This is a genomic window from Streptomyces sp. NPDC088812 (assembly GCF_044750285.1).
In the GTDB taxonomy this organism is placed as follows: domain Bacteria; phylum Actinomycetota; class Actinomycetes; order Streptomycetales; family Streptomycetaceae; genus Streptomyces.
The window spans coordinates 240,344-296,213 of the sequence record NZ_JBIVJP010000002.1 but is presented as its reverse complement, the minus strand read 5'-3'; the positions used below and the strand labels follow the sequence as shown (position 1 = coordinate 296,213).

Annotated in this window: 53 protein-coding genes, 1 tRNA gene and 2 pseudogenes (2 of these 56 cut by a window edge); 23 read left to right on the top strand and 33 right to left on the bottom strand. The window is 72.4% G+C overall.

Features of this window, described 5'->3' with window-relative positions; genetic code table 11:
* The 5 genes from ACIP67_RS05105 to ACIP67_RS05085 form a co-directional block, all read left to right on the top strand.
* A protein-coding gene (locus ACIP67_RS05105; RefSeq protein WP_401687541.1) for a DUF5063 domain-containing protein crosses the window boundary here: on the top strand, positions 1 to 463 show its 3' portion. 197 nt of this gene lie to the left of the window's left edge; 463 of the gene's 660 nt are visible here — the last part of the coding sequence; its start codon lies beyond the left edge, outside the window; it ends in the stop codon at positions 461 to 463.
* 270 nt (positions 464 to 733) lie between these two features.
* Positions 734 to 2,011, top strand: a complete 1,278-nt coding sequence (locus ACIP67_RS05100) for an aspartate kinase (RefSeq protein WP_389519326.1) — start codon at positions 734 to 736, stop codon at positions 2,009 to 2,011.
* Positions 2,011 to 3,078, top strand: coding sequence for an aspartate-semialdehyde dehydrogenase (locus ACIP67_RS05095; protein ID WP_401687538.1), 1,068 nt, complete (start codon positions 2,011 to 2,013; stop codon positions 3,076 to 3,078). Before ACIP67_RS05100 ends, ACIP67_RS05095 begins: the two co-directional genes overlap by 1 nt.
* 445 nt (positions 3,079 to 3,523) lie before the next feature.
* Positions 3,524 to 4,210, top strand: a complete 687-nt coding sequence (locus ACIP67_RS05090; protein ID WP_389519329.1) for a SigE family RNA polymerase sigma factor — start codon at positions 3,524 to 3,526, stop codon at positions 4,208 to 4,210.
* A gap of 122 nt (positions 4,211 to 4,332) precedes the next feature.
* Positions 4,333 to 5,394, top strand: coding sequence for a hypothetical protein (locus ACIP67_RS05085; protein ID WP_401687534.1), 1,062 nt, complete (start codon positions 4,333 to 4,335; stop codon positions 5,392 to 5,394).
* Here the strand turns inward: ACIP67_RS05085 and ACIP67_RS05080 are convergent.
* A complete protein-coding gene (locus ACIP67_RS05080) occupies positions 5,364 to 6,266 on the bottom strand; it encodes an SURF1 family protein (protein WP_401687531.1) in 903 nt (300 codons plus the stop codon). The genes ACIP67_RS05085 and ACIP67_RS05080 overlap by 31 nt on opposite strands.
* Positions 6,267 to 6,389: 123 nt before the next feature.
* Here ACIP67_RS05080 and ACIP67_RS05075 point away from each other — a divergent pair, with 123 nt between their 5' ends.
* Entirely contained in the window at positions 6,390 to 8,207 is a 1,818-nt protein-coding gene (locus ACIP67_RS05075) for a prolyl oligopeptidase family serine peptidase (RefSeq protein ID WP_401687529.1), read from the top strand.
* A gap of 42 nt (positions 8,208 to 8,249) precedes the next feature.
* Here the strand turns inward: ACIP67_RS05075 and ACIP67_RS05070 are convergent, their stop codons facing one another.
* Positions 8,250 to 10,169 carry an NAD-binding protein gene (locus tag ACIP67_RS05070; protein WP_401687526.1) on the bottom strand — a complete coding sequence of 640 codons (1,920 nt, stop codon included), beginning with the start codon at positions 10,167 to 10,169 and terminating at the stop codon, positions 8,250 to 8,252.
* 572 nt (positions 10,170 to 10,741) lie between these two features.
* On the opposite strand from ACIP67_RS05070, the gene ACIP67_RS05065 reads away from it, so the two are divergent.
* Together ACIP67_RS05065 and ACIP67_RS05060 are read left to right on the top strand one after the other, a co-directional pair.
* Positions 10,742 to 11,683, top strand: coding sequence for a permease (locus ACIP67_RS05065; RefSeq protein WP_401688112.1), 942 nt, complete (start codon positions 10,742 to 10,744; stop codon positions 11,681 to 11,683).
* Positions 11,680 to 12,411 (top strand): TIGR03943 family putative permease subunit, encoded by a 732-nt coding sequence (locus ACIP67_RS05060; protein ID WP_401687523.1) that lies wholly within the window; start codon positions 11,680 to 11,682, stop codon positions 12,409 to 12,411. Before ACIP67_RS05065 ends, ACIP67_RS05060 begins: the two co-directional genes overlap by 4 nt.
* A gap of 21 nt (positions 12,412 to 12,432) precedes the next feature.
* On the opposite strand, the gene ACIP67_RS05055 is transcribed toward ACIP67_RS05060, so the two are convergent.
* On the bottom strand, positions 12,433 to 12,729 hold the full coding sequence (locus ACIP67_RS05055) for a zinc-ribbon domain-containing protein (RefSeq protein WP_401687520.1): 297 nt from the start codon (positions 12,727 to 12,729) through the stop codon (positions 12,433 to 12,435).
* Between the two features lie 276 nt (positions 12,730 to 13,005).
* Between ACIP67_RS05055 and ACIP67_RS05050 the strand changes: the two genes are divergently transcribed.
* Positions 13,006 to 14,547, top strand: a complete 1,542-nt coding sequence (locus ACIP67_RS05050) for an FAD-binding protein (RefSeq protein ID WP_401687517.1) — start codon at positions 13,006 to 13,008, stop codon at positions 14,545 to 14,547.
* A 31-nt stretch (positions 14,548 to 14,578) separates the two neighbouring features.
* Here the strand turns inward: ACIP67_RS05050 and ACIP67_RS05045 are convergent, their stop codons facing one another.
* The 8 genes and pseudogenes from ACIP67_RS05045 to ACIP67_RS05010 all read right to left on the bottom strand — a co-directional run.
* On the bottom strand, positions 14,579 to 14,965 hold the full coding sequence (locus ACIP67_RS05045) for a toxin-antitoxin system, toxin component, PIN family protein (RefSeq protein ID WP_401687514.1): 387 nt from the start codon (positions 14,963 to 14,965) through the stop codon (positions 14,579 to 14,581).
* Complete coding sequence (locus tag ACIP67_RS05040) at positions 14,955 to 15,611, bottom strand: DUF433 domain-containing protein (RefSeq protein ID WP_401687511.1); 657 nt, start codon at positions 15,609 to 15,611, stop codon at positions 14,955 to 14,957. Before ACIP67_RS05040 ends, ACIP67_RS05045 begins: the two co-directional genes overlap by 11 nt.
* Positions 15,612 to 15,696: 85 nt before the next feature.
* On the bottom strand, positions 15,697 to 16,578 hold the full coding sequence (locus tag ACIP67_RS05035) for a hypothetical protein (RefSeq protein WP_401687508.1): 882 nt from the start codon (positions 16,576 to 16,578) through the stop codon (positions 15,697 to 15,699).
* A gap of 272 nt (positions 16,579 to 16,850) precedes the next feature.
* Entirely contained in the window at positions 16,851 to 17,069 is a 219-nt protein-coding gene (locus ACIP67_RS05030; protein ID WP_401687505.1) for a DUF397 domain-containing protein, read from the bottom strand.
* Between the two features lie 45 nt (positions 17,070 to 17,114).
* Positions 17,115 to 17,333 (bottom strand): DUF397 domain-containing protein, encoded by a 219-nt coding sequence (locus ACIP67_RS05025; protein ID WP_401687502.1) that lies wholly within the window; start codon positions 17,331 to 17,333, stop codon positions 17,115 to 17,117.
* 45 nt (positions 17,334 to 17,378) lie between these two features.
* Positions 17,379 to 17,588: a DUF397 domain-containing protein gene (locus tag ACIP67_RS05020; RefSeq protein WP_401687499.1), complete on the bottom strand. Its 210-nt coding sequence runs from the start codon at positions 17,586 to 17,588 to the stop codon at positions 17,379 to 17,381.
* Between the two features lie 91 nt (positions 17,589 to 17,679).
* Positions 17,680 to 18,090: pseudogene (locus ACIP67_RS05015) on the bottom strand (DUF5753 domain-containing protein); the annotation flags it as partial.
* A gap of 157 nt (positions 18,091 to 18,247) precedes the next feature.
* Positions 18,248 to 18,385 (bottom strand): annotated as a pseudogene (locus ACIP67_RS05010) (helix-turn-helix transcriptional regulator); the annotation flags it as partial.
* A gap of 178 nt (positions 18,386 to 18,563) precedes the next feature.
* Here ACIP67_RS05010 and ACIP67_RS05005 point away from each other — a divergent pair.
* Entirely contained in the window at positions 18,564 to 19,037 is a 474-nt protein-coding gene (locus tag ACIP67_RS05005; RefSeq protein ID WP_401688109.1) for an ATP-binding protein, read from the top strand.
* A gap of 4 nt (positions 19,038 to 19,041) precedes the next feature.
* Here ACIP67_RS05005 and helR read toward each other — a convergent pair whose 3' ends face one another.
* The 8 genes from helR to ACIP67_RS04965 form a co-directional block, all read right to left on the bottom strand.
* Positions 19,042 to 21,225, bottom strand: coding sequence for an RNA polymerase recycling motor ATPase HelR (gene helR / locus ACIP67_RS05000; protein ID WP_401687496.1), 2,184 nt, complete (start codon positions 21,223 to 21,225; stop codon positions 19,042 to 19,044).
* Positions 21,226 to 21,535: 310 nt separating this feature from the next.
* Positions 21,536 to 23,017 carry a hypothetical protein gene (locus ACIP67_RS04995; RefSeq protein ID WP_401687493.1) on the bottom strand — a complete coding sequence of 494 codons (1,482 nt, stop codon included), beginning with the start codon at positions 23,015 to 23,017 and terminating at the stop codon, positions 21,536 to 21,538.
* Positions 23,014 to 24,078, bottom strand: coding sequence for an SIS domain-containing protein (locus ACIP67_RS04990; protein ID WP_401687490.1), 1,065 nt, complete (start codon positions 24,076 to 24,078; stop codon positions 23,014 to 23,016). Before ACIP67_RS04990 ends, ACIP67_RS04995 begins: the two co-directional genes overlap by 4 nt.
* Entirely contained in the window at positions 24,075 to 24,650 is a 576-nt protein-coding gene (locus ACIP67_RS04985; RefSeq protein WP_401687487.1) for a GNAT family N-acetyltransferase, read from the bottom strand. Before ACIP67_RS04985 ends, ACIP67_RS04990 begins: the two co-directional genes overlap by 4 nt.
* The gene (locus ACIP67_RS04980; RefSeq protein WP_401687484.1) at positions 24,647 to 25,615 is read right to left on the bottom strand and encodes an O-methyltransferase; all 969 of its coding nucleotides are present in this window, start codon (positions 25,613 to 25,615) and stop codon (positions 24,647 to 24,649) included. The genes ACIP67_RS04985 and ACIP67_RS04980 overlap by 4 nt, the downstream gene beginning before the upstream one ends.
* A 136-nt stretch (positions 25,616 to 25,751) precedes the next feature.
* Positions 25,752 to 26,849 (bottom strand): GNAT family N-acetyltransferase, encoded by a 1,098-nt coding sequence (locus ACIP67_RS04975; protein WP_401687481.1) that lies wholly within the window; start codon positions 26,847 to 26,849, stop codon positions 25,752 to 25,754.
* Entirely contained in the window at positions 26,846 to 28,381 is a 1,536-nt protein-coding gene (locus tag ACIP67_RS04970; protein WP_401687478.1) for an MFS transporter, read from the bottom strand. Before ACIP67_RS04970 ends, ACIP67_RS04975 begins: the two co-directional genes overlap by 4 nt.
* Positions 28,378 to 29,517 carry a GNAT family N-acetyltransferase gene (locus ACIP67_RS04965; protein ID WP_401687476.1) on the bottom strand — a complete coding sequence of 380 codons (1,140 nt, stop codon included), beginning with the start codon at positions 29,515 to 29,517 and terminating at the stop codon, positions 28,378 to 28,380. The genes ACIP67_RS04970 and ACIP67_RS04965 overlap by 4 nt, the downstream gene beginning before the upstream one ends.
* A 252-nt stretch (positions 29,518 to 29,769) precedes the next feature.
* On the opposite strand from ACIP67_RS04965, the gene ACIP67_RS04960 reads away from it, so the two are divergent.
* A complete protein-coding gene (locus ACIP67_RS04960; protein ID WP_401687473.1) occupies positions 29,770 to 30,252 on the top strand; it encodes a gamma-glutamylcyclotransferase family protein in 483 nt (160 codons plus the stop codon).
* On the opposite strand, the gene ACIP67_RS04955 is transcribed toward ACIP67_RS04960, so the two are convergent.
* A complete protein-coding gene (locus ACIP67_RS04955; RefSeq protein WP_401687470.1) occupies positions 30,135 to 31,340 on the bottom strand; it encodes an ATP-grasp domain-containing protein in 1,206 nt (401 codons plus the stop codon). The two genes, ACIP67_RS04960 and ACIP67_RS04955, sit on opposite strands and share 118 nt — an antisense overlap.
* A 102-nt stretch (positions 31,341 to 31,442) precedes the next feature.
* Between ACIP67_RS04955 and ACIP67_RS04950 the strand changes: the two genes are divergently transcribed.
* A complete protein-coding gene (locus ACIP67_RS04950) occupies positions 31,443 to 31,754 on the top strand; it encodes a hypothetical protein (RefSeq protein WP_401687467.1) in 312 nt (103 codons plus the stop codon).
* On the opposite strand, the gene ACIP67_RS04945 is transcribed toward ACIP67_RS04950, so the two are convergent.
* The gene (locus ACIP67_RS04945) at positions 31,739 to 32,806 is read right to left on the bottom strand and encodes a diiron oxygenase (RefSeq protein ID WP_401687464.1); all 1,068 of its coding nucleotides are present in this window, start codon (positions 32,804 to 32,806) and stop codon (positions 31,739 to 31,741) included. The genes ACIP67_RS04950 and ACIP67_RS04945 overlap by 16 nt on opposite strands.
* 490 nt (positions 32,807 to 33,296) lie before the next feature.
* Here ACIP67_RS04945 and ACIP67_RS04940 point away from each other — a divergent pair, with 490 nt between their 5' ends.
* A complete protein-coding gene (locus ACIP67_RS04940; protein WP_401687461.1) occupies positions 33,297 to 34,970 on the top strand; it encodes a DUF885 domain-containing protein in 1,674 nt (557 codons plus the stop codon).
* Between the two features lie 92 nt (positions 34,971 to 35,062).
* Here ACIP67_RS04940 and ACIP67_RS04935 read toward each other — a convergent pair whose 3' ends face one another.
* Complete coding sequence (locus ACIP67_RS04935) at positions 35,063 to 35,461, bottom strand: MerR family transcriptional regulator (RefSeq protein WP_401687458.1); 399 nt, start codon at positions 35,459 to 35,461, stop codon at positions 35,063 to 35,065.
* Between the two features lie 88 nt (positions 35,462 to 35,549).
* Between ACIP67_RS04935 and ACIP67_RS04930 the strand changes: the two genes are divergently transcribed.
* Entirely contained in the window at positions 35,550 to 36,245 is a 696-nt protein-coding gene (locus tag ACIP67_RS04930) for an SDR family NAD(P)-dependent oxidoreductase (protein ID WP_401687455.1), read from the top strand.
* Between the two features lie 8 nt (positions 36,246 to 36,253).
* Here ACIP67_RS04930 and ACIP67_RS04925 read toward each other — a convergent pair whose 3' ends face one another.
* From ACIP67_RS04925 to ACIP67_RS04910, 4 genes are all read right to left on the bottom strand, one after another.
* Positions 36,254 to 37,147 (bottom strand): phosphorothioated DNA-binding restriction endonuclease, encoded by an 894-nt coding sequence (locus ACIP67_RS04925; RefSeq protein ID WP_401687452.1) that lies wholly within the window; start codon positions 37,145 to 37,147, stop codon positions 36,254 to 36,256.
* 211 nt (positions 37,148 to 37,358) lie between these two features.
* Positions 37,359 to 37,432, bottom strand: a tRNA-Pro gene (locus tag ACIP67_RS04920).
* A 51-nt stretch (positions 37,433 to 37,483) separates the two neighbouring features.
* A complete protein-coding gene (locus ACIP67_RS04915; RefSeq protein WP_401687449.1) occupies positions 37,484 to 38,269 on the bottom strand; it encodes a Pr6Pr family membrane protein in 786 nt (261 codons plus the stop codon).
* A gap of 270 nt (positions 38,270 to 38,539) precedes the next feature.
* Positions 38,540 to 39,466: a metallophosphoesterase gene (locus ACIP67_RS04910; protein WP_401687446.1), complete on the bottom strand. Its 927-nt coding sequence runs from the start codon at positions 39,464 to 39,466 to the stop codon at positions 38,540 to 38,542.
* Between the two features lie 75 nt (positions 39,467 to 39,541).
* Here ACIP67_RS04910 and ACIP67_RS04905 point away from each other — a divergent pair, with 75 nt between their 5' ends.
* Complete coding sequence (locus ACIP67_RS04905; RefSeq protein WP_401687443.1) at positions 39,542 to 40,006, top strand: GatB/YqeY domain-containing protein; 465 nt, start codon at positions 39,542 to 39,544, stop codon at positions 40,004 to 40,006.
* Positions 40,007 to 40,170: 164 nt separating this feature from the next.
* On the opposite strand, the gene ACIP67_RS04900 is transcribed toward ACIP67_RS04905, so the two are convergent.
* The gene (locus ACIP67_RS04900) at positions 40,171 to 42,456 is read right to left on the bottom strand and encodes a transglycosylase domain-containing protein (protein ID WP_401687440.1); all 2,286 of its coding nucleotides are present in this window, start codon (positions 42,454 to 42,456) and stop codon (positions 40,171 to 40,173) included.
* Between the two features lie 411 nt (positions 42,457 to 42,867).
* Here ACIP67_RS04900 and wblA point away from each other — a divergent pair, with 411 nt between their 5' ends.
* On the top strand, positions 42,868 to 43,206 hold the full coding sequence (wblA, locus tag ACIP67_RS04895) for a transcriptional regulator WblA (RefSeq protein ID WP_190046553.1): 339 nt from the start codon (positions 42,868 to 42,870) through the stop codon (positions 43,204 to 43,206).
* Between the two features lie 162 nt (positions 43,207 to 43,368).
* Here wblA and ACIP67_RS04890 read toward each other — a convergent pair whose 3' ends face one another.
* Both ACIP67_RS04890 and ACIP67_RS04885 read right to left on the bottom strand, forming a co-directional pair.
* Positions 43,369 to 44,814 carry an ArsA-related P-loop ATPase gene (locus tag ACIP67_RS04890; protein WP_401687437.1) on the bottom strand — a complete coding sequence of 482 codons (1,446 nt, stop codon included), beginning with the start codon at positions 44,812 to 44,814 and terminating at the stop codon, positions 43,369 to 43,371.
* Positions 44,811 to 45,788: an ArsA family ATPase gene (locus tag ACIP67_RS04885; protein ID WP_401687434.1), complete on the bottom strand. Its 978-nt coding sequence runs from the start codon at positions 45,786 to 45,788 to the stop codon at positions 44,811 to 44,813. The genes ACIP67_RS04890 and ACIP67_RS04885 overlap by 4 nt, the downstream gene beginning before the upstream one ends.
* Before the next feature lie 139 nt (positions 45,789 to 45,927).
* Here ACIP67_RS04885 and ACIP67_RS04880 point away from each other — a divergent pair, with 139 nt between their 5' ends.
* The 4 genes from ACIP67_RS04880 (at position 45,928) to ACIP67_RS04865 (ending at position 48,616) form a co-directional block, all read left to right on the top strand.
* Positions 45,928 to 46,086, top strand: a complete 159-nt coding sequence (locus ACIP67_RS04880) for a DUF4177 domain-containing protein (RefSeq protein ID WP_003967454.1) — start codon at positions 45,928 to 45,930, stop codon at positions 46,084 to 46,086.
* Positions 46,083 to 46,544 carry a RidA family protein gene (locus ACIP67_RS04875; protein WP_389525119.1) on the top strand — a complete coding sequence of 154 codons (462 nt, stop codon included), beginning with the start codon at positions 46,083 to 46,085 and terminating at the stop codon, positions 46,542 to 46,544. Before ACIP67_RS04880 ends, ACIP67_RS04875 begins: the two co-directional genes overlap by 4 nt.
* Positions 46,545 to 46,919: 375 nt before the next feature.
* Positions 46,920 to 47,789, top strand: a complete 870-nt coding sequence (locus ACIP67_RS04870; RefSeq protein WP_401687431.1) for an NUDIX hydrolase — start codon at positions 46,920 to 46,922, stop codon at positions 47,787 to 47,789.
* Positions 47,786 to 48,616: an MBL fold metallo-hydrolase gene (locus tag ACIP67_RS04865; protein ID WP_401687428.1), complete on the top strand. Its 831-nt coding sequence runs from the start codon at positions 47,786 to 47,788 to the stop codon at positions 48,614 to 48,616. The genes ACIP67_RS04870 and ACIP67_RS04865 overlap by 4 nt, the downstream gene beginning before the upstream one ends.
* A gap of 158 nt (positions 48,617 to 48,774) precedes the next feature.
* Here ACIP67_RS04865 and ACIP67_RS04860 read toward each other — a convergent pair whose 3' ends face one another.
* Positions 48,775 to 49,449 carry a Crp/Fnr family transcriptional regulator gene (locus ACIP67_RS04860; protein WP_133928442.1) on the bottom strand — a complete coding sequence of 225 codons (675 nt, stop codon included), beginning with the start codon at positions 49,447 to 49,449 and terminating at the stop codon, positions 48,775 to 48,777.
* Positions 49,450 to 49,700: 251 nt separating this feature from the next.
* Here ACIP67_RS04860 and nth point away from each other — a divergent pair, with 251 nt between their 5' ends.
* The 3 genes from nth (at position 49,701) to ACIP67_RS04845 (ending at position 52,887) form a co-directional block, all read left to right on the top strand.
* The gene (gene nth, locus ACIP67_RS04855; RefSeq protein ID WP_401687424.1) at positions 49,701 to 50,690 is read left to right on the top strand and encodes an endonuclease III; all 990 of its coding nucleotides are present in this window, start codon (positions 49,701 to 49,703) and stop codon (positions 50,688 to 50,690) included.
* A 288-nt stretch (positions 50,691 to 50,978) separates the two neighbouring features.
* Positions 50,979 to 51,674 carry an NUDIX hydrolase gene (locus tag ACIP67_RS04850; protein WP_401687421.1) on the top strand — a complete coding sequence of 232 codons (696 nt, stop codon included), beginning with the start codon at positions 50,979 to 50,981 and terminating at the stop codon, positions 51,672 to 51,674.
* Between the two features lie 13 nt (positions 51,675 to 51,687).
* Entirely contained in the window at positions 51,688 to 52,887 is a 1,200-nt protein-coding gene (locus ACIP67_RS04845) for a MarP family serine protease (RefSeq protein WP_401687418.1), read from the top strand.
* A 645-nt stretch (positions 52,888 to 53,532) separates the two neighbouring features.
* Here the strand turns inward: ACIP67_RS04845 and ACIP67_RS04840 are convergent.
* The 3 genes from ACIP67_RS04840 to nhaA form a co-directional block, all read right to left on the bottom strand.
* A complete protein-coding gene (locus tag ACIP67_RS04840; RefSeq protein ID WP_401687415.1) occupies positions 53,533 to 54,498 on the bottom strand; it encodes an alpha/beta fold hydrolase in 966 nt (321 codons plus the stop codon).
* Positions 54,495 to 54,983, bottom strand: a complete 489-nt coding sequence (locus ACIP67_RS04835; protein ID WP_401687412.1) for a phage holin family protein — start codon at positions 54,981 to 54,983, stop codon at positions 54,495 to 54,497. Before ACIP67_RS04835 ends, ACIP67_RS04840 begins: the two co-directional genes overlap by 4 nt.
* A gap of 81 nt (positions 54,984 to 55,064) precedes the next feature.
* Positions 55,065 to 55,870: the 3' portion of a Na+/H+ antiporter NhaA gene (gene nhaA / locus ACIP67_RS04830; RefSeq protein ID WP_401687409.1), read on the bottom strand. The gene runs 667 nt beyond the window's last position; the window shows 806 of its 1,473 coding nt (coding positions 668-1,473); its start codon lies beyond the right edge, outside the window — the gene reads right to left on this strand; the stop codon is at positions 55,065 to 55,067.

Genomic DNA, 55,870 nt, shown 5'->3' with positions numbered 1-55,870 from the left:
CATCGTCCCCGACGAGCGCTACGAGCCCGACACGGGCCCCGACGCGGACGTCGACGAACTCCGGGAGAACCTGGCCCGCCTCCTGGACCCGGTCGACGTGTACTCGGAGGTCTTCGACCCCTACGAGCCCCGCAAGGCGCCCGTGCCGGCCCGGGTCTCCGACGACCTCACCGACGTCATCACCGACCTCCGCCACGGCATGGCCCACTACCGTGCCGGCCGCACCACGGAGGCCCTGTGGTGGTGGCAGTTCTCGTACTTCTCCAACTGGGGCTCGACGGCCTCGGCGACCCTGCGCGCCCTGCACTCGGTGCTGGCCCACATCCGCCTCGACCAGCCACTGGAGGAGCTGGACGGCCTGGACACCGACCAGGGCGTGGGCGACGACACCCTGGAGTTCGAGGCCGGGAGGGTCATGGCGGAGGAGATCGGCGGACATCCGGGTCTGCGCCCCGCCACCTGACCGGTCCGCGCCCCGCCACCTGACCGGTCCGCGCCCCGCCGTGTGACCGTCGGCGAGGAGTGCGGGCGTCGCGCATCAGTTCGGTGGAAGTGGGCAGGGAACGTCCTGGACGGGCGGCCGGACCCGTCCCCGGCACCTCTCGCCGTGCGGCCTGGACGTGGTCTCACGATGCGATACCCCGGGGGCGGACGACGGACGCTCGTTACACTGAGCCGACCCGCAGTACAAGGGCGTATGTGCGGAAAGAGACAAACTGAGCGAGGAGCGCACGTGGGCCTTGTCGTGCAGAAGTACGGAGGCTCCTCCGTAGCCGATGCCGAGGGCATCAAGCGCGTCGCCAAGCGGATCGTGGAAGCCAAGAAGAACGGCCACCAGGTGGTCGCCGTGGTTTCCGCGATGGGCGACACGACGGACGAGCTGATCGATCTCGCCGAGCAGGTTTCCCCGATCCCTGCCGGGCGCGAGCTCGACATGCTGCTGACCGCCGGAGAGCGGATCTCCATGGCCCTGCTGGCCATGGCGATCAAAAACCTGGGCCACCAGGCCCAGAGCTTCACCGGCAGCCAGGCAGGTGTCATCACCGACTCGGTCCACAACAAAGCCCGGATCATCGACGTGACGCCGGGCCGGATCCGTGACTCGCTGGACGAGGGCAACATCGCCATCGTCGCCGGGTTCCAGGGCGTCAGCCAGGACACCAAGGACATCACCACGCTGGGCCGCGGCGGCTCCGACACCACCGCCGTCGCGCTCGCGGCCGCGCTCGACGCCGAGGTGTGCGAGATCTACACCGACGTCGACGGCGTGTTCACCGCCGACCCGCGCGTGGTGAAGAAGGCCCGGAAGATCGACTGGATCTCGTTCGAGGACATGCTCGAACTGGCTGCCTCCGGGTCCAAGGTGCTGCTCCACCGCTGCGTGGAGTACGCGCGCCGCTACAACATCCCGATCCACGTCCGCTCGTCCTTCAGCGGACTCCAGGGCACGTGGGTCAGCAGCGAGCCGATCGAGCAAGGGGACAAGCAGGTGGAGCAGGCCATCATCTCCGGTGTCGCGCACGACACCTCCGAGGCCAAGATCACGGTCGTCGGCGTGCCGGACAAGCCGGGCGAGGCCGCCGTGATCTTCCGCACGATCTCCGACGCCGAGATCAACATCGACATGATCGTGCAGAACGTGTCCGCCGCCGCCACGGGCCTGACGGACATCTCCTTCACGCTGCCGAAGGCGGAGGGCCGCAAGGCCATCGACGCGCTGGAGAAGAACCGGTCCGGCATCGGCTTCGACTCGCTGCGCTACGACGACCAGATCGGCAAGATCTCCCTGGTCGGCGCGGGTATGAAGACCAACCCGGGCGTCACGGCCGACTTCTTCAAGGCGCTGGCCGACGCGGGCGTGAACATCGAGCTGATCTCGACCTCCGAGATCCGCATCTCGGTCGTCACCCGCGCCGACGACGTCAACGAGGCCGTGCGCGCCGTGCACAGCGCCTTCGGGCTGGACTCCGACAGCGACGAGGCCGTCGTCTACGGAGGCACCGGGCGCTGATGACGGGCCCTCGTGTGACCGGGCGCCCGACGCTCGCGGTCGTGGGAGCGACCGGGGCGGTCGGCACGGTCATGCTCCAGATCCTGTCCCAGCGCGCCGACGTCTGGGGCGAGATCCGGCTCATCGCCTCGCCGCGCTCGGCCGGCCGCAAGCTGGCCGTGCGCGGCGAACAGGTCGAGGTGGCGGCGCTCACCGAGGAGGCCTTCGACGGCGTCGACGTCGCGATGTTCGACGTGCCCGACGAGGTCGCCGAGCGGTGGGCGCCGCTCGCCGCCGCCCGGGGAGCGGTCGTCGTCGACAACTCCGGTGCCTTCCGGATGGACCCGGACGTGCCGCTGGTCGTCCCCGAGGTCAATCCGCACATGGTGCGGGCGCGTCCGCGCGGGATCGTCGCGAACCCGAACTGCACCACCCTGTCGATGATCGTCGCCCTCGGCGCGCTGCACGCCGGGTTCGGACTGCGCGAGCTGGTGGTGTCGTCGTACCAGGCCGCCAGCGGGGCGGGCCGGGCCGGGGTGGAGACGCTCCGGCGGCAGCTGTCCCTGGTGGCCGGTACGGAGCTGGGGACGAGCCCCGGTGACGTACGGCGGGCCGTGGGCGACGGCACCGGCCCGTTCCCGGAGCCGGTCGCGCTGAACGTGGTGCCGTGGGCCGGGTCGCTGCGTGAGGACGGCTGGTCGTCGGAGGAGATGAAGGTGCGGGACGAGTCCCGCAAGATCCTCGGCCTGCCGGGGCTGCCCGTCGCCGTGACCTGCGTACGGGTGCCGGTGGTCACCGTGCACTCCCTCACCGTCCACGCCCGCTTCCAGGACGAGGTCACCGTCGGGCGGGCCCGCGAGATCCTCGCCACCGCGCCGGGTGTGGTCCTGTGCGACGACCCGGCCGCCGGGGAGTTCCCGACGCCCGCCGACGTCGTCGGCACGGATCCGACCTGGGTCGGCCGGGTGCGTCGCGCGCTGGACGACCCCACGGCGCTCGAACTCTTCGTGTGCGGCGACAATCTGCGCAAGGGAGCCGCCCTGAACACCGCGCAGATCGCGGAACTGGTGGCGGCGGAGCTGTCGTGAGCCGGTGAAGGGGCCGGTGAGCCAGTGAAGGGGCCGAAAAAACGCTGGCCACGGCGTGACGGGTTTGTAGGATCTTCAGCACGGATGTGAGCCGGTCGGTGGTCCGGACCACTTGTCCTGGGACCTGCCGGCATCCGAAGATTTTCCTCCCCGTGTTCCGCAACCGTGCGGAGCGCGGGGAGCGTCTTTGCCGTCACCCTCCGGGGTGCGCAGACGTGATCCCGGCACACAGGGGACGCCGTGATCGGGGCGTGGGGGCGCCCGTTCCTATGGACCACAGGGGAAGAGCGGGACGCATGAGGGCATGTGAGGCGCCGTCGGCGGGGAAGCCGGCCGGCGCGAGACGGGCGCCCGGAACGGTGCCGGTCACACGTGTACCGCCGTACGGCGCGAACGCGACGGCGGACGTGTACAACCCCCGAGGGGGGACGGGTGTCCAACTGGCGTGGCAGAGGTACTCGATTTCCCCGCGGCGGCCCGCGGCACGGCCCTGCGGCCGCCCCGCACCGCCCTCCGTCCCCGCCGCCCGGCCGGGGCGCCCGGTGGCATGCCGGTGATCGCGCCCATGCCCGCAGCGCGGCCCGCCCGCATACCCAGCCAGCGTGACGGCGCGGCCCCCGCGGACGACGGTGTCGCGGCCGGAACGACCGTCGACCACCTCACCGAGACCTACCGGGCGCACTACCGCTCGCTGCTCGGTCTCGCCGCGCTCCTCCTCGACGACACCGCCTCCTGCGAGGACGTCGTCCAGGAGGCCTTCATCCGCGTCCACTCCGCGCGCAAGCGCGTCCGCGACCCGGAGAAGACCCTCGCCTACCTGCGCCAGACGGTCGTCAACCTCTCCCGCTCCGCCCTGCGCCGCCGCATCCTCGGACTGAAGCTGCTGTCCAAGCCGATGCCGGACATGGCCAGCGCGGAGGAGGGCGCCTACGACCAGTTGGAGCGCGACTCCCTCATCAAGGCGATGAAGGGGCTCCAGCGCCGCCAGCGCGAGGTCCTGTCCCTGCGCTACTTCGCCGACATGACCGAGGCCCAGGTCGCCGAGACCCTCGGCATCTCGCTCGGCTCGGTGAAGGCGTACGGTTCCCGCGGCATCGCCGCGCTGCGCGTCGCCATGGAGGCGCGGACGTGAGCGGGCGGGCCGGCGGGGACGGCACGGGTGACCGGGAGCGGCGCGAGCCGTTCGCGTGGCGGGAGCCGGGGCGGGCACCGCACGAGCAAGAGCCGAAGCAATCGCACGCTGGGAACGGAACCGTGAACCACCACCTCGACGACCAGGGCCCCGACGGGCTCGACTCGGACGAGCTGGCACTGCGCCGGATGCTGCACCAGGCGGTCCAGGAGATGGAGCCGCGCGACGGGACGCTGGACCACCTGAGGCGGGCCGTCCCCGCCCGCCGGGCCCGCAAGCGGCAGGCCGCCGTCGGCATGGCCGCCGCGGCCCTCTTCGTCGGCACCGCCGTCCCCGCCCTGTGGCACGTCTCCGGCGCCGGCGGCTCCGACGCCAACCCCTCCATCGCCGGCCAGGCGTCACAGGCCCAGGGCGGCGCCGGGGCGGGCCGGACCCCCGACAGCGACTCCTCCGGCACGGCCGGCGGCTCGGCCGGCGGGACCGGCGCGCAGGGCGACGACGCCACCGAGGGCACCGGCCGGGGCAAGGACCCCGGCGGCACCGACGGCACCGGGGACGGCACCGGTCCCGGCTCCTCGGTCGAGGCGGACGCCACCGCCTGCACGGCCTCCCAGCTCGGCGACGCCTCCGCCGACGTCGCGGTCGCCGACTCGGCCGGCACCGTCTACGGCACCTTCCGCGTCGTGAACGTCTCCGGCAGCGCCTGTACCGTCGGCGGGAGCGTCTCGGTGACGCCCACCGCCCAGGGAGCCGCCGACGCCACGAAGATCAGCGTGGTGGCGCACGCCTCCGGGGACGCGGCGGCCGGCCTGCCCGACCCCTCCCTCTACGTCTCCCAGCTCTCCCTGGCCCCCGGCTCGGCCTACGACGTGAAGTTCGCCTGGGTGCCCTCCGAGACCTGCCCCACCACCACCGGCGGCAGCAGCAGCGGCAGCACGGGCGGCGACGGCGGCGCTACGGCCTCCCCCGACCCGAGCCCGACCGAGCAGACGGGCACCACCGGTTCCACGACCACCACCGAGACCGACGGCACCGCGGCCCAGCTGCTCGTCGCGGACGGCACGGCCGACGGCAGCGTCGTGGTGACGTACACCGCCGAGGGCGGGGTCCCGACGGTGTCGGCGACGGTGTCGAACGCGTGCGCCGGGACGGTCTACCGGACGGGCGTGCTGGCCTCGTCGTGAGCCCCGGCGGACACCGCGGGGCCGGATCCGGTCCCGTCGGTCACGTCGGTCCCTTCGGGTCCGCTTCCTTCGGATCCGGCTGCCTCGGTTCCGGTCCCGTCGGTTCCGGGCCCGTCCGGGGCGATGCCGAGCGCCGCGTCCCGCGCGAACTCCACCTCACGGCGCAGCAGCCGGAACCACATGAACACCACGAACCCGGCGAAGACGAACCACTCGCCGGTGTACCCGAGGTTCTGGAACGCCTTCAGGTCCAGCCCGCTGCCGGCGGGCGTGCTCGCCGGGACCGCCGTCATCCCCGCGTCGGCGGAGCGGAGCGTGACCCACGCGTCGTACAGGTCGTAGTCCACCAGGTTGACCAGGGAGGCCGCGCTGATCGCGGCCGTCTGCCCGGCGGGCAGGCCGCCGCGGGCGCTCACGCCGTCGTTGCCGGGCGTCTCGGACGCCTGGAGCGCGCCCGTGACGGTGACCTCGCCGGTGGGCGGCGCCGGGGCCTTCGCCGTGTCGGCCGTACCGGGCAGCCAGCCGCGGACCACGGGGAGCGCCTTGCCGTCGTCGGTGCGCAGCAGGGCCAGGACGTAGTAGCCGTTCTTCCCGTCGAGCTCGCGGTCGGGCACCAGCAGCTGGTCGGCGTACCGGCCGGTGGCGGTGACCTGCTTGCCGGAGGTCGCCTTGTCCACGGGCAGCATCTCGGCGAGCGGCCGCGCCGCCTCCTCGCGGGCGGACTCGACCTGCGCCTCAGCCGCGCGGTGGTCGTCGACCCGAGCCTCGAACCGGCTCAGCTGCCAGGACCCCATGAAGACGCAGAAGGGGATGGCCAGCAGCACGAAGACGTTGATCCCCCACCAGCGGGGCGTCAGCAGAAACCGGTACACGACCTCAACGGTACGGGTCTCGTGCGGGGAACCCGTCGCCGGGGTGTGGGGATGAGGCCGAAGTTTTCCACAGGCTGGGGAGGGGAGCGGTCGATTGTCCGTCCGGGCGGGCAGTATGGGGCCATGACTGAGAGCAACGGGTCCGCCGCACCGCAGCGGTACGAGGAGATGCCGGACTGGGAGAGGCGCTTCCGGGCGCCCCGGGTGTCGCTGCCCGACTGGGCGGAGGACGCGCCCGACCGCTCCCTGTTCGTCTCGAACGCGACGGGGACGTACGAGCTGTACGCATGGGAGCGCTCCACCGGTGAGCAGCGCCAGGTGACGAACCGGGCGAACGGCACCACGGACGGTGTGCTCTCCCCGGACGGCGCGTGGATCTGGTGGTTCGACGACAAGGACGGCGACGAGTTCGGCGTCTGGCGCCGCCAGCCCTTCGAGGGCGGGGAGGACGAACTGGCGGCACCCGGCCTGGACCCGTCGTACCCGGCGGGCCTGGCGCTGGGCCGCGACGGACGTACGGCGGTGGTGGGCCGGTCCACGGACGAGGACGGCACCACGATCCACGTGGCCCGCACCGGCGAGCCGCCCTTCGAGCTGTACCGGCACCGTGAGTCGGCGGGCGTGGGCGACCTCTCCCACGACGGGTCCCTCGTCGCGATCGAGCACACCGAGCACGGCGACGCCATGCACTCCGCGCTGCGCGTCCTGCGTCCCGACGGCACCACCGTCGCCGAACTCGACGACACCCGGGGCGGCACCGAGGAGCTGGGCCTGGAGGTGCTGGGCTTCGCCCCCGTCGACGGCGACACCCGCCTGCTCATCGGCCACCAGCGGCGGGGCCGCTGGGAACCGCTGGTGTGGGACGTGGCGACGGGCGCGGAGACCGACCTGGCGCTGGACCTGCCGGGCGACGTCAGCGCCGAGTGGTACCCGGACGGCTCGGGCCTGCTCGTCGCCCACGGCTTCGAGGCCCGCAGCGAGCTGTACCGCTACGACCTGGCCACCCGGGAGCTGGTCCGGGTGCCGACCCCGGCGGGCACGGTGTCCGGGGCGACCGCCCGCCCCGACGGCAGCGTGGAGTACCTGTGGTCCTCCGCCGCCCGGCCGCCCGCGGTCCGCTCCACGACGGGCGCCGTGGTCCTCGACCCGCCCGGCATGAAGTCCCCCGGCTCGGTCCCGGTGCAGGACGTGTGGGTGGAGGGCCCCGGCGGCCGCATCCACGCCCTGGTCCAGAAGCCGGCGGGCGCGACCGGCCCGCTGCCCACCGTGTTCGACATCCACGGCGGCCCCACCTGGCACGACAGCGACTCCTTCGCGGCGGGCCCGGCGGCCTGGGTGGACCACGGCTACGCGGTCGTCCGGGTGAACTACCGCGGCTCCACCGGCTACGGCCGGGCCTGGACGGACGCGCTGAAGCACCGGGTGGGCCTGATCGAGCTGGAGGACATCGCGGCGGTCCGCGCCTGGGCGATCGACTCCGGCCTCGCCGACCCCGACCGTCTGGTCCTCACCGGCGGCTCCTGGGGCGGCTACCTCACCCTCCTCGGCCTCGGCGTGCAGCCCGAGGTGTGGGCGCTGGGCATCGCCGTGGTCCCCGTCGCCGACTACGTCACGGCCTACCACGACGAGATGGAGGCCCTGAAGGCCATGGACCGCACCCTCCTGGGCGGCACCCCCGAGGAGGTCCCCGAGCGCTTCGAGGCGTCCTCCCCGCTGACCTACGTCGACCAGGTCAAGGCCCCGGTCTACATCTCCGCGGGCGTGAACGACCCCCGCTGCCCCATCCGCCAGATCGACAACTACGTCAAGCGGCTGGAGTCCCGCGGCGCGACCCACGAGGTCTACCGCTACGACGCCGGGCACGGCTCGCTGGTGGTCGAGGAGCGGATCAAGCAGGTACGGCTGGAGCTGGAGTTCGCGGAGAGGCACCTGGGGAAGTAGCGGCGACCGGGACGGGGGAGCCAGGGGGCCCGGGGGCGGTGGTCACCGTCCCTGGGACCCCGCGCCCCGCCGCCTCCGCCCCAGCAGCTCCGCCAGCCCCTTCCGGGTGGCCGCCAGCACCACCCGGTCCTCGTTCCGCAGGACGTACGTCTCCGGCAGGTCCCACACCAGCTCGGACCCGCCCGGCCCCTCCTCGCCCGTGTCCAGCGCCAGCACCCGCCAGTACCCGGCCCGGAACGCCTCCCCGACCGTCCGCCCGGCCAACTGCGCGTACGCCCCGACCTCCAGGGCGGCGAACAGCAGCACCCGCCGCTCCACCGGGATCGCCCCCAGGATCTGCCGCCCCATCATCGCCCCGGCGAACGACGGCGCCGCCAGATGCGTCACGCTCCGGCTCCGGGTGAGCGCCTGCGGATGCGCGGCCCGCAGGGTGCGGTACACGGCGGTCGCGAAGTCGTCGTCGTACAGCCGCAGCACCACGCGCAGATCGGGCCGCAGGGAACGCGCGTACAGCGCGGCCTCCAGGTTCGTGGTGTCGGAGCTGGTCACCGCGAGCAGCGCGTGCGCCCGGCCGATCTTGGCCGCCTCCAGCACCCCCTCCTGGGTGACGTCGCCGAACACCACCGGCACCCGCAGCCGCCGCGCCGCCGAGACGCCCCGCGCCTCCGGGGTGGCCTCGACGCACACCACGGGGATGTCCAGCTCCCGCAGCCGGGTCAGCACCCGCGTCCCGATCTTGCCCAGCCCCAGCAGCACCACGTGCCCGCCGAGCCCGCGCGGCGGCCTGCGCACCGCCCCCGCCCCGCGGAACGTCCCCAGCGCCTCCAGCACCGCGGCCAGCAGCACCGGCAGCAGCAACAGCCCCATCAGCCCGGACAGCAGTTGCAGCACCTGCCGCTCCGTCGACGACCCGAGCGCCGGTTCGTTGATCGCGAACAGGTCCAGCAGCGTCAGGTACACCGCGCCCAGCGGATGGATGCCGGTCACCAGCCACAGCGCCACCGCCAGCGCGACCACACAGCCCACCAGCCCGGCCAGCGACCATCGCAGCCGCCGGGAGAACAGCGAGGCGAACGGCGGCACCACCCCGACACCCCGCCCCGCCGGCAGCGCGCCCCCGGCCGAGTACGAAACCTGCTCCAGGACGACACTGCCCCGCCCGGTCGCCGCGGCCACCGTCGCCGCGTCCGGCAGCAGCACCGGCCCCTGCTCCCCGCTGGCCTCGGAGCCGTCCGCGAAGGCGGGGTCGTTGCCCGTCGAGGACAGCAGCGCGAGGGTGGCCGGTCCCGCGCCGGCGACCTGCCCGGGGCCGGGCGGCGGGCGTTCGACGGCCCGCAGCAGCAGGCCGTCCGTCTGGACGACCTTCGTGGTCCCGGCGACGGCGGTCGCGGCGAGCGCGGGCGCGGCGGTGTCCGCGTCGGACAGGACGGTGGTCGAGGCGTCGCCGACCGTACGGCCGGCGCCCCCCGAGGCCAACGCGGCCGCCTGGTCGAGGAGTTCCTCTATGTGCTGCCCCAGCCGCCGGTTGTACAGCCGCAGCACGAGCCGCAGCCGGGGGTTGAGCCGGCGGGCGGTGAGGGCGGCGCGGATGTTCCGCTCGTCGTCGTCGTACACCAGGGCCAGCGCGGCGGCCTGCTCCACCCCGGCCTCGGCGAGGACGGCCTCGGTGGGCTCGGCGGCCTCCAGCTCGGGCCCGCCGCCGGGCTCACCACTGCCGGCACCGCCCCCTGGCGAACCGCTGCTGCTGCCGCTGCTGCCGTTGCCGCTGCCGACGGCCCGGTTGACGGCCGCGCTCACCACCCGGTCGAGCAGGGCCGCCGACACCGCACGGGCGCGCCCGACGACCGGCGGCCGCACCGTCCGCTCGGAGGGCGGTACGACGAGGGTGACCCGTTCCCCGTAGACCTGCCGCAACTCGGCGGCCAGCCGGTGCGCCAGCCCGTCGTCACCGCACACCACCATGTGTCCGACGGGCTCACCCGACGGCGGACTCTGATTCGGAACGCTCCCCACGAGGGAGAAGACTGCCCCACCGGGACGGACGGTTCCAGAGGATCCAGAGGTGCGCTGAACGCGGGCGGCCGTCCGGCCGTAGGGGAGGGGAGGGAGAGACACGGATCCGGAGGTGCCCACCCGTGGCCATCACACGAGCCCCGTCGGACGAGGGGGAGCTCCCGGCGGCGTCCCGGGGACGGCCGGGGGACCCGCTGCGGGAGCCGGTGCCGGTGCCGGTGCGGGACCTGCTGCCGGACCCGGTGTCGGACCCGGTGCGGAACCCGCTGTCAGGCGTGCTGCCGGAGCCGCTGGCAGACCCGGGGCGGGACCCGCTGCCGGAGCCGGAGCCGGTGCCGGTGCCGGAGCCGGAGCCGGAGCCGGAGCCGGTGCCGGAGCCGGTGCCGGTGCCGGAGCCGCTGCTGGTGCCGGTGCCGGTGCCCGAGCCGGTGCCGCACCCGCTGCCGACGCCGTCCGGTGAGCCCGAGCAGCCCTCGGCCGCGTCCCGGGAGCGCGCGCGGAAGCCCCCGGAGACCGGGCGTCTGACCTCCCCCCTGGCCCTCACCCTCACCCTGCTCCTGCTGGTGCTGCTCCAGGGCCCGATCCGCCGCGCCCTGGCCGCGCCGGTGATGCAGAGCTGGACGACGGTCTTCCTCGCCGTGGTCGTCCAGGCCCTGCCGTTCCTCGTCCTGGGCGTCCTGCTGTCGGCGGCGATCGCCGTGTACGTCCCCCCGTCGTTCTTCGCCCGCGCCCTGCCCCGCCGCCCCGCGCTGGCGGTCCCGGTGGCGGGGGCCGCGGGCGCGGTGCTGCCCGGCTGCGAGTGCGCGTCCGTGCCCGTCGCCGGCGCCCTGGTCCGCCGGGGCGTCACCCCCGCCGCGGCCCTGGCGTTCCTGCTCTCCGCCCCGGCGGTCAACCCGATCGTGCTGACGGCGACGGCCGTCGCCTTCCCCCACGCCCCCGAAATGGTCCTGGCCCGTTTCGCGGCGAGCCTGCTCGTGGCGTGCGCGATGGGCTGGCTGTGGCACCGCCTGGGCCGCACCGACTGGCTGCGCCCGCCGTCGCACCCCCCGCACGAGGGCCGGAGCAGGGGCGAGGCCTTCTGGGGCTCGGTGCGGCACGACGTGATGCACGCGGGCGGCTTCCTCGTCGTCGGCGCGATGGCGGCGGCGACCCTGAAGGCCGCCGTCCCGGAGACCTGGCTGCGCACGGCGGCCGGCCATCCGGCGGTGGCGGTCCTGGCCCTGGCCGTCCTGGCCGTGGTCCTTTCCCTCTGCTCGGAGGCGGACGCGTTCGTCGCGGCCTCCCTGACCCAGTTCTCGCTCACGGCCCGGCTGACCTTCCTGGTGGTCGGCCCGATGATCGACCTCAAACTGTTCGCGATGCAGGCGGGCACCTTCGGCCGCGCCTTCGCCCTGCGCTTCGCCCCGGCGACCTTCGTCCTCGCCGTCGCCGTGTCCGCACTGACCGGGGCGGTGCTCCTGTGAACCGCCAGGCCCAGGCCGCGCTCCTGTTCCTGCTCGGCGCGAGCCTCCTGCACGCCGGCACCACCGACCTCTACCTGCGCTACGTCAAGGCGGGCCTGCAACCGCTCCTCCTGGCGTCCGGCGCCGTCCTGATCGCCACGGCGCTGGCGACGGGGTGGTACGAGTGGCGCGGGCGACCGCAGCGACCGGGGGAGACGAGCCACCGGGAGACGGCCGCCCACCCCGCACCCCGCGTCTCCTGGCTCCTGCTCCTCCCCCTCCTGGCGCTGATCCTCGTCGCCCCGCCGGCCCTGGGCTCGTACACCGCCACCCGCACCGGCACGGCCCTCCAGGAACCGGTCGCCTACCCCGCTCTCCCCGCCACCGACCCCCTCCCGCTGGCGGTCGCCGACTACGCGGGCCGCGCGGCCTACGACCACGGCCGCACCCTCACCGGCCGCCGCGTCGCCCTCACCGGCTTCGTCGCCCTCGATCGCGACGGCACCCCCTACCTGGTCCGCATGGCCCTCAACTGCTGCGCGGCGGACGCCCAGCCCGTCAAGGTCGGCCTCACCGGCCGCGTCCCCCCGGTCCTCCAGCCGGACACCTGGCTGGAGGTCACCGGCACCTACAGCCCCCGGCTGACCCACGACCCGGTCAACGACGGCCCGATCCCGTTCCTCGACGTCACCACCGCCCGACCCGTGGCGGCGCCCGGTGACCCGTACGACGAGACGTGGAACACCTGAGGAGGCGTACCGGGAGGCCCGTCACCGCCCCTGGTACGGCTGCTGCTGCGGCGGCCGACCGTGCGTCTGACCGCCGTACCCGCCCGCGTCCTGCGCCTGAAGCTGCTGCGCCTGCTCCGCGGTCACCTTCTGCTCGGCGCCGCAGAAGGTGCACTGCGTGAGGTACTTCGTGGAGATCGGGAACAGCGGCACGAAGAAGAGCGTGAACTTCGTGACGCGCTTCCTGAGCGTGTGCGCGGCGGGGTTGCCGCAGCTCCCGCACACCAGCGTCAGTATCGCGAGCTGGTACAGGTACCCCTTGGTGCCGAAGATGATCACTGCGCTGCCCTTCCGTGCTTCACGGGTCCGTCCCCCGGTCCTCCCCCCGATCCTCTCCCGGATCCTCTCCCGGATCACGACGCGCCTCGGCCCGCGCTGACCGGAGCGGGTCGGCCAGGGCACCCACCGGAACCCGCCGTACCGCTCGAACGGCCTCCGAACACCCCGCGCGGTGACACCAACTCCCCTACGCTGACGTGGATTTGCCCGACTCAGATCAATCAGGTCAATCGGATCACTTCGGATCACCTCGCATCCGAGGGGGGAGCGGCACGTATGTCCCGCACACCGTCAAGACGTACCGCCCTGCGCGGACTCACCGTCACCGGGGCGGCCGTGATCGGCTTCGACCCCGCCACCCGGAGCTGGGCCACGACCGGACCGGCGTCCGGCCCGGCGTCCGGCACGGAGTCCGGCCCGGCGTCCGCCACCGAGTCCGTCCCGGCGTCCGGCGCCCGGCCGATCGAGGGAATCCCCCGGCTGGACGGGACCCTCGTCACGGACGAGGCGTCGCTCACCGCCGCGGCGGACGACTTCGGCCACATCGTGCACCGCCGTCCGGTCGCCGTCCTGCGCCCGGGTTCCGTCCGCGACGTCGTCGCCATGATCCGGTTCTGCGGCGAGCACCGGCTGCCGGTCGCGCCGCGCGGCCAGGGGCACGCCGCGTTCGGCCAGGCGCAGGCCGAGGGCGGTCTCGTCGTCGAGACCGCGCCGCTCGCGCACATCGGTCCGCTCGGGCCGAGCAGTACGACCGTCACCGTGGGCGCCGGCGCCCGCTGGAGCGACGTGGCCAAGGCCACCCTCGCCCACGGTCTCACCCCGCCCGTCTTCACCGACTACCTGGAGCTCTCCGTCGGCGGCACCCTGTCCGTGGGCGGCCTGGGCGGCCAGGCCCACCGGCACGGCGCCCAGGTCGACAATGTCGCCGCGCTGACCGTCGTCACCGGTGCGGGAGAACTGCTCCGCTGCTCCCCGTCCCGCCGCCCCGACCTCTTCCACGCCGTCCTGGCCGGCCTCGGCCAGTGCGCCGTCATCGTGGAAGCCACCCTGCGCCTGGTGCGCGCGCCCGAGTCCGTACGCCACTACCAGCTGACCTACGACGACCTGGAGACCTTCCTCGACGACCAGCGCGTCCTCGCCGAGGAGGGCCGCTTCGACTACGTCGAGGGCCAGGTCTTCGCGGACGCCGCGGGGAGGTTCCGCACCTACGTCATGGAGGTGGTGGCCTACGGCCCGCCGGCCGGCCCCGCACCGGACGACACGGTCCTCCTGCGCGGCCTGCGCCACGACCCCGCCACCGTCCAGCGAGCCGACCTGCCCTACTACGGCTTCCTCGACCGGCTGGCCCCCACCGTCGCCGCCCTGAAAGCGGCCGGCCAGTGGACATGGGCCCATCCCTGGCTCGACCTGCTGCTCCCCGGCAGCTCCGCCGCCACCGTCGCCGCACCGCTCCTGGACGCCCTCACCCCGGCCGACCTGGGCCCCGGCGTGATCCTCTTCTACCCCCTGCTGCGCGACCGCCTCACCACGCCCCTGTTCCGCGCCTCCGACGAGCCGGTGTCGTACCTCTTCGACATCCTCGGCGCCGTCCCGCCCGACGACACCGCCACCGTCGACCGCCTCCTCGCCGTCAACCGCTCCGCCTACGAGACCGCCGCGGCCGCCGGCGGCCACTGGTACCCCGTCGGCAGCATCCCCTTCACCCCCGAGGACTGGCGGACCCACTTCGGCCCGGCCTGGCCCGGCCTGGCGGCGGCGAAACGCACCTACGACCCCGGGTCGATCCTGACCCCGGGCCAGCACGTCTTCGGTTCCTGAACGGCCTACCGCCGTAGTACGGGTACGGCCCTCATGGCCACGTGCGCTCGATGTGGTCGTGGCGCACCGCGAAGGCCGCCGGGCCGCCCTTCTCGACGGCCCGGTGGATCGCGTCACGGCACGCGACGAGCCGTTCGACCATCGCGGTGCTGCGCAACTGCTGGTTGTCCAGGTAGAACAGCACCGCCTCGCGCTCCAGTACAGGCCGGATCTCCAGGTCCCGGGTCTTGATCCGCCCGTCCTTGGGGAGCGGGACCCAGGACCGGTCGAGACCGTGGGCGATCCACTCCTCGTCGGGGACGTCCTGCCCGTCGTGCGGGAAGACGTCTCCGATGCGGTGCACCGTCCACCCGCACGCTCTCAGCCCTTCGGCGACCCGACGCCCGAGATTCCGGTCCAGGAAGAACTCAGGCCGCAAGGTGCACCACTGCTTGGCAGAGCGCGTCCACCTGCTCGGGTGTCATGTCGTAGTCGTACGCGATGTCCTCGACGGTCTCCCCGGCCTCCCACAGGTCGGTGATGGCCCTGACCGTGACCCGGTTGGCGGCCACCACGGGGAGGCCATGGCCGAAGCGCGGATCGATCACGACGGGGACGGAATCCGGGTACTGCCTCAGCCGCAGGCTGGAGGGGAAGTCGTCGCCCGGCTCCCAGGACAGGTAGCGGAGATAGTCGGAGACCACTTCCTGGATGGGCGCCTGACCGTCGCGGGCCCTGCGCAGATCACCCCAGCCGTGTTCGACGAAGATGTCCACGCCGTCCGTGGCGATCCGCCGGGACACGAGGCCGTAGGGCGTGTCGAACGCGTCCCGCACGGCGGCGGCCGCTTCCCTGATCTCGCTCATGCGCAGCCCCAGGGAGCGCAGGGAGCGCAGCGCGTGCGCTTCGGCCACCGCGATGAAGGGCACCGAAGGCTGCCCCTTCCGTACGGGCTCCACCTGGTGGACCAGAGGTGCTCCGGCGGCCGTTCCCTTCAGCCACGATGTGAGGGTCGACTGCGGAATCTCCAGGTGTGAGGCGGTCTCCGGGGGCGTCAGAAGACCGTCCCTGAACCTGTCGACCATGTCCCACCTCCTCCTGGTGTCAGGTCTCGCATCGTCGCACACCAAGGCTGCCACCTGCGGGGCGACCGCACACGCGGCCGCCGCTTCAACCGGCCGCACGCAGACCGTTCCCGGCGGTTCGGCAGTCCCGGCACCGCCCGGGTTCCGGCGCGCGGAACGCCCGCTCGCAGCCGTCGCAGGTCTGGAAGGGCGGGACGGCGGCCGGGCGGTCGACGGGGTGGGACGAGGGAGGCGGGGCGGGCAGGGGCGTTTCGCGGAGGCGGAAGGCGAGGATGCCCGCCGGGCGGGCCCGGAAACGGTCGGGGAGCCCGGCGGTGAGCAGTTCGGTGATCCGGTGTGTGTCCAGGCCCGCCGCGAGCCACTCGGCGACGGCCGGAGCGAGCCGTGCGGCCTCCTGAGCGGAGAGGACCAGACGCGGATCGACCCGGCGCAGGGCGGACAGGACCCCGACGGCCTGCGGGTCGGCGTCGGCGAGCGCGGGCGGTGCCTCTTGCTCGGCCGCGGGCGGCGGCTCCTGTTCGGCCGCGGGCCGTTTCCGGGGCGGGTGCGGCTTCGGCGGCTCGGGCGGTCCGTCCGGCTCGGGCGGTCCGTCCGGATCAGGCCGCCCGTCGTCGCCGCTGCCGGGCACGGTGTGGAAGTACGTCCGGGTACGGATCCGCCCGGTGGACAGTCGCTCACGGCGGCGTTCGAGATACCCGGCGGCTTCGAGGTCCCGGAGCGCCCGCGAGATGAGGATCTCGCCCTCGCTGAAGTGCTCGCACAGGGCGGCGATGCTCACGGGGGCGCCGTCGGGCAGGGAGAGGATGTACGCCGCGACGCCGATCGTCACCGCGCTGCCGCGCCGCTGCGCGAGGGCGTTGGACATCACCATGAAGTCGGTGGTGAGGCGGGTGCGGATGTGGATCACGCCGGAGGACGGGGCTCCGGTGTCGGCGCGCAAGGGCGCGTTAGACTGCGAGTCAGCCATTGGGAAGGTTGTCGCTTCCTGATCGGTCAGGCCCTCGTTCGGGATGCCAGTCCCGGCGGGGGCCGTCTGCGTTTCGCGGTTGTCGAGGGGGAACGTAACCGTCCGTATCCCGCCCCGGCAAGCCGGTCACCCGTACGGGTGACGGGGGCCGGGAGGGTGGGTGGGCGGGTAGTTCTGTACCCGGTTCTTGAGGAGTCCCGTGGCCCGCCGGACCCTCGCGGGCGAGGATCCGGCGGCCGCGGAAGACGGGCGACGGCCGGTGCCTGGCCGACTCAGAACCGGTGCCGGTCGGCCTTCAACTCGCCTATGAAGGCTGCCCAGGAGCCGGGGGTGAAGGCCAGGGCGGGGCCGTGGGGGGCCTTGCTGTCACGGACGGGGACGAGGTCGGTGACCCCGTCGGCCACCTCCACGCAGTTGCCGCCCTCCTGATTGCTGTGACTGCTCCTGCGCCAGGCGGCGCCGTTCGGATCGGGACGGGACCTTGGCTTCACGGTGGTGTCCTCCGTCACGGATCGGATCACTGGCTCTCTGCGACCTCAGGGCCGGCGTCGGGAGGCCTTGACCTCGTGTAGGAAGGCAGACCAGGAGTCGGTGCCGAAGACCAGGGCTGGACCGTGCGGGGCTTTGCTGTCACGGACGGGGACGGTGACCTGGCATCCCAGGGCCACCTCGACGCAGTCGCCCCCGGCTTGATTGCTGTAGCTGCTCCTGTGCCAGGTGGCGCCGTTCGGATCGGGACGGAACGTTCGGTTCATGGTTTGCCCTCCCCATGCGGATCGGATCGCTGGCCTCTTGTCGTCTCAGGACCGGTGCCGAGCGGTCTTCAGGTCGCCTATGAACGACGACCAGGAGCCATGGGCGAAGAAGAGGGCGGGGCCCTTCGGGGCCTTGCTGTCACGGACGGGGACGGCGTCGGGGAATCCGTCCGCCACTTCCAAGCAGTCGCCCCCTTCCTGATTGCTGTAGCTGCTCTTGCGCCAAGCGGCGCCGCTCAGATCGGGACGGGACATTCGCTCCACGGTTGTAGCCCTCCATCACGGATCGGATCATGTCGAGCGACATGAGCGGGGGCAGGGCTTCCGCCCGTAGCCGATCGTAGGTCACCGCAAAGCGCATGACTTCGGCTGGTTCTTCAATGAGTTGGCCATGGTGTGCGCCCTCCGTATAGGCGACCTCCGAGCCGTCAGGCAATGTCAGAACCGTCAAGGAACCGCCCATCGCGTCGTGCTCCCCTTGGTCGAACGGAAGCACTTGCACGGTGATGCGGCGCTCCGCTGCCGCTTCGAGCAATCGCCCCAACTGTGTCTGCATCACGGCATGCCCGCCGATCGGGCGCCTGAGTACGGCCTCGTCGAGGATCACCCACAGCTCAGGACACTCGCGCGAACCGAGTCGTTCCTGCCGTCCCATTCGTGCGGTCAGCCGCTCTTCCAACTGTTCCTCGTTGCTGAGCGTCAGGCCCACGCTCAGAACGGCACGCGCGTAGTCCTCCGTCTGCAACAGACCGGGCACCAGATGGGCGGCGTACTGCCTGATCGACACCGCCTGCTCCGAGTACTCCAAACTTCCGCGACCAGTCCGGGAACGCCTCCCGGTACACGTACGGCCACAGTTCCACCAGCAGGTCGTCCGCCCCCAGGGCGGCGTCCAGCGCCCGTGCCAGTTCCAGCGTCGGTTTCGCTCCGGAGGCCCGTTCGATCTGCGTGATGCGGGTGCTCACGACGTGTGTCTTCCGGCCGAGTTCGGCCTGGGTGAGGCCGGCCGCCGTCCGGAGCTTGCGCACCCGGGCGCCGAACAGCGCCGCCATCGACGTACTCGGGTCGATTCCGTTGGCCAAGGCGTCACTTCCGTTCCTTACGAGCCGAAAGGTAATGCTGTGTCACCTTTCGAGCGTAGGGCCGTGCGACGACCCTTGAGTGCGGAACGTGACGACCCGTGCACGCTGCGGGACGTCGAAGGAGTCGACAGGCAAGGACGTGCACGCCGTGCTGACAGGACCGACCACCTGGGGCGAGGGGCCCCGCTCGGACAGGCAACTCCCCGCGTGCAGCGCAGGGTTCGCCGCCACACCACGCGGTGCGCAAGTCGCCCGGCTGCTCGCCGTGCGGTGGATGGAGGAGTGGGGGCACCCGCCGGTGTCGGACGCGTCGTGCGCGGTCGCCCTAGTCGTGGGCGAACTGGCCGCCAACGCCGTGCGGCACGGCCGGGTGCCGGGGCGCGACGCCCACCTCAGGATGTTTTTCGACACGACGGCGGGCCTGGTGCGGATCGAGGTCGCCGACGCGGTCGCCGGGCACCACCCGCCGGCCGTCCCTCCCTCCGCCCTCCCCGACGACGAGTCGGGCCGTGGTCTGCTCCTGGTGGACGCCCTGGCCGTGCGCCGGGGCACGGCGGCCCGTCACCCGGTGGGTAAGACGGTGTGGGCGGAGGTGCCGGTCGGCGTTCCGGGTCTCCCCTGAGACGTCAGGGGCTGGTGAGGACGACGAGCTGCCCGGTCGCCCGCGTCATCGCGACGTAGCGGTCGACCGCTCCCCGGACGCCGTCGCCGAACGCCTCCGGGTCGACGAGGACGACCAGGTCGAACTCCAGCCCCTTCGACAGCTCCGGCGTCAGCGACCGGACGCGGGGGGTCGCCCGGAAGGACGGGTCGCCGATGACGCAGGCGGTCCCGTCGGTGTGCGCGGCGAGCCAGGTGTCGAGGACCGCGTGCAGGTCCGTGGTGGAACCGTGGGCGACGGGGACGCCGCCGCTGCGGATGGAGGCCGGCACGTTGGCGTCCGGGAGCGCGGCCCGGATGACCGGCTCGGCCTCCGCCATGATCTCCTCCGGCGTCCGGTAGTTGACGCTCAGGGCGGCCATGGTGATCCGGTCGAAGCCGACCCGCTCCAGCCGCTCCCGCCACGACTCCGTGAACCCGTGCCTGGCCTGGGCACGGTCGCCGACGATGGTGAAGCTCCGGGACGGGCACCGCAGCAGCAGCATCTGCCACTCCGCGTCGGTGAGTTCCTGCGCCTCGTCCACGACGACGTGCGCGAACGGGCCGGCCAGAAGATCCGGGTCGGCGGTGTGCAGTTCGGACTCGTCGACCAGGCTGACCTGGGCGTCCTCGCCGCGCAGCATGGTCACCAGGCCCTCGCCGTCGTCACCGTCGGCGCCGGAGTCGGCCACGGCGTCGATCAGGTTGTCGACGACCCGGGCCATGCGCTCGCGCTGGGCGGCGATGGCGGCGCGGTGCCGGCGCTTGCGCCGCGCCGTCTCCGGGTCGCCGAGCCGCTGCCGTGCCGCGTCCAGGAACGGCAGGTCGGACACCGTCCAGGCCTGGGGGTCCGCGCGCTGGAGCCGCCGTACGTCGTCGGGGCCCAGCCAGGGGGCGCACATCCGCAGGTACGCGGGGACCGACCACAGGTCCGAGACGAGGTCGGCCGCTTCGAGCAGCGGCCACGCGCGGTGGAACGCGGTGAGGAGGTCCCTGTTCCGCGACAGCGACCTGCGGAGCAGGGCGGGCGGGACGTCCTCGCCGTCGTGCTCCTCGTCGTGCTTGTCCTCCAGGATCGTGAGCAGCTCCTCCCAGACCTGCTCGCGCGCCTCGTTGTGCGGAGTACCGGGTTCCGCCGCCTCGAACGCCACGGCCCAGTCCTCGGCGGTCAGCCGGACGTCGGACCAGTGGGTCGTGACCGTCATCCCCTCGGTGGGCGGCTCCTCGTAGAACCGGACGGCCTTCTCGATCGCCCCCACCAGCTTCGCGTCCGACTTCAGGCGGGCCACGTCCGGATCGGCCTCGACCGTCGCCGCGGCTCCCTCGGTGACGAGGTCCCGCAGGACGCAGGTCTGCACGCCCTCCTCCCCGAGGCTGGGCAGGACGTCGGCGACGTAGGCCAGGTACGGCCGGTGCGGGCCGACGAACAGCACGCCGCCCCGCCGGTGACCGAGACGGGGGTCGGAGTAGAGGAGGTAGGCGGAGCGGTGCAGGGCGACGACGGTCTTGCCCGTGCCCGGACCGCCGTCGACGACGAGGGCGCCACGGGAACCCGCGCGGATGATGGCGTCCTGGTCGGCCTGGATGGTGCCGAGCACGTCCCGCATCCGGGGCGACCGGTTGCTGCCCAGGCTGGCGATGAAGGCGGACTGGTCGTCGAGCGCGGCGTGCCCGGCGAAGCCGTCCGCGGTGAACACCTCGTCCCAGTAGTCGATGATCCGGCCGCGGGTCCAGCGGTACCTGCGGCGGCTCGCCAGCCCCATCGGGTCGGCGTGGGTGGCTCCGAAGAACGGTTCGGCCGCGGGGGAGCGCCAGTCGACCAGCAGCCGGCGGCCCGTGCTGTCCGTGAGGCCGAGCCGTCCGACGTACACGGGCTCGGGGCCGTCCGCGCTCACCATGTGGCCGAGGCACAGGTCCAGCCCGAAGCGTCGCAGCGTGCGCAGCCGGGCGGTCAGCCGGTGGATCTCCGCGTCCCGGTCCATCGCCTGCCGGCCGAGGCCGCCGGGCGCCCTGCGCTCGGCGTCGAGGCGGGCGGACACCTCGGCGATCGACTGCCCCAGGCACTCGGCGACGGCCGCGAAGTGCCGCTCGTCACGGGCGATCAGCGCCGGGTCGGCCTTGGGCGCGAGACGGTCGGGAAGGTCGAACGCACTGGTGGTCAGAGGTGTCACGGCAACTCCGGGAGTAGGTCGCTGGTGAGGTTGTGGGTCCGGTCGCTCGCGACCGTTCGCGCACGACACGCGTTCCGCGCCCTCGTTTCCGCAGGTCCCGAACCTCGGCCTGCGATTGTGCGCCACAGAGGGGGCCTTGCCGCAAGCCCCCCGGTGCGCTATACGTTGAGAGTGGAAAGGAGTGGGTACCACCTCCTTTCCTTTTTCTTTTTCGGGCACCTTCTTCCGGCACCTTTTTCCGGCACCTTTTCCGGCACGCCGACATTGATTTCTTCCGGCATGCCGGCGGCCCGGCCGTCGCGTCGCGTCGTCACCCGACGGTGAAGACGCCGGTGGTGCGGGTCAAGGGGTTGGAGCCGTAGTTGACGACGGCGGAGGCGGAGGCCGGGGCGGCCCGGACGTCGGTGCCGGCGTAGCCCTGAGGGGTGAGGAACAGGCCCCAGGCCGCGACCCAGGGGGTACGGGCGCCCGTGTCGGGGTCGAGCACGGGCTCGGTGCGGGGGAGGACACGGCGCTGGACGATCCAGCGGTTCCCCAGACCGGTGAGGGGGCCGGTGGCGTCCGCCATACGGTCCTGGAGGAGGCGGGCCCAGTCGTCCGGGTCGCGTTCCCAGCCGGGGATCACGCCCGTGCCCCCGAAGTCACGGAGGGGCTTGAGGAGGAGCTGGGTGCGGTGTTCCCGGCAGAAGGACAGCAGGTCGGTGACGGTCTCTCCGGGCGTGGGGCCGGGCGTGGGCGGTCCGTCGGCGAGGAGACGGGTCCATGGGAGGAGACGGTCGGTGAGGGCGCGTTCGGCGGGCGTGAAGGCGGTGGCGGGATCGGAGAGGAGTGCGAGGGCGCCCTTGTTGGAGTAGAGGGAGCTGTCCATCGGCGTCCACAGGACGGCACGCCCCTCCTCGTGGGCGCGGAAGGCCAGTTCGGCGCGGGCGGCGGAGGACGGCACGGCACAGAGGTCGTCGACGGTGAAGAAGCGCAGGACGACGTCGACGGGGTCGCCGTCGAGGCGGAGGCGGCCGCCCTGGTCGGTGAGGGTGTCCAGTTCGCCGAGGGTGAGGGGGAGGCCGAGGTCCCGCATCATCTCGGCGAAGGCGAGCAGCAGATGGCCGAAGGCGGCCAGACCGCCCGGAGCGCAGACCAGGCCGACGCGGGGCTCCCGGACCCCGCGCGTGAGGGGAAGGGCGGCCTCGCGCAGGGCGACGGCGATGCGTTCACCGGTGTGGACGTGATCCAGGCCGTGTTCGGCGGCGAAGTCCGCGAAGGCGGGGTGGGTGAGGAGGGCCCGCTGCATCTGGGAGCGGTCGGTGCCGCCCAGGTCGCTGGCGATGTTGAACTCCAGCAGCTTGAAGGCGCTGCCGTCGTGGTAGAGGTCGGCACGGCCGTAGCGGGTGGCCCGGCCGGGGGCGGTGGCGAAGCGGTCGATCACCCCGGCCCGGTCGGGTGCGATACCGAGGGCATCGCAGTAACGGGCCGTGTCTCCGTCGAAGAGGCGCTGCGGGAGGGAGGCGAGCAGGGCGAACAGGTCCTGCACGTCGGCCGCGGCACGGCTCAGCTCGGGCCTGTCGGTGAAGAGGGGGCGGGAGAGCATACGGGCCCCCCAGCACTCCTGGAAGGCCGGGGGATAGACCGTTTCGCGGACGGCGTCGGCCAGGCGGGGGTCGGAGAGGTAGGCCTCGGTGACGGCGGCGGCCTCGGTGACGGCGGCGGCGGCGGTGACGGCGGCGGTGGCGGCGGTGGGGCCGGCCGGAGTGGTGCCCGGCGTGGTCTCCGACGTGGCGCCCGGGGCGAGGGTCACAGCTTCACCGACCGGATGGCCGAGGCCCAGGGCTCTGCCTCCAGGTGGGTGAGGTCGGGGCTGGCGCCGGTGCGGGCGGCGGCCAGGGAGACCAGGCGCTGGAAGGGGACGACCGACACCAGCGGACGTACGAGAGCGGGGACGGGGGCGAAGGGGAGGGCGGCCGCGGGATCGTCGGCGCAGTGGTGGACGGGAGCGCCCAGGGCGCGCAGGACCCGTTCCAGGTCAGCGGTGCGGCCGGCGTCGGACGCGGCGGGGCGCAGGAGGAAGCCGGCGGTGGTCGCGGAGAAGACGGCGGGGGTGCCGTGCAGGGCGAACTCGGTGTGCAGGGCCTCGGCCCAGCGGTAGGTGCCCTCCTTGATCTTGAGCGCGGCTTCGGCGGCGGTGATCGCGTCCAGTCCGGTGCCGGTGACCAGGACCGGTCCGGCGGCGTCGGCCAGGGCGTCCACGGCCTCCGGGGCGAGGGGGAGTTCCAGGGTGCGGGACAGGGCCTCGGGGACCTGCCGGAGCGCGTCGGCCAGCGGGGCACCGTCCTCGCCGAGGGCGGTGGCGACCAGGCGGGCGAGCAGGGTCAGGGCGGTGGTGTAGGAGACGGTGTGGGTGCTGGCGGCTTCCTGGGGGCAGGTGCGCAGGACCGTGTCGGCGGCGGGCTCGGCCGGGCCCTCGCCGGTGATGGCGACCGTGGTGGCACCGGCTTCGGTGGCGCGGCGGAGGACGTCGTTGGGGCAGGTCTTGGTGCCCCGGTGGCTGACCACCACGACCTGGTCGGCGGAGGTGATGTGCTCGGTGAGGGCCAGGTCGTGGGCGTCGAGGGCGGCCGCCCGGATCCGTCCGCCGGTCAGCAGCCGGACCCAGGCCGCGGCGACGCGGCAGGCGTGGAGGGAGGTGCCGATGCCGGTGAAGAGGAGGGGGCGGGCCGGGTCGAGGACCGGGACCGGGGTCTGGAGGAGGGCGGCCACGGCCTCGGGCTGGGAGGCGACATGACGGTCGTAGGCGGCGGAACCGCCGGGCTTCGGGGCGGTGGGGTCCACGGGTGTGGCGGTGGGCGGCAGGGCGGTCATCGGACGGGTTCCTCTGCGGGGGTGTGGGCGGCGAGCAGGTCGTCGAGGGGGGTGCCGTCGTAGCGGGCGCAGTTGGCGGGGAACGTGCGCTGGAAGATGTCCAGGTCGGTCAGGCGGCCGAGTTTGTAGCCGACCTGGCGCAGGACGCCCTCGTGGCGGTAGCCGGCGCGCAGGACCATGCGGCGGGAGGGCTCGTTGCCGGAGGAGATGAACGCGATCACCGTGGACATGCCGGCCTGCTCGGCCAGTTCGGTGAGACGGGCGCACAGGGCCGAGCCGACGCCCCGGCCCCGCGCGTCGGGCGCGAGGTAGATGGAGATCTCGGCGCTGGCCAGATAGCCCCTGCGGGACGAGAACGGACTGAGGGTGCCGTACCCGGCGAGCCGCCCCTCCTGCTCGGCGGCCAGGGCGGGGTAGCGGCCGTGGTGGGCGGCCAGCCAGTCGCGCAGGTCGTCCAGCGTCTTCTCTTCGTGGTCCAGGGTGGCGTCGGTGTGCCGGATGGCGTGGTTGAGGGTGGCCAGCACCTCGGGGAGATCGGCCTCGGTCAGCGGGCGCAGGGCGAGGGTGCTCATCGGGAGGCCTCCCGCAGGACGGCGTCGGTACGGCGGCGGTAGACACCGACGCCCTCGGAGCTGGGGATCAGGCGCTGGAGGTCGTAGTGGGCGTCCAGGTGGCCGTGGAAGCGGGCGTACTGGGCCCGGTTGTTGGCGATGCGCCCGGTGAAGTAGCGGTTCTCGGTGAGGTTGCCGAGCAGCATGTTGTGCGCGATCAGCAGGCAGCCGGGGCGGAGGGCGGGGGTGGTGGCCTCCATGATCGGGAAGTAGATGGCCTTGTCGATCAGGTCGGGGTCCATGCCTTCGGGAGCGCGGTGGGGGGAGGGGCCCTCGGCGTCCAGCACACACAGGTCCACGGGTTCGAGGGTCCGGCCGTGGGCGATGGCGTCGGTGGTGGCGAACTCGACGCCGTCGGCGAGACCGAGGGCGGTGAGGTTGCGTTCGGCCAGCGCCATCGTGCCGGGGTCGATGTCGATCAGGGTGGCGGTACCGCCGGCCGCGCGGATGCCCGGCAGTGCCCAGACCGCCCAGTACCCGTAGTACGAGCCGGGGAAGACGGTGCGGCGGGGAGCCAGCAGATGGCAGAGGGCGAAGAGCAGGCGGGCCTCTTCCGGGAAGATGTAGGTGGTGCGGCCCTCGTGCGCGAACTGCTGGGCGACGCGCTCCCGCAGCGCCTCGAACTCGTCCTCCGGATAGTCGGTGGAGGCGATCACGCCGTCCCGCTCCAGCCCCTCCAGGACCTGGGCGACGAAGGCGCGCTCGTCCACGGGGAAGCGGGTGGAGAGGTTGAGCTGGTCCTCGTTCAGCCCGACGTCCCCGGGGCGCAGGCCACCGGCGCCCAGCCAGGAACAGTAGGCGGTGCGGCTGAGCACCCCGCCGCGGAAGTCCTGGTACTCGGGGACGGCGCGCAGGGCGCGGTCGATGATGTCGTAGGCGACTCCGCCGGCTGTGCGGGTGGCGTCGAGGGGGGCGGCGGTGGTCACGCCGGGCTCCTTCTGGTGGTGTGAGCGGGAACGGGGCTGGTGGTGTGAGCGGTGACGGGGCTGGTGGTGTCAGCGGGAACGGGGCTGGTGGTGTGAGCGGTGACGGGGCTGGTGGTGGGAAGCGGGAACGGGGCGGTCACAGCGGCAGGACGTAGCTGTGCTGGGTGGTCGCGGTGCAGCCGCGGGAGCTCTTGGCGTCCTCGCTGCCGAGCCCGTAGTGGACGGTGCGGATGCCGCTCGCGGCAGCGTGTTCGACGACGCGGTAGTAGAGCGTCTCGTAGTAGAGGGGCAGCTTGGCCGGCTCCTGGAAGGCGTAGTCGAAGCCGGCGCGCAGGGCGTACCAGCAGCTGCCGCGGGCGATGAACAGGCCGAATCCGCGGACCTCACCGTCGGCGACGGTGGCGGAGACGAAGGCGTCCTCGCCGAACACGGACAGGGTGCGTTCCAGGACCTCCTGGGACTGGGACGCCTTCCAGTGGCCGAGGCCGTACTTGGCGAAGAGTTCGGCCTCCAGAGCGGCGAGGCGGGGCAACGGGAAGCCGGCCAGCGGACCCATGGCGTGCTCCACGCCCGCACCCGCCAGGGCGCGGCGCTCGGCGCGCATCCTGCGGCGGCGGTGGCTGCTGAACCGTTCGAGATAGGCCTCGAAGCCGCCCTCGGGGATGTCGAGCCGGCTGTAGCGGCCGGCCTCGGCGGAGCGGTAGCCGCGGTCGCGGAGGGCGTCGACGAGTGAGGTGTCGGTCTCGTCGGTGTAGAGGAAGGAGACCGAGCGGGCGCCGCGGGCGCGGGCCCAGTCCTCCGTACGGTCCAGGAGCGCCGCCACCTCGGCGGGGCCCGCTCCGGGAGCGAGCAGCAGACGGGTTCCGCCCACGTGGCGACCGCCCGCGACCACGCCGGGCAGCAGGGTCTCGGCGGGATCACCGGGGAGGGAGGCCAGGAGGTCGGCGGCGCCGGGAAGTCCCTGTTCGGCGCCGGAGGCGAGGACGGTGTCGGGACGGACCAGGGTCCAGGGGACGCTCGCGTCGGCCAGGGCCATGGAGACGGCGGCCAGGGGGCGGCCCGCGTCGTCCGGGAGGACGACGTAGTGGGTGTCCACCTTGCCGGTGGCCTCCACGACGCTGGTCCAGCGGTGGCTGAGGAAGAAGTCGTGGTCGCCGGCCAGCGCGTCCCAGAGGGCGGCGGGGATCTCCGCGATGCGGTCCGCCTCGGCCGGGGCGGTGAGAACGGTGGTCATGAGGGGGAGCTCTCTGTACGGGTGACGAGGCCGGCCGCCGCTGTCAGGGCGGCGAGCAGCCAGAACAGGACGGCGGGGCTCAGGGCGAGCATCGAGGTGACGAGGAGCGGGGACAGCGCGGTGGCGATGCCCACCGGGAGCTGGTTGGCGGCCAGGTACGCGCCGCGCCTGGATTCGGGCGGGAGGGCGGTCAGCACCACCGCCACCGTCTGGAAGACGATCAGTTCGCTCACCGTCCAGCCGATCATGGCCACGACCAGGAGGGCGACGGCGGAGCCGGGGCCGAGCCTGGTCGCCAGGGAGAACAGCAGGACGGAGACCGCGGCGAGGAGCGTGCCCGCACCCAGCAGACGGCTCGGCGGGTGACCGTTGAGACGGCGGTCCAGGGGGAGCTGGCCGAACATGAGCAGGGCGGTGTTCAGGCCGAACATCGCGCCGACGGTCCAGCCGGGGAGCCGGAGCGTGTCGAGGAGGTAGACCGGGAGGGCGTTCTCCAGGGCGGTGGCGGCCAGGAAGAGGACCGCGCCGGCCAGGGATACGCGCACGAAACGGGGGTCCCGCCAGGGGGAAGGACCGTTCGGCCGCACAGCGTGCGGAGCCCGGGTGTCAGGGGCGACGGCGGCGGGCGCGTCCGTGGAGGCCGGTGCGTGCGTGGGGGCCGACGCCTCCGTGGGCGCCGGTGCGTGTGTGGAGGCCGGTGCGTCAGTGGGGACCCGTGCGTCCGTGGAGGCTGGTGCCTCGGTGGAGGCCGGTACGTCAGTGGGGACCGGTGCCTCCGTGGGGGCCGGTGCGTGTGTGGAGGCCGGTGCGTGCGTGGGGACCCGTGCGTCCGTGGAGGCCGGTGCCTCAGTGGAGGTCGGTGCGTCCGTGGAGGCCGGTGCCTCAGTGGGGACCGGTGCCTCCGTGGGGACCGGTGCGTCGACGGCGCGCCCCGCCGGGTAGAGGAGAGCGGCGAGGGCGAATCCGACGGCGGTGAACAGGCCGAGCGCGGAGTATCCCACGCCCCCGGTGACGAGCAGACCGCCCAGCAGGGCCCCGCCGCCGATGCCCGCGTTGAAGACCGTCCGGTACAGCGCGAGCCAGCGGCTGCGGGCGGCGCCGTCCCGGCCGACGCCGTCCCGGCCCGCCAGGGCGGCGGCCAGCAGCGGGCTGCCGATCTGTTCGGCCCGGGCGCTCAGCGAGGACAGCATGGCCAGGACGAGGAAGGCGGCCAGGCCGTCCAGGAGCAGGAAGCCGGCGAACGCGGCGGCGCGGGCCAGGGACGCGGCCACCAGCAGCCGACGGGGGCCGATCCGGTCCGCGAGGCGGCCGAGGGCGGGCAGCAGCGGGAGGACCGCCAGCGAGGCGGCCGTCAGACCGGGCCCGACGGTGGACAGCGGGAGGGCCGCCACGTCCTGGAAGAAGAGCAGGGCGAAGGAGATGAAGAAGCCGCTGCCGACCGCGTTGAGAAGTCCGGCCGCGGCGAAACGGCGGACCCCGGAGCCCTCCGGCAGCAACCGCTCCTTCCCGGCCGCCCGGGTGGGGGCGCTCACCGGGCCGTCGCCAGCTTCAGGATGTACGCGTACTGGGTCTCGGCCGTGCACCCCCGGGAGCGCTTGGCCTCCTCGCTGCCCAGCCCGTAATGGATGCCGGTGACGCCGTGGGCGGGGGCCTCGGCGGCGGGCCGGTAGTAGAGGGCTTCGAAGTAGAGGGGGAGACGGCCCTGGTAGGCGTAGTCGAAGCCGGTCTGACGGGAGTACCACTGGTCGCGGAAGCGGAGCAGGACCGCGTAGCCCCGGATCTCCCCGTCGCCCGTGACACGGGACACCAGGGCGTCCTCGCCCATGACCTCGGCGATGCCGTGCAGGGCGGCCTCGGTGTGCGCGGGGGTCCAGTCCAGGCCGTACTTGGCGAGGAGGGAGGTCTCCAGGACGGCGAGCCGGGGGATGTCACGGACGTCGAGCGGGGCCAGGGAGGAGGAGATGCCGGCCTCGGCGAGTTGTCGGCGGTCGGCCTGGGCACGGCGGCGGCGCTTGCCGGGGAGAGCGCCGAGGTAGCCGTCGAAGCCGCCGGGCGGGAGGTCGAGACGGGAGTAGCGGCCGGAGGCGTGCTCCAGATAGCCGCGTTGCCGGAGGATCTCGCGCAGGGCGGTGTCGTGCTCGCCGACGAAGGGGAAGGCGACCGAGGCCGCGCCGGTGGCGCGGGCATGGGCTTCGGCGCGGTCGAGGAGACCGCGGGCGGTGGTGTCGTCGTGCGGATCGGTACGGAGCAGCCGGCTGCGGCCCATGTGGCGGCCGCCGCAGACCAGGCTGGGGAGCAGGGAGGACGGGGTGCCGACGGCGTCCAGGGCGGCGGCCGCGCCCTCGGCCCCCTCGGCGGCGCAGGCGGTGAGCAGGGTGTCGGGGCGGGCCAGCACCCAGGGCGCGTCCGCGTCGGCGAGGACGGTGGGAAGAGCGCCCTCCAGGATTCCGTCGCGCTCGTGCAGGAAGTACCGGAAGGGGGCGGCGGTGGTGCGCTCGGCGATGTCCAGCCAGCGGCGGGAGAGGTGGAAGTCGTCGCTGTGCAGCAGAGCCTCCCAGGGGGCGCCGCCGGCAGCCTCGGCGGCCGTGGCGACCTGTGGCCAGGTGCTCCCGGTGGGCAGGCTCGGCGATGTCGACTCGGTCCGCGTCATACCTGGTTCTTCCGTCATGCCTGGTTCTCCGTCACGCCTGGTTCTCCCGCCACGTCTGGGTCTCCGTCATGCCTGGTTCTCCCGCCACGTCTGGGTCTCCGTCACGCCTGGCACTCCCTCACGCCTGGTTCTCCGTCATGCCTGCTTCGCCCGCCCTTCCTGAGGTGGGGTGACGCCCGGCGGGATCGGGCGTGCGACGTAGGCTCCGGCAGGAAGTACCGGCTGCTTGTCCGTAGGGGAGTGGGATCTTTGTCGACGGCCGATCACCCGATGTCCGAACTGCCCTTGTTCGTCTACGGCAGCCTGTCCTTCGACGCAGTGCAGCGGGCACTGCTGGGACGGCTCCCGGTGTCCCGTCCGGCGGCCGTGACCGGCTGGCGCAACGCGGCCCTGCGGGACCGTCCCTTCCCCGGTCTGGTGCCCCGGGCGGGGAGCCGGGTCGCCGGGTGCCTGCTGACCGGTCTGAATCCCGCCGAGCGCGCTCTGCTGCACGCGTACGAGGGGCCGATGTACGAGGACCGCGCCCTGCCCCTGGAAGGCGGCGGCCTCGGCCTGGCCTACGTGTGCACCGATGCCTCGCTGGTTCTGGAGGGCGACTGGGACCGGGAGCACTTCGGCCGGGAGCTGTTGCCGGGCTACCTGGCGGGGGTGGTCCGCTGGCTGGCGTCCCGGCCGGATGTCCCGCGTGCGGCCTCGGCCGGTGGCGACGCTTCGGGTGAGACGACGCCCACCCGTACCGAGTCCAGCAGCTGATCCGCCAACGTCCCCGCCTCCCCGGGCCGTTCGGTGCCGACCATGAGCATTCCGTAGCGGTCGCTGTTGGAGCCGCCGGAGCGGATCTCCGTGCCCGGCGCGAGGGTGGTGGCCGCGGTGAGTACGGCGGGGTGGGCGGCGGCCTCCTCCCAGCCCGAGACCTCCCGGACCGTGCCGGCCGGCGGGACGAGGAACCGCACGGCGGCACCGCGCGCGGGGTGCGCGCCGGCGGGGAGGCTCACCGGACGGCCGAGCAGGTCGTCCAGCCAGCTTCCGTACAGCTCCAGGCCGGGGTGGCACCACTCCAGCAGGGCATGGATGCCGTCACCTCCCTGGCGGACGTGCACCTCACCGAGGACGACGCCTCGCGGGGTGGTCCAGCACTCCACGTGGAAGGGGCCGGTGCGCAGGCCGAGCGCGGTCAGGGCCGCCTCGACCTGCGTGGTGACGTCTTCGAGCAGGGCGTCCGGGAGCGGGGCGGGCATGGTGTGCCCGGACTCGACGAAGGAGCCGGTGGACAGCTTCTTGGCGGTCACCGCGAGCGCCCTGGGCACCCCGTCGGTGAACAGGCCCTCGACGCTGTACTCTGCGCCCTCCACGAAGGTCTCCACCAGCACCAGACCGTCCGCGTCCCGGGCCTGCTCGAAGGCGGCGGGCAGCGCTGCCGGATCGTGCACCAGCCGGACGCCCTCGCTGTTGCAGCGGTCGCGCGGCTTGACGATCACCGGTGCGCCGGCCTGCGCGGCGAGGAACGCGGCGGCCTCGGCGGGCTCGGAGCAGAGCCGCAGTTCGGGCTGGGCGAAGCCGGCCGCCCGCAGGAACTCCCGGCAGGCGTCCTTGGAGCGGACCCGGCGGACCGCCACCGGATCGTTGCCGCGCAGGCCGAGCGCGGCCGCCGTCTCCGCGACGGCGACCACCGCGTACTCGCGGAAGCCCACCACCGCGTGCACCGGGTGCCGCTCGGCGTAGGACACGGCCCAGGCGGCGCAGGCGGCCGGATCGGTGAAGTCCAGCGGGTACGCCTCGTCGGCGGCGGCCACCAGATCGGGGCAGGCCGCCAGGGCGGCGGCGGTGTCGGTGAGGACCACCCGGCACCCGCGGGTCCGGAACTGACGTACCGAGCGCTCGCTGATGTCCCTGCCGTCGGTGGCCCACAGCGGGGCCGTGCCACCCAGAACGAGGACGGTGGGTTGTCCGCGGTCTCCGCGGTCTCCGCGGTCTTCGCGGTCTTCGCGGTCTTCGCGGTCTTCGCGGTCTCCGCGTTCTTCGCGGTCTTCGCGGTCTCCGCGGTCTTCGCGGTCTCCGCGTTCTTCGCGGTCTTCGCGGTCTCCGTGGGGTCCGCGGTCTTCGCGGTCTCCGTGGGGTCCGCGGTCTTCGCGGTCTCCGCGGTCTCCGCGGTCTCCGCGGTCTTCGCGGTCTCCGCGGTCTCCGTGGGGTCCGCAGTCTCCGTGGTCTTCGCGGTCTCCATGGTCGACAGAGTTCATCATCACACCAGTTCGTAGCTCTCGAAGGCGGCCCGTATCGCGGGGTCGTCCAGCGCCCCGAGCCGGGTGAAGTGCTGGACCGTCTGCTGGGACGCGTCACGGGTGGTCTTGCGGACCAGACCCTGGGGGAACACCTCGGCCAGCACCTGCTCGACGGCGTCCCGGCCCAGCCCGTACCCGGTCAGCTCCTTGCGGAGGGCCGGCAGGTCGGGTTGGAGGAAGGCGTCCACCATCACCGGCGCGAGGGTGCCGATCAGCCGCCGCTCGGTCCGGTCCGACTGGGCCCACAGCTCCTTGAGGAAGAGGGCGAAGTAGGTGTGGTGGCGGCCCTCGTCCAGTGCGTGGTCCCGCACCACCTCGCGCACGGTGGGCACCACCCGGGGATCGTCCGGGACCTCGCCGAGCGAACCCGAGATCAGCGTCTCGGAGACGATCACGAAGACCAGCTCGGCCAGCGCCCGCCACTCGGGGTGCTCCTGCTGCACCAGCGCCAGCCGGGTCAGGAAGTACGGCTCGGCGGGCAGCCGCGGGGCGATCCCCGTACGGCGCTCCGCCTGCCGCATCAGGTCGGCGGAGAACAGGGCGTGGTACGCCTCGTCGCAGTAGACCCGGTAGGCGTCCAGCCGCATGTCCGGGTGGAGGTCCAGGCCCACCGTTCCCTGAGCGATGCCGAGCGCGGTGCGGTTGACGACGACCTGTTCCAGCTTCGCGGTGAAATCCAGGTAGCGGTAGAGGTGCTGGACCAGCACCTGGTCGAACAGTCCAGGGCGAAGATCCCGCACCAGCTCGTGGCGGGCCAGCGGAACCAGCTCGGGCGAGAAGAAGTACTTCCCGTCGGTGTCGTCCGGCAGTTCCCGCCGGGGAGCCGCCCGTACCGAGGCGCGCTTGTCCCACCTGCGGAACGGGCTGCGGTATCCCTCACCCTCCTGCCGGGGTGTTTCCGCGCCGTCCGCGGCTCCGGGAACCGGCGTGTCGTCGTCCGTACGCGCTCCGGGACCCCCGGTGAGCAGACGCTTGGGACAGTAGCTGACCGCGGTGCAACCGGTGAAGAGGCCAATGATTCCACACATGCTTACCCCCGTTATCAAGATTCTCTGGCAGCACTGCGATACCGAAGGTAATTCGCGTGCGAACCGCGATCCTCCGTCTTTGCAGGGGCGCGGAAAGGGTAGTCCTGATAAAACGGCTCCGGATGCCGTCGTTGATGATCTTGCAAGGGGTGCATTCGCAGGGTCAAGCGTTCGCTATCAGAATCTCGGAAGGTGAGATGGGTGGAAGGAAAGCTTGAACCGGTCATCGCGGGGCGTTTACCTCGATCTACCGACGTCTCGCCTTCGTAGGGGCAGTGTCGGCTCGTCAGGTGCTGGTCGGCGTCCGGAGGGGCTTTTGACCCCTTGGTCGCTAATCGGGTCGATCGACACGTTCGTGCGGGCAGTGCGCGGGTCGAGATATTCACCGGAGTGCGGCGCGAAAGACGCCGTACGGAATCCTGCTGCTACCTATCCTCCCCCGCCCGCAAACAAGTCGGTATTCTCTCGGAGGTGCAGTTATTATGCGCAAATGCCTGACTCCGATGTAACTCCCCGGAAAATAGCCGACGCCCACACCCGTGCCTATGTGGAGCTCGACCCGATCACTGGAACTGAGTACGGTCTGGCCGCGGGCGACGACCGGATTCCCGACTTCTCCCCCGAGTGGCACGAGGCGCGCGCCGCTCTTCTGCGCGCGACGCTCGGTGAGCTCGCCCGCGCTCCGGTCGACGACGACGCGGAACGCCGTTGTGCCCGTCTCCTCGACGAGCGCCTGAACGCCGAGCTCGCCGTGATCGAGGCGGACGAGGGGCTGCGCCAGGTCAGCAACCTCTTCTCGCCGGTACACGCGGTACGCGAGGCCCTCACCCTGATGCCCACCGGTACCGAAGACGACTGGGCGGTGATCGCCCGGCGCCTCGCCCGTGTCCCGAAGGCGCTGGAAGGCTATCGGGCATCGCTGACCGAGGGCCTGCGCCGGGGTCTCCCGGCAGGCCCGCGCCAGGTCTTTGCCGTCATCGATCAGCTGGGCGGCTGGCTCGACGGCGGCTCGGGCCGGAGCTGGTTCACCGACTTCGTCACACCGGGCCCCGAGGTCCTGCGCAGGGACCTGGACGCCGGGGCCGACGCTGCCGCCGAAGCGGTCGCGGGGCTGCGGACATGGCTGCGCACCGTCTACGGACCCGGTGTCGTCGACGCCCCGGACCCGGTGGGACGGGAGCGTTACCTGCGCTGGGCCCGGTTCTGGAACGGCATCGACCTGGACCCCGAGGAGGCGTACGCGTACGGCTGGTCCGAGATGCACCGGATCGGCGCGGAGATGCGCGAGGCCGCCGGCGGGATCCTGCCCGGTGCCACCCCGCTGGAGGCCATGGCACACCTGGAGAGGCGCGGTGAGGCGATCGAGGGCACCGAGGGCATCCTGTCCTGGCTGCAACGGCTGATGGACGAGGCCGTCGAGCGGCTCGACGGCAGCCACTTCGACCTCGACCCCAGGATCAGAACGGCGGAAGCGCTCATCGCTCCCCCCGGGACCGCTCCCGTCCCCTACTACACGCCTCCGGCGCTGGACTTCTCCCGCCCGGGCCGCACCTGGCTGCCCGTTCAGCCGGGCCAGAGCCGCTTCCCCACCTGGGACCTGGTCAGCGTCTGGTACCACGAGGGTGTCCCCGGCCACCACCTGCAACTGGCACAGTGGGTGCTCAAGGCCGACCAACTGTCCACCTACCAGGCCACGCTCGGTCGCGTCAGCGCCAACTGCGAGGGCTGGGCCCTCTACGCGGAACGGCTGATGGACGAGCTGGGCCACCTCACCGACCCCGGCTACCGGCTGGGCTACCTCAACGGGCAGATGCTGAGGGCCGTCCGGGTCATCATCGACCTCGGCATGCACCTGTCCCTGACGATCCCGCGGGACTCCGGGTTCCACCCCGGCGAGCGGTGGACGCCCCGACTGGGCCGGGAGTTCCTCGCGGCCCGCACAGGTCTGCCGGCGGCCACGCTGGACAGCGAACACATCCGCTACCTGGGCATGCCGGGCCAGGCCATCGGCTACAAGCTGGGCGAACGCGTCTGGCTGGCGGGACGCGAGCAGGCGCGCCGGCTCCACGGCACCGCCTTCGACCTGAGGACCTGGCACATGGCCGCACTCTCCCAGGGCTCCCTGGGCCTGGACGACCTGGCCGCCGAACTCGCCGCACTCTGACGCGGGCGGCCCCTCGGCAGCCGCATCCCGAACCGGGCTCCCCGGTGGCCCCCGGATCGGCCCCCCCCGAAGCCACCCCTCGGCCGACGGTCTCAGGAAACCTGCGACTCCCCCTCGGTGATCGCGTCGTGGGAGTGCCGCAGGGCCGCGTCGAGCAGCGCGTCGAGTGCCTCCTGAGAGGTGCGCAGCTGTGTTATCGCGTCATCGATCCGGGCGTGTTCCCGTCGCAGGTGGTTGATCACACCCGGGCATCCGGAGGGGACCAGTCGTGCGCCGTCGTCGTGGACACAGGCCAGGATCCGAGCGATGACGGCGGTCGGCAGGCCGGCCCCGAGCAGGGCGCGGATGCGTCCGACCGTGACGACGTCGGCTTCGGCGTACTCGCGGTAGCCGTTGGGCTGCCGGGCCGGCCGGAGCAGGCCCTGTTCCTCGTAGTACCGCAACAACCGCCGGCTCACCCCAGTTGCCTCGACCAAGGCACCGATCCGCACGTCGACTCCCCGTCCACGGTTGACCTTCACACCGATGAGAGACCTTAGCCTTCCTCCGCCGGAAGTTCTGACGACGAAGGGGAACACCATGCCTGGAGCGGTGATCATCGGAGCGGGGCCGGGGGTCGGGCAATCCGTCGCTCGCCGCTTCGCGCGTGAGGGCCTGCCGGTCGCGCTGGTGGCGCGGTCCGAGAGAACCCTGGAGGCGGTGACCGACGCCGTCGCCTTAAGCGGGACACCGGTCACCGCTGTGGCGGCCGACAGCACCGACGCGCCCGCCCTCCGCTCCGCACTGGACACCGCGATCGACGCGTTCGGTCTGCCGGACGTCGTGGTGTACAACGCGGCGGCCGTCCGGCCGGACGCGCTCGGTGAGCTGTCGGTACGCGCACACCTGGACACCTGGGCGGTCAACGTGGTCGGAGCGATCACCGCCGCGGCGCACGTGCTGCCGGCCATGGCCGAGCGTGGCAACGGTTCGTTCCTCATCACCGGCGGAATGCCTGAACCGAAGCCCCAGTACGTCAGCCTCTCCCTGGGCAAGGCCGGGGTGCGGACCTTGGTGACCTTGCTGGACGACCAGTACGGCGAGTCCGGCGTACACGTGGCCACGGTCACCATCGACGGACCGGTCGCACCCGGAACGGCCTTCGACCCGGATGCCATCGCCGAACACTACTGGCGGCTGCACACCCAGCCACGACACCGCTGGCAGAGGGAGATCCTCCACAGCGGCCGCGGCGCCACAGACGAAGCGCCGGACACCGACAGCCCTCAGCGCTGAGCGCGAAGTCAGGCGGCGCTGGGGCGTGGGGAGCCCCTGAAGACCTGGCTGGTGTGCCAGGTGCGGTGGGTGTCTGCGATGCGCCGGATGCCGGGCTGGGGGCCGATGAGGGGGCGGCCGGCGAGTGCGGTGACGTGGTCGCGGGCGGCGGTGCTGCGGCCCACGAAGTGCTGGGAGACCAGGACGCGGTGGCCGTCGCCTATGCCGAGGACGCCCTTGTCGAAGAGCTTGTGGTGCAGGGAGCACAGGCACAGGCCGTTGTCGACGTCGTCCGGGCCGTCGTAGGCCCACCACCGCACGTGTGCGGCCTCCAGCGCTACGGGGGCGGTGCCGATCATGCCGTCGTAGCCACAGAAGGCGCATCGGTACTCGTAGGCGGTCAGGACCAACTCCCGCATACGGCGGTCGCGTCGGCGTCGCTCGGGGCCGGTGAGGGCGTGGGTCTGCGCCGGCTCCAGTTCCAGGCCGACTGCCTCGCACAGGTCCGGGTGGAGCGAGGGTGGGAAATGCAGGTCCAGCAGGACCCTCGCCATGCGGTCCAGGAGGGAGGGCTCACGGCGCAGTGCCGCGCGCAGGTCGGGGGTCAGGCGCCCGGTGGCGCCGCCGGCCCGCAGTTCCGTGACGGCGGTGCCGGGGCTGCCAGGGCCGCGGTCGGTGCGTACCTCCCACACCCCGTCGTTGGCCAGGTGGTGGAACGGGTAGGCCGGAGTGGTCCCGCGCGCGGGGCCGTACTCCGCCAGCAGTTGCTTCAGATCGGCTTCCACCACGCTGTAGCGCAACTCGCCCTCGGCGTCGGCCTGGAAACGGCCCAGCGCGTACAGCAGCAGCAACGGCTTGTGCGGTGCCCGCACCCCATCCCGGCTCCATTGCCTCAGACTCGCGGCGCGCTCCAGCCAATCCATGACCCGTGATCGTAGCGACGCCTGCCACCCATCACGTGGTCCGGGATACTGCGCCCCGCCTGCGCCCGCCGCGAGCGCACCGACTTCCCCCGCGCATGGACACCGCGGGAACTCCGGCACGGCTTCGTGTCACTGCTCTCGACCGTGGAGATAGCAACGCCAGAGGGCCCTTACCTACCTGGTAAGGGCCCTCTGATCTGCTACTCAGCTGTCGGGGTGGCGGGATTTGAACCCACGACCTCTTCGTCCCGAACGAAGCGCGCTGCCAAGCTGCGCTACACCCCGATGTCGCTGCGAGTCCTGCTTGTGCTGCTTGTTGCGGCGACGTCGTTTACTTTAGCCCACCGGTGGCTGTAGGCGAAATCCGGTTTTGGAGCGCAGGCGCATCGGGTTCGGGCGGGCGTGGTCGAGGGCGACCAGGAGGAGGGCGAGGGCGTAGAAGGACAGGCCCAGGAGGAGTGCGTTGGCGAGGGCGTGCCGGTAGCCGTGGGCGGCCGTGTCGAGGAACGGGTAGAGGTGGCGGCCGGGAGTTCCCGGGGTGATCAGTTCCGCACGGATGAGGGAAAAGGCCAGGTAGGCCGCGGGGTACAGCAGCCACGGTGCCGCCTGGCGCAGGCGGAGGCGGCCGGCGGGGGTCAGCAGGAGCCAGTCCAGGACGGCGGCCGCGGGGATCAGCGTGTGCAGGAGGTGGCTGGTGAGTGCGTGCCAGCGCGTGGGGGCGGCTGTGGTGGCCGTCACGGAGAACGGGGGCGCCGTGTCGGCGAGGAGCAGGTGGTACACCAGGGCGGTGATCGTCACGTAGAGCAGGGCCGCGCCGGTCCAGGCGGGGGAGAGGGGGCGGCGGGCGGTCCAGGCGCGGTGGGCCGACAGGGCCGTGACCAGGGCCAGGAGGATGCTGCTCTGGACGGCGAAGTGGCTGAGCACCCGCAGCGGGCTTCCGAGCAGCAGGGCCAGGGCGACGCCCGCCGCCGCGGTCGCGGCGATCAGCAGGCGGAGCGCCGCGGCCACGGGGCGTCGTACGGGGGCCACCACCGCCGAGGCGGGGACGGAGGAGGGCAGGAGCGCGTGCGTCCGCGGGATCGCCGGCAGGTCCGGGAGGTCCCTGGGTATCGGGGCGGTCATGCCCCTCACGCTAGGGAGGGGGGAGGAAAGGGGCTATTCGGGCGGGTTCGGATGGGTGATCCGAAGCCCGGGACGCCCGCGACGGCCGGGACCCCCGGGACGACTGGGACGCCCGGGACCCCCGGGACCCCCGGGACGCCCGCGATGCCCGGGACCCCGGGACGCCCGGCGACCCTGGAAACCCGGGAGGTTCGGTCTGCCCGGCTGCCGGTCCGCCCACGGGCCGACGGGCAGTCGAACCCCTCCCCCCAGGCCGGCAGCGTCGGCCCCCTACTCCCGCCCCACCAGCGTCAGCAATGTGGCCTCCGGCGGGCAGGCGAACCGTACGGGGGTGTACCTGTTCGTCCCGCAGCCCGCCGACACGTGGAGATACGCCGTACGGTCCTCCGCCGTGTGGGTGGACAGGCCCTTCACCCGGTCCGTGTCCAGGTCGCAGTTGGTCACCAGTGCGCCGTAGAAGGGGATGCACAGCTGGCCGCCGTGGGTGTGGCCGGCCAGGACCAGGGGGTAGCCGTCCGCGGTGAACGCGTCCAGTGTGCGCAGGTAGGGGGCGTGGACCACGCCCATCGAGAAGTCCGCCGTGCCCGACGGGCCGCCGGCCACCTCGGCGTACCGGTCCCGCTTGATGTGCGGGTCGTCCAGGCCCGTGAGCTCCACCGACACGCCCTCGACCTTGAGCGTGCCGCGGGTGTTCGTCAGGTTGAGCCAGCCCGCGCCGTCGAAGCCGTCGCGCAGCTCCTCCCACGGGTTGTGGACGACGTTGACCGCGGGCGCGTTGCCGTTCAGGCCGTGGCGGCCCTGGGTCTTCTCCAGCAGGTAACGGGCGGGGTTGCGCAGTTTCGGGCCGTAGTAGTCGTTGGAGCCGAAGACGTACGCGCCCGGGAACTCCATGAGCGGGCCGAGCGCGTCGAGGACCTCCGGGACGCCCTCCGGGTCGGACAGGTTGTCGCCCGTGTTGATCACGAAGTCGGGGCGCAGACCTGCCAGCGAGCGCAGCCAGCGCTGCTTCTTGCGCTGGCCGCCGACCATGTGGATGTCGGAGACCTGCAACACGCGCAGGGGACGCATACCGGCGGGCAGGACGGGGACCGTCACCCGCCGCAGGCGGAAGGAGCGGGCTTCGAAGCCCGCCGAATAGAGCAGTCCGGCGGCGCCGACCGCCGCGATTCCTAGGGGCACTCCGTATCGCGCGCGCATGTGTCCATCGTGTCAGAACCGTCGCCCGTTAAATGAACGGGCGTCGGACTGTCCGCACCTGCGACAATCGCAGCCATGACCACGCTCAAGTCGAAGCTGCAGGAAGACCTCAACGCCGCGATCAGGGAGCGCGACGAGCTCCGCTCCTCGACGCTCCGGCTGACGCTCACCGCGATCACCAAGGAGGAGGTCGCGGGCAAGGAGAAGCGCGAGCTCTCCGACGACGAGGTGCAGAAGGTGATCACCCGTGAGGCGAAGAAGCGGCGGGAGGCCGCCGACGCCTTCGCGCTGGGTGGTCGCGCCGAGTCCGCCGAGCGGGAGAAGGCGGAGGGCGAGGTGCTCGCCGCGTACCTGCCCAAGCAGCTCAGCGACGACGAGTTGAACGACATCGTCGCCCAGGCCGTCGAGGAGGCGAAGGCGGCCGGTGCGGAGGGTCCGCGGGCCATGGGTGCCGTCATGAAGATCGTGAACCCGAAGGTGGCCGGCCTGGCGGAGGGCGGCCGGGTCGCCGCCGTGGTGAAGAAGCTCCTCGCGGGCTGACATCGGCCGACGCCTCGCGCCGACGACGGCTGGCGCCTCGCCCGACGACGGCCGACGCCTCGCGCCGACGGTGACCGGCTCCCTGACGTGGAACGGCCCCCGTCCCTCCGTACGAGGGGCGGGGGCCGTTCCACGTCAGGGTCGGGCGGGACGGGCGGGGCCGCTCAGCCACGCCCCCCGTTCCCGTTGTTCCCGCTGCCTCCGTTGCTCTGGCCCTGGAACAGGTTCTCGGGGAAGGAGTACGACGGGGTCGGCACCGTGCCGCCGGTCGTCGTGCCGCCGTTGATCAGGCCGGCGATGAGGCCCTGGTTGTCGCTGCCGTCGTCGTTGCCGCCGTTGTCGTCGCCGTCGTCGTCCTCGTCGCCGCTGTCCTTGTCGCCGCCGGGGATGTCGACGAGGTTGAAGTTCGGGGCTTCCTTGCCCTGGAGCGCGCCGGACATGGCGTCCCGCCAGATCGGGCCGGGCGTGTCACCGCCGTAGACCTGGGCGTGGTAGACGCCGCCGATGCGGATGTTGGTCATCTTGACCTTCTGGGTGGCGCTGCCGACCCAGACGGCGCCGGAGAGGTTCGGGGTGTAGCCGACGAACCAGGCGTTCTTCCGCTCGTCCGTCGTACCCGTCTTGCCGGCGCTCGCGCGGCCCGTCAGACCGGCCTGCTGGCCCGTGCCGGAGTCGACCACACCCTGCAGCAGGGTGTTGACGCTGTCGGCGGTCTTCTCGCTCATCGCGCGCGAGCACGTCGACTTCGGGACCTCCAGCGACTTCTTCGTGCCGCCGACGGTCTGGGTGATCGACTCGATGGCGATCGGCGTGCAGTACATGCCCCGGCTGGCGAAGGCGGCGTACGCGGTCGCCATCGTCAGCGGCGACAGGCCGGTCGAACCGAGCGTCATCGAGGACGGCACCTCGGGGACCTTGTCGCCGTTGCCCTGGACCACACCGAGGGCGTCGGTCATCTTCACCACCGGGCACATGCCGATGTCGGCGAGCATCTGCACGAAGTAGGTGTTGACCGACTTGGCCATGGCCTCCTTCAGCGTGTACGGGCCGACCTCGGACTCCGCCTCGTTCTCCAGCTTCTCGTTGGCCGCGTTGGTCCACGGCTTCCCGCTGCACGTCTGGACCGACGCCGGGTAGGGCATCTCGTACGGCGCGGCGTACGACTGGTTGATCGGCCGGCCCGCCTCCAGGGCGGCGGCGGCCACGAACGGCTTGAACGTCGAACCGGTCGGCCAGCCGAAGTTGGAGCCGCCCATCGCCGAGTCGACCGAGTAGTTGTACTCGGTCTCGTTCTTGCCGTAGCCGTACGGCTTCGACTGGCCCATCGCAAGGATCTTGCCGGTGCCGGGCTCGACGAGCGTGGCGGCCGCGGCGACCTTGTCCGACTGGTACACGTGGTCCTTGAGCGAGTCCTGGACGGACTGCTGGGACTGCGGGTCGAGCGTCGTCTGGATGGTGAGGCCGCCCTGGTTCCAGACCTTGGCGCGTTCCTCCTTGGTCTTGCCGAAGACCGGGTCGCTGAGGAAGACCCGCTCGACGTACTTGCAGAAGAAGCTGGCGCCCTGCACGGCCGTGATGCAGCCGTTCTTCGGCTGGGTGACCTTCAGGCCGAGCGGGGCCTTCGTCGCCTCGGCGGCCTCGGCCTGCGAGATGTCGCCGACCTCGGCCATGCGCTCCAGCACGACGTTGCGCCGCTTGGTGGCCTCCGCCGCGTCGTTGACCGGGTCGTAGCGGCTCGGCGACTGCACGATGCCGGCCAGCAGGGCCGCCTCGGGCAGGGTCAGGTCCTTGGCGCTCTTGGAGAAGTACCGCTGGGAGGCGGCCTCCACGCCGTACGCCTGCTGGCCGAAGAACGTGATGTTCAGGTAGTTCTCGAGGATCTTCTTCTTGCCCAGCTCCTCCTCGACCTGGATCGCGTACTTCAGTTCGCGGATCTTGCGGCCGATGGTCTGCTGGGTGGCCTGGGCGACCTTCGTCGGGTCGTCGCCCGCCTCCTCGACGAAGACGTTCTTCACGTACTGCTGGGTGAGCGTCGAGGCGCCCTGGGAGACCCCGCCGCTCTGCGCGTTCTGGTTCAGCGCGCGCAGGACGCCCTTGAGGTCGACGGCGCCGTGTTCGTAGAAGCGCGAGTCCTCGATCGCGACGATCGCCTTCTGCATGTAGGGCGAGATGGCGTCGAGGTCGACGACCGTGCGGTCACGGGAGTAGACCGTGGCGATCTGGTCGCCCTTGGCGTCGAGGATCGTGGTGCGCTGGCTCAGCGGTGGCGTCTTGAGATTGGCCGGGAGTTCGTCGAACGACTCCACCGACCCCTTGGCGGCCAGGCCCAGGGCACCGAACGCGGGCAGGGCGATACCGGCCAGCACGGCTCCCGCGAGAACACTGACACCGAGGAACTGGGCGGCCTGCTGCGTCGCCGTCAGACCACCGCCCGAGCGCTTCTTTGGCATGGGGGAAGCCTACGTTCTCATTCGCCGGACACGCGTCAATGCCTTGGCCTAAGCTGCCCTCAACTGTCACAGCGGCAGGGCTACGTATCAATACGTCCGGAGACCCCGAATCGTTCCGGAGGTTTCTCGCTTTCTTGGTGAGAGCGTGTCCGAATCCGCCTCGTGTGTCACTCGGCGTCCGTTGTGACTCAACAGGACTGTCCCGTTTTGCAGCGGATAGTCGTGCATGTCGCAGGCTCACTCCCCCGGGTGATCTGCCGCTTGCGCATAGTCCGTTCGGGCCATTCAAGATTGGGCCCGAAGGGGGTGTTGCGCTGTGCCCACCTTCCGTAACGTCCTCAACTGGCGGCGGCGGTGAATATGCCGCTGCCGCCGTGGGGGAGCCTCGATTCGGGAGAGGACGGCGCCGGTATGGGCTGGGTAACCGACTGGAGTGCGCAGGCTGCCTGCCGCACTACCGATCCGGATGAACTGTTCGTTCAGGGAGCAGCGCAGAACAGGGCCAAGGCGGTGTGCACCGGATGCCCGGTACGCACCGAATGCCTCGCCGACGCGCTCGACAACCGCGTCGAGTTCGGCGTGTGGGGAGGCATGACGGAGCGCGAGCGCCGCGCCCTCCTGCGCAGGCGGCCGACCGTCACCTCGTGGCGCCGGCTGCTGGAGACGGCGCGCTCGGAGTACGAGCGCGGAGCGGGCATCGTGCCCCTCGACGACGACCAGGTGTACGAGAACTACGCGGCGGTGAGCTGAGGCGACCCCTCGGCTCGGCCGCCGGAAGCCGACGCGGTCACTGGCCCAGCTGTGGGCTCGGCCGCCGGAAGCCGGCTCGGTCCGGAAGCCGGCTCGACCGCCGGGTGTCGGCTCGGTTGCCGGTTCAGCCGACGCCGGTCGGCTCGGCTGTGGGCAGTCGGCTCATCCGTCGGCCGCCTCGGGCAGCTCCGGCCGGTTGGCCGCGAGCCGGATCCCGATGTCCCGCAGCCCCGCGAGGTCGTGGACATCGCCGGGCAGTGCGGCCACCTCGGTGACCGCGACCTCGGGGTGGAGCGCGGTGAAGCGGTCGCGGGTGCGCTGCTCGCGGGAGAGCAGGTGCATCCGCTCGGCGTGCAGCCTCAACAGGCCCGCCGTGAGATCGTCGACGGTCCGGTCCGCGTCCGCGGGGGAGTCGGACGTGGCGGCCGGCGACCGGGGCGCGGGGGAGCGCCGTGCCGGGGGCTGGGCTGTCGAGGCCCGGGTCGTAGGGGGCCCGTCCACCGGGGAGCCGGAGGACCCGTCCACCGGGGAGTCGGGGGAGCCGGAGGAGTCGGGGGTATCTGGTGCCGAACTGCCATACGTGTCGGGGGAGTTACGAAGTCCAGCTTTCCCGTCGTCCTGATCCACAATGCGGGGCTCTTCAAGATTTTCGGCGGCGGCGAGCGCCCGCTCGGCGGACAGCTGGGCGGCGCCGCTGCCGTGGACCCGGTTGAGCACCAGACCCGCCAGCGGCATGTCCTCGGCGGCCAGCCGCTCCACGAAGTACGCCGCCTCCCGCAGGGCGTCCCGCTCGGGAGCCGCCACCACCAGGAACGCCGTCCCGGGCGCCTGGAGCAGCTTGTACGTCGCGTCCGCGCGCGTACGGAAGCCACCGAACATCGAGTCCATCGCCGCCACGAACGTCTGCACGTCCTTCAACAGCTGACCGCCGAGCAGCTTGCCGAGGACGCCGGTCATCATCGACATGCCGACGTTCAGGAACTTCATCCCCGCGCGGCCGCCGACCTTGGCGGGCGCGAGCAGGAGGCGGATCAGCTTGCCGTCCAGGAACGACCCGAGCCGCTTGGGCGCGTCCAGGAAGTCCAGCGCCGAACGGGACGGCGGCGTGTCGACGACGATGAGGTCCCACTCGTCCCGGGCGCGCAGCTGCCCGAGCTTCTCCATCGCCATGTACTCCTGCGTGCCCGCGAAGCCCGCCGAAAGCGACTGGTAGAAGGGGTTGCCCAGGATCGCGGCCGCCCGCTCCGGGTCCGCGTGCGCCTCGACGATCTCGTCGAAGGTGCGCTTCATGTCGAGCATCATCGCGTGCAGCTCGCCGTCGCCCTCGACGCCCTTCACCCGGCGCGGGGTGTTGTCGAGCGAGTCGATGCCCATGGACTGCGCGAGCCGGCGCGCCGGGTCGATGGTGAGGACGACCACCTTGCGGCCCCGCTCGGCGGCCCTGAGGCCCAGCGCGGCCGCCGTCGTCGTCTTGCCGACACCGCCCGAGCCGCAGCACACCATGATGCGCGTGCCCGGATCGTCGAGCAGCGGGTCGACGTCCAGCACGCGCGCGGGGGAGAGGCGGTGCCGGGTGCTCCCCTGGCCGTGAGCCTGGTCCGGACTCATGACATCCCCTGCTTCCGCAGCTCGGTGGCGAGTTCGTAGAGGCCCGCGAGGTCCATGCCCTCGGCGAGCAGCGGCAGTTCGTGCAGCGGCAGGTCCAGCTCGGCCAGGACGGACCGCTGCTCGTGCTCCAGCGCGTACCGCTCGGCGTACTCCTCGGCCTGCGCCAGGAGCGGGTCGACCAGCCGCTCCGCGTGCCCGCCGCGCCGCGCCCCGCCGAGTCCCGCGGCCGACAGCGACCGCGCGACAGAGGAACGGCCCACCGTCCGCAGGAGTTCCAGCCCGTCCGCGTCGAGCAGCTCCGGCCGCACCATGTTGACGACGACCCGCCCCACCGGCAGCCCCGCCCCCCGCAGTTCGGCGATGCCGTCCGCGGTCTCCTGGACGGGCATCTCCTCCAGCAGCGTCACCAGGTGCACCGCCGTCTCCGACGACTTCAGCACCCTCATGACCGCCTGGGCCTGATTGTGTATGGGGCCGATCTTCGCCAGCCCGGCGACCTCGTCGTTGACGTTCAGGAAGCGGGTCACCCGGCCCGTGGGCGGGGCGTCCATGACGACGTAGTCGTACACGAACCGGCCGCTGCGGTCCCTCCGGCGCACCGCCTCGCACGCCTTGCCGGTGAGGAGGACGTCCCGCACCCCGGGCGCGATGGTGGTGGCGAAGTCGATCGCGCCGAGCTTCTTCAGGGCCCGTCCGGCACCGCCCAGTTTGTAGAACATCTGGAGGTAGTCCAGAAGTGCCAGTTCGGGGTCTATGGCGAGGGCGTACACCTCCCCGCCCCCGGGAGCGACGGCGATCTTCCGCTCCTCATAAGGCAGCGCTTCCGTCTCGAAGAGCTGCGCGATGCCCTGCCGGCCCTCGACCTCGACGAGAAGCGTCCGCTTCCCCTCGGACGCGAGGGCCAGCGCGAGTGCGGCGGCGACCGTCGTCTTTCCGGTCCCGCCCTTGCCGCTGACGACCTGGAGCCTGCTCACGTCTTCGAGCGTAACCAGTCGGCGCCCGGACCAATCGGGAGGCTGTGGACAACGGGGTGCGCCCGTCCCGGCGCAGGGGCGGCAATCGGCCACATGGCCTGCGACGGGTCACGCGGTCCACAGCGGATACAGTCGGCCCATGACCAAGTGGGAATACGCAACCGTGCCGCTGCTCGTCCACGCCACGAAGCAGATTCTGGACACCTGGGGCGAGGACGGCTGGGAGCTCGTCCAGGTCGTGCCCGGACCGAACAACCCCGAGCAGCTCGTCGCCTACCTGAAGCGGGAGAAGGCGTGAGCGCCGTCGAGGCGAGGCTCGCCGAGCTGGGCCTGACCCTGCCGGCGGTCGTCCCCCCGCTGGCGGCCTACCAGCCCGCCGTGCAGTCCGGACCGTACGTGTACACGGCCGGCCAGCTGCCGATGGTGGACGGCAAGCTGCCGGTCACCGGCAAGGTCGGCGCGGAGGTCACCCCCGAGGAGGCCAAGAACCTCGCCCGCACCTGCGCCCTGAACGCCCTGGCCGCCGTCAAGTCGGTCGCGGGCGACCTGGACCGCATCGCGCGCGTGGTGAAGGTCGTCGGCTTCGTCGCCTCGGCCTCCGACTTCACCGGCCAGCCCGCCGTCCTCAACGGCGCGAGCGAGCTGCTGGGCGAGGTCCTCGGTGACAAGGGCGTGCACGCGCGCAGCGCGGTGGGCGTCGCGGTGCTGCCGCTGGACGCGCCGGTCGAGGTGGAGATCCAGGTCGAGCTGGCGTAGGGCGCAAGCAAGGAGGCGGCGGTCGCCGTCTGCCGGTGGTCGGTACGCCGGTGGTCGGTACGCCGGTGGGTTCGTCGGCCGCCGGCGGGTGGATGCCGGTGGCCGGCTGTCGGCGGCCGGAGGGCTGGCGGGCGGCCGGAGGGCTGGCGGGCGGCTGCCGGAGGGCCGGTGGGCGGCTGTCGGCGGCCGGAGGGCCGGTGGGCGGCTACCGGTGGTCGGACGGCCGGTGGGCGGCTGCCGGTTCCGGGGAAGCCGGTGCCCCCGGCGCCGCCGGGGCCCGGCGCCCGCCCAGTGCCCCGCTCGGTGCGTCCTGGGCGGCCCAGGGTCCCCCAGGCACCTCTCGAACATTCACGCACCACGGGATAGCCTCCGGCCATGGCGAATGGGCAGTGGTTTCCCGCGGACTGGCCGGACCGCATCCGCGCACTGGCGGACGGGACCCTCGAGCCGGTCGTGCCGAGGCGCGCGGCCACCGTCATGCTGCTGAAGGACACCGACGGCGGTCCCGTCGTCCACATGCTGCGCAGACGCGCCTCCATGGCCTTCGCCGGCGGGGCGTACGCCTATCCGGGCGGGGGAGTCGACCCGCGGGACGACGACCGTCACGTGCGCTGGGCGGGACCCACGCGCGCGTGGTGGGCCGAGCGGCTCGGGGTGGACGAGGCGGGGGCCCAGGCGATCGTCTGCGCGGCCGTACGGGAGACGTACGAGGAGGCGGGGGTCCTGCTCGCCGGGCCGGCCGCCGATTCCGTCGTGGGGGACACCACCGGCGCCGACTGGGAGGCCGACCGGGCCGCCCTGGTCGCCCGCGAGACGTCCTTCGCGGAGTTCCTCGACCGCCGCGGACTGGTACTGCGCTCCGACCTCCTGGGCGCCTGGACGCGCTGGATCACCCCGGAGTTCGAGCCCCGCCGCTACGACACCTGGTTCTTCGTCGCCGCGCTCCCGAAGGGGCAGCGCACCCGCAACGCGTCCACGGAGGCCGACCGCACGGTCTGGATCCGGCCGGCGGACGCGGCCGCGGCGTACGACGACGGCGAGCTGCTGATGATGCCTCCCACCATCGCGACCCTGCGCCAGTTGACGTCCTGCGCCACGGCCGCCGAGGCCGTGGCGGGCGCCGCCGCGCGCGATCTCACGCCCGTTCTGGCACGGGCGCGCCTCGATGACGGCGAGGTCGTGCTGACCTGGCCGGGCCACGACGAGTTCACCCGACACATCCCCACAGGTGGAGCCCCCGCATGACGGACGCAGCAGCCCTTCCCGGCCGGCCCCGCGGCGGGGTCCTCTCCGGTCCCGCGACCGCCCGCGCGGTCAACGTCCTGGCGCCCAACGCCTCCGCGATGACGCTGGACGGGACGAACACCTGGATCGTCGCCGAGCCGGACTCCGACCTGGCCGTCGTGATCGACCCGGGGCCGCTCCACGACGGCCATCTGCGCGCGGTCGTCGACACGGCGGAGAAGGCCGGCCGGCGCGTCGCCCTGACCCTGCTCACGCACGGTCACCCCGACCACGCCGAGGGCGCCGCCCGCTTCGCCGAGCTGACCGGCACCGAGGTGCGGGCCCTGGACCCCGGGCTGCGGCTCGGCGACGAGGGGCTGGCCGCCGGTGACGTGATCACCGTCGGCGGGCTGGAGCTGCGGGTCGTCCCGACGCCCGGTCACACCGCCGACTCCCTGTCGTTCCACCTTCCGGCCGACAGCGCCGTCCTGACCGGTGACACGGTCCTCGGCCGCGGTACGACGGTCGTGTCCCACCCCGACGGCCGTCTGGGCGACTACCTGGACTCCCTGCGGCGGCTGAGGTCCCTCACGGTCGACGACGGCGTCCACACGGTCCTCCCCGGCCACGGCCCCGTCCTGGAGGACGCCCAGGGCGCCGTCGAGTTCTACCTCGCCCACCGCGCCCACCGTCTGGCCCAGGTCGAGACGGCCGTCGAGAACGGCCACCGCACCGCCGAGGAGGTCGTGTCCCACGTCTACGCCGACGTGGACCGCTCCCTGTGGCCGGCCGCCGAGCTGTCCGTACGGGCACAGATGGAGTACCTGGAGGAGCACGGGCTCATCTAGGACATGTGCCGTCGCCCGGGCTCATCACTGAGCCCGGATTCGTCAACGGCCCGGATTCGTCAACGGCCTGCGGCCGCCGCAACGGCCTGCGACCGCCGTCGGCGGTCGGCCGTCGGCGGTCGGCCGTCGGCGGTCGCAAGGGTGGTCGGTGCCGTCGGTCAGCGCGACCGCTTCGCGAGCCGCTCCACGTCCAGCAGGATCACCGCGCGCGCCTCCAGGCGCAGCCATCCGCGCTGGGCGAAGTCGGCGAGTGCCTTGTTGACCGTCTCGCGGGAGGCGCCGACGAGCTGGGCCAGCTCCTCCTGCGTGAGGTCGTGGACGACGTGGATGCCTTCCTCGGACTGCACGCCGAAGCGGCGGGAGAGGTCCAGCAGGGCGCGGGCGACGCGGCCGGGCACGTCCGAGAAGACCAGGTCCGACATGGCGTCGTTGGTCTTGCGCAGGCGCCGGGCGACGGCGCGCAGCAGCGCGGAGGCCACCTCGGGGCGGGCGTTGAGCCAGGGCTGGAGGTCGCCGTGGCCGAGGCCCAGCAGCTTCACCTCGGTCAGCGCGGTGGCGGTCGCCGTACGCGGGCCGGGGTCGAAGAGCGACAGTTCGCCGATCAGCTCGCTGGGTCCGACCACCGCCAGCATGTTCTCCCGGCCGTCCGGGGACGTGCGGTGGAGCTTCACCTTGCCCTCGGTGACGACGTAGAGCCGGTCGCCCGGGTCGCCCTCGTGGAACAGGGAGTCGCCACGGGCGAGGGTCACCTCACTCATGGAGGCGCGCAGCTCCGCGGCCTGCTCGTCGTCGAGTGCCGCGAAGAGCGGGTTGCGCCGCAGAACGTCGTCCACGAGTTCTCTCCTTGTCGACCTGCTCAGGGGATCTTGCTCCCCTGTCTGCCAGGGGACCGTGTTCCCCATTTTGCCGGACGGTCCAAACAGTGTGATCTGTCACAAGGATGCCGCACAGGTGTCCTGAGGTGAGCGGCAGGGGTCCAATCGGGGGCTGATCTTCCGAGGCCAAGGCGGATGTCGGCGGTGGGCTTTAGGCTGGCCGGGTGTCCAAATCGCCGGTGAGAGTGCAGGCCTGAGGGGGTTGGGCGGTGGTTGTACGACAAGATTCCGCTGTGGGCGAACAGGCGTCCGGTGAGGGTGAGAAAGCGGCGAAGGTGACGAAGAAGGCGCCTATGAAGAAAGCGCCCGTGAAGAAGGAGCCCGTGGAGAAGGAGCCCCTGGGGGCAGGGTCCGTGGAGCGGAAGCCTGCCAGGCCATCGGCCGGGAAGACCCCGCCGGGAAAGGCGGCGCCCGCGGCGCGGAAGCCCGAGTCCCGTACGGCCCTCGTCCGCCGCGCACGCCGGATCAACCGCGAGCTCGCCGAGGTCTACCCCTACGCCCACCCTGAGCTCGACTTCGAGAACCCCTTCCAGCTGCTGGTCGCCACGGTCCTGTCCGCGCAGACCACCGACCTGCGGGTCAACCAGACCACCCCCGCCCTCTTCGCCAAGTACCCCACCCCCGAGGACCTGGCCGCCGCCGACCCGCAGGAGGTCGAGGAGATCCTCCGGCCGTGCGGCTTCTTCCGCGCCAAGACCAGGTCGGTGACCGGGCTGTCCAAGGCCCTGGTGGAGGAGTTCGACGGCGAGGTCCCCGGGAAGCTGGCGGACCTGGTCAAGCTGCCCGGCGTGGGCCGCAAGACCGCCTTCGTGGTGCTGGGCAACGCGTTCGGCAGGCCCGGCATCACCGTGGACACGCATTTCCAGCGGCTGGTACGGCGCTGGAAGTGGACCGAGGCGACCGACCCCGACAAGATCGAGGCGGAGATCGGCGCGCTCTTCCCCAAGAGCGACTGGACCGACCTCTCCCACCACGTCATCTGGCACGGCCGCCGCATCTGCCACGCCCGCAAGCCCGCCTGCGGGGCCTGTCCCATCGCCCCGCTCTGCCCGGCGTACGGCGAGGGCGAGACGGACCCGGAGAAGGCGACGAAGCTCCTGAAGTACGAGAAGGGCGGCTTCCCCGGCCAGCGCCTGAACCCGCCCCAGGCCTACCTGGACGCCGGAGGCCGGCCGGCGCCCCCGCTGGGGGCCGGATGACGGGAGCGACGGACCCGGGACCGGGCCCGCGTCCGATCGCGCGCTCCTTCCCGGTCCCGCGTCTGATCGCGTGCTCCTTCCCGGGCCCACGGTCGACCGGGCGCTCCTTCCCGGGCCCGCGTCCGATCGCGTGCTCCTTCCCGGGCCCACGGTCGACCGCGTGCCCTCTCTCCGGCCCCGGTGACGGCTCCCTGCCCCGCCCTCCGAACGCCCCGGCAGCGGCACGTGCCGCGGAACGATCTACGGGGGCTCGGGCGTTGGATTCGGCAGGACGGGGGTGGTGTCTCGGTGACAAGGGCGAGTGACACGCACGGCGGACCGGTGACGGTCAGCAGGGCGGGGCTGCCGGAGTGGCTGGAGCCGGTGGTGCGGGCCGTGGAGACGGTGGAGCCGCGGCAGTTGAGCCGGTTCCTGCCGCCGGAGGACGGCGCGGGACGGCAGTCCGCCGTGCTGATCCTCTTCGGGGAGGGTGAGCGCGGCCCCGAGCTGCTGCTCATGGAGCGGGCCAGCTCGCTGCGCTCGCATGCGGGGCAGCCCTCCTTCCCGGGCGGCGCCCTCGACCCGGAGGACGGCGATCCGTACGGCGACGGGCCGCTGCGGGCGGCCCTGCGGGAGGCCGAGGAGGAGACCGGCCTCGACCCGGCCGGTGTGCAGCTCTTCGGCGTGCTGCCCAAGCTGTACATCCCGGTCAGCGGCTTCGTCGTGACGCCGTGCCTCGGCTGGTGGCGGGAGCCGAGCCCGGTCGGCGTGGTCGATCCCGCCGAGACGGCCCGCGTCTTCACGGTCCCCGTGGCCGATCTCACGGACCCCGCGAACCGCGCCATGGCCGTGCACCCCTCGGGCCACCGCGGTGCGGCGTTCACGGTCGCCTCCGCCCTCGTCTGGGGGTTCACCGCCGGACTCATCGACCGCCTGCTGCACTACGCGGGATGGGAGCTGCCCTGGGACCGCGAGAAGCTGGTCCCGCTCGACTGGCGGTCATGACAGGGTGTCCCTCGTGAACGTGCTGGACATCCTGTTGCTGGTCGCGGCCGTGTGGTTCGCGGTGGTGGGCTACCGCCAGGGCTTCGTCGTCGGCATCCTGTCGGTGATCGGGTTCCTGGGCGGCGGCCTCGTCGCCGTGTATCTGCTGCCCGTCATCTGGGACGCGCTGACCGACAACGCCGAGGTCAGTACGACGGCCGCCGTCGTCGCGGTGGTCGTGGTGATCGTCTGCGCCTCCATCGGCCAGGCCCTGACCACCCACCTCGGCAACAAGCTGCGCCGGTACATCACCTGGTCGCCGGCCCGCGCGCTGGACGCCACCGGCGGCGCCCTCGTCAACGTCGTCGCCATGCTGCTCGTGGCATGGCTGATCGGCTCCGCGCTCGCCGGCACCACCCTGCCCACGCTGGGCAAGGAAGTCCGCAACTCCACGGTGCTGCACGGGGTCTCCCAGGCACTGCCGGACCAGGCCGACAACTGGTTCACCGACTTCTCCACCGTCCTCGCGCAGAACGGCTTTCCGCAGGTCTTCAGCCCGTTCTCCAACGAGCCGATCACCGACGTCCAGCCGCCCGACCCGGCGCTCGCGGGCAGCGCGGTGGCCACGCGTGCGCAGCGCTCCATCGTCAAGGTCATGGGCACCGCGGAGAGCTGCGGCAAGGTCCTGGAGGGCACCGGCTTCGTCTTCGACGAGCGCCGCGTCATGACCAACGCGCACGTGGTCGGCGGCGTCGACGAGCCCACCGTCCAGATAGGCGGCGAGGGCCGCAAGTACGACGCCACCATCGTGCTGTACGACTGGAAGCGCGACATCGCCGTCCTGGACGTACCGGACCTCGACGCACCCGTTCTGGAGTTCACCACCGCGGACGCGGCGAGCGGCGACAGCGCGATCGTCGCCGGCTTCCCCGAGAACGGGTCGTACGACGTCCGCGCCGCGCGCGTGCGCGGGCGCATCGACGCCAACGGCCCCGACATCTACCACCGCGGCACCGTCAGCCGTGAGGTCTACTCCCTGTACGCGACCGTCCGCCAGGGCAACTCCGGCGGCCCGCTGCTCACCCCCGAGGGCAAGGTGTACGGCGTGGTCTTCGCGAAGTCCCTCGACGACGCCGACACCGGATACGCGCTCACCGCGGACGAGATCGAACAGGACATCGCCCAGGGGCGCACCGCCGGCCAGGAAGTCGACAGCGACAACTGCGCCTTGTAGTCCTCCGCCGCACGCCGGGCGGCCCGCCGGACAGGCCCCACGCGGGCTCCGTACCCAAGCGGGCTCCGTACCCGCGCGGGATGCCCTGTGCGGGTGCCCGTGTGCATGCCCCGTCCGGGTCGCGGGTGCCCGTGCCCATGCCTCGTGCGGGTCGCGGGCGTCCCGTGTGCATGCCCCGTGCGGGTGATGCGTGCCTTGTGCCGGTGCGTCTGCGGCAGGTGCAGGTGCAGGTGCGACCGGGGGAGCGGCTGTGCCCGGGGGCAGGGGGACGCCGGACGGTGCCGTACGGGACGGAGCCCGCAGGAGGCGTGTCGCGGGGGGTGTCGTGGTGGGCCGGTCGTCAGCCGCGGGGGTGACGCAGGCGTACCGAGACCCAGCGGGCCCGGCGGCGCAGGATGCGCGGAATGCCCACGCGGAGGTCGCCGCCTTGCGGCGCGTAACCTCGCTCATGGGGGCTCAGGCCGGTGGCCGAGCGGCGGGTGCGTGCTGCGTCACTGTAGTCGTGCGTCCAGCCCATACCCCGACGTGTGCCCTCGCCCCAAGGTCGATAACCGCCCGGAGGGCAGCCAATTGGCCTATGCGCCGGGCAATTGGCTGTTCGTAGGACAGGTGTTCAGTCTCCGGATACCGGGCGCGACGACCCGGTCACCGATCGGGTTCGGGATCCTTCAGCCAGTTGAGCAGTTCGGTGGAGAAGGCGACCGGGTCCTCCTCGTGCGGGTAGTGGCCGAGCCCGTCGAACAGCCGCCAGCGGTAGGGCGCCTCGACGTACTCCCCGGAGCCGGCCGCGCTGCGGGTGCGCAGCACCGGGTCGAGGGAGCCGTGCAGGTGCAGCGTCGGCACGCGCACGGGCCGCTTCATGCGCCGGTAGAACTGGACACCGTCCGGCCGGGCCAGCGACCGCACCAGCCACCGGTACGGCTCCACCGAGCAGTGCGCCGTGGACGGGATGCACATCGCGCGCCGGTACGTCTCCAGCGCCTCGTCCTCCGGCGGCCGCGGCCCGGACCACTCTTGGAGCAGCCGGCCCACCAGTTCCCCGTCGTCCGCGGTCAGCTGCCGTTCCGGGATCCAGGGCCGCTGGAACCCCCAGATGTGCGAGCCGGCGGCGGTCTGCCGGACGTCGGTGAGCATCGCCGAGCGCCAGCGGCGGGGGTGCGGCATCGAGGCGACCGCGAGCCGCCGGACCAGCTTGGGGCGCATGACGGCCGCCGTCCACGCCAGGTAGCCGCCCAGATCGTGGCCGACCAGCGCGGCGTCCGGCTCCCCGAGGGAGCGGATCACGCCGGTGATGTCGAGGGCGAGGTTGGCGGGGTCGTAGCCGCGGGGGGTGCGGTCGCTGCCGCCGACGCCGCGCAGGTCCATGGCGACGGCCCGGAAGCCCGCGTCCGCGAGCGCGGTCAGCTGGTGCCGCCAGGTCCACCAGAACTGGGGGAAGCCGTGCACCAGCATCACGAGGGGGCCGTCGCCCAGCTCGGCGATGTGGAAGCGCGCGCCGTTCGCGGCGACCTCCCGGTGGGTCACCTTTCTGCCGTCGACCAGGTCGGGTCGTACGACTGCCGCGGGGGGCACCGGGGAGGGCTGCGCCGAAGGCGTCGCGGGGTCCGTCATGACGTCGAGCGTGCCACAGCCTCGATGGCCTGCGGGGCCCGGTCCTGCACGAGCTCGGGCCGCGGGTGCGGCTTCGCCTTCTGCAGGACCCCCGCGGACTCCTTCACGGAGGCGGCCACCTTCTGCGGACCCTTCCCCTTCTTGGCCTTCTTCGCGAAGACGACGCCGATCAGCACGAGGACCAGGGCCACGAGGACGTTGGCCGCGAACGACAGCAGGAAGCAGACGGCGAGGTTCCAGCGGCTCCAGGTCCGGATGCCGTAGGCGAGGGCGAAGTTCAGCATCGGCAGCGAGAAGAGGAGGACCGCGCCGGCCAGCGAGAACGCGCCGCCGCTCGTCGCGCCCCGCTTGACGTCCTGCCTGAGCTGCGCCTTCGCCAGCGCGATCTCGTCGTGCACCAGCGCCGACATCTCGGTCGTCGCGGAGGCGAACAGCTGGCCGATGCTTCGTTCTGCGCCGACCGGGCTGCCGTCGGGTGCGCTCATCGCGGTCTCCCTCGTCTTGTACGGTTCCGCCGTCTTCTGCCTGACTGCGTACGGTCCCGTCTTTTGTACCGTCCCGTCAGATCATGCCGGACGGTCGCCCTCCTCGCCCGCCCCGCCCGCGACTTCGGCCCGCCTGGGGCGTGTGGTCGGCTCTCCGGACGGCGCCCCGGACGTCACCCGGGCCTGTTCCTCGGCGATCCGACGGTGTTCGGCGGCCTTGCGGTCGTAGATCTCGGCCATGCGCAGGTGGTACGCCGGGTCGTCCTGTTCGTAGACGTCCGGGATGCCGTCGAGGTCGTCGTCGCGCTCCTCCTCCTCGCTCATCCGGCGGTACCCGGCGTTACGCACCTTCAGCAGGACGGTCGCCAGGCACGCCGCGATCACTGAGCCCACCAGGACGGCGGCCTTGACCTCGCCGGTGAGGGCCGCATCACCCTCGAACGCCAGTTCCCCGATGAGCAGGGAGACGGTGAAGCCGATGCCGGCGAGCGACGCGACGGCGAAGACGTCCGCCCAGGCGAGGTCCTTGCTCAGGGAGGCCCGGGTGAACCGGACCGTGAGCCAGGACCCGCCGAAGATGCCGATCGTCTTGCCGACGACGAGACCCAGGACGACACCTAGGGTCTCCGGCCGGGAGAACACGTCCGCGAGCGCGCTGCCCGAGAGCGCCACACCAGCGCTGAACAGGGCGAACAGCGGAACGGCAAGGCCTGCGGAGAGGGGGCGCACGAGATGCTCGATGCGCTCACCCGGAGACTGCTCCTCGCCCTCCCGGAGGGTGCAGCGCAACATCAGGCCCATGGCGACGCCGGCGATGGTGGCGTGGATGCCGCTGTTGTACATCAGGGCCCAGATGACGACCGCGAGCGGAACGTACACGTACCAGC

Bases quoted from the DNA above. Each gene is read 5' to 3' on its own strand.
- ACIP67_RS05095 (WP_401687538.1), top strand. From the start codon at position 2,011: ATGACGGGCCCTCGTGTGACCGGGCGCCCGACGCTCGCGGTCGTGGGA.
- ACIP67_RS05075 (WP_401687529.1), top strand. From the start codon at position 6,390: ATGACTGAGAGCAACGGGTCCGCCGCACCGCAGCGGTACGAGGAGATG.
- ACIP67_RS05070 (WP_401687526.1), bottom strand. From the start codon at position 10,169: ATGGTGGTGTGCGGTGACGACGGGCTGGCGCACCGGCTGGCCGCCGAG.
- ACIP67_RS05050 (WP_401687517.1), top strand. From the start codon at position 13,006: ATGTCCCGCACACCGTCAAGACGTACCGCCCTGCGCGGACTCACCGTC.
- ACIP67_RS05040 (WP_401687511.1), bottom strand. From the start codon at position 15,611: ATGGTCGACAGGTTCAGGGACGGTCTTCTGACGCCCCCGGAGACCGCC.
- ACIP67_RS05035 (WP_401687508.1), bottom strand. From the start codon at position 16,578: ATGGCTGACTCGCAGTCTAACGCGCCCTTGCGCGCCGACACCGGAGCC.
- ACIP67_RS05025 (WP_401687502.1), bottom strand. From the start codon at position 17,333: ATGAACCGAACGTTCCGTCCCGATCCGAACGGCGCCACCTGGCACAGG.
- ACIP67_RS05020 (WP_401687499.1), bottom strand. From the start codon at position 17,588: ATGTCCCGTCCCGATCTGAGCGGCGCCGCTTGGCGCAAGAGCAGCTAC.
- ACIP67_RS04990 (WP_401687490.1), bottom strand. From the start codon at position 24,078: ATGACCGCCCTGCCGCCCACCGCCACACCCGTGGACCCCACCGCCCCG.
- ACIP67_RS04985 (WP_401687487.1), bottom strand. From the start codon at position 24,650: ATGAGCACCCTCGCCCTGCGCCCGCTGACCGAGGCCGATCTCCCCGAG.
- ACIP67_RS04975 (WP_401687481.1), bottom strand. From the start codon at position 26,849: ATGACCACCGTTCTCACCGCCCCGGCCGAGGCGGACCGCATCGCGGAG.
- ACIP67_RS04965 (WP_401687476.1), bottom strand. From the start codon at position 29,517: ATGACGGAAGAACCAGGTATGACGCGGACCGAGTCGACATCGCCGAGC.
- ACIP67_RS04960 (WP_401687473.1), top strand. From the start codon at position 29,770: ATGTCCGAACTGCCCTTGTTCGTCTACGGCAGCCTGTCCTTCGACGCA.
- ACIP67_RS04945 (WP_401687464.1), bottom strand. From the start codon at position 32,806: ATGTGTGGAATCATTGGCCTCTTCACCGGTTGCACCGCGGTCAGCTAC.
- ACIP67_RS04940 (WP_401687461.1), top strand. From the start codon at position 33,297: ATGCCTGACTCCGATGTAACTCCCCGGAAAATAGCCGACGCCCACACC.
- ACIP67_RS04930 (WP_401687455.1), top strand. From the start codon at position 35,550: ATGCCTGGAGCGGTGATCATCGGAGCGGGGCCGGGGGTCGGGCAATCC.
- ACIP67_RS04925 (WP_401687452.1), bottom strand. From the start codon at position 37,147: ATGGATTGGCTGGAGCGCGCCGCGAGTCTGAGGCAATGGAGCCGGGAT.
- ACIP67_RS04915 (WP_401687449.1), bottom strand. From the start codon at position 38,269: ATGACCGCCCCGATACCCAGGGACCTCCCGGACCTGCCGGCGATCCCG.
- ACIP67_RS04910 (WP_401687446.1), bottom strand. From the start codon at position 39,466: ATGCGCGCGCGATACGGAGTGCCCCTAGGAATCGCGGCGGTCGGCGCC.
- ACIP67_RS04905 (WP_401687443.1), top strand. From the start codon at position 39,542: ATGACCACGCTCAAGTCGAAGCTGCAGGAAGACCTCAACGCCGCGATC.
- ACIP67_RS04900 (WP_401687440.1), bottom strand. From the start codon at position 42,456: ATGCCAAAGAAGCGCTCGGGCGGTGGTCTGACGGCGACGCAGCAGGCC.
- wblA (WP_190046553.1), top strand. From the start codon at position 42,868: ATGGGCTGGGTAACCGACTGGAGTGCGCAGGCTGCCTGCCGCACTACC.
- ACIP67_RS04890 (WP_401687437.1), bottom strand. From the start codon at position 44,814: ATGAGTCCGGACCAGGCTCACGGCCAGGGGAGCACCCGGCACCGCCTC.
- ACIP67_RS04880 (WP_003967454.1), top strand. From the start codon at position 45,928: ATGACCAAGTGGGAATACGCAACCGTGCCGCTGCTCGTCCACGCCACG.
- ACIP67_RS04870 (WP_401687431.1), top strand. From the start codon at position 46,920: ATGGCGAATGGGCAGTGGTTTCCCGCGGACTGGCCGGACCGCATCCGC.
- ACIP67_RS04865 (WP_401687428.1), top strand. From the start codon at position 47,786: ATGACGGACGCAGCAGCCCTTCCCGGCCGGCCCCGCGGCGGGGTCCTC.
- ACIP67_RS04840 (WP_401687415.1), bottom strand. From the start codon at position 54,498: ATGACGGACCCCGCGACGCCTTCGGCGCAGCCCTCCCCGGTGCCCCCC.
- ACIP67_RS04835 (WP_401687412.1), bottom strand. From the start codon at position 54,983: ATGAGCGCACCCGACGGCAGCCCGGTCGGCGCAGAACGAAGCATCGGC.